The organism is Nocardia sp. NPDC050718, assembly GCF_040654235.1.
Classification (GTDB): Bacteria; Actinomycetota; Actinomycetes; order Mycobacteriales; family Mycobacteriaceae; genus Nocardia.
This window is the reverse complement of record NZ_JBFAHQ010000001.1, coordinates 277,569-335,239: the sequence shown is the minus strand read 5'-3', so window position 1 is coordinate 335,239 and position 57,671 is coordinate 277,569. Positions and strand designations below refer to the sequence as shown.

At 69.1% G+C, this 57,671-nt stretch carries 53 protein-coding genes (1 of these 53 only partly in view); 35 read left to right on the top strand and 18 right to left on the bottom strand.

All coding sequences use genetic code 11. The features are described from left to right. The 5 genes from AB0H54_RS01535 to AB0H54_RS01515 form a co-directional block, all read left to right on the top strand. Positions 1–100 carry the final stretch of a thiolase family protein gene (locus tag AB0H54_RS01535; RefSeq protein ID WP_357342022.1) on the top strand. 1,070 nt of this gene lie to the left of the window's left edge, so 100 of the gene's 1,170 nt are visible here — the last part of the coding sequence; the start codon falls outside the window, past its left edge; the stop codon is at positions 98–100. Positions 101–185: 85 nt separating this feature from the next. Next, the gene (locus tag AB0H54_RS01530) at positions 186–1,148 is read left to right on the top strand and encodes an o-succinylbenzoate synthase (protein ID WP_357344150.1); all 963 of its coding nucleotides are present in this window, start codon (positions 186–188) and stop codon (positions 1,146–1,148) included. Positions 1,149–1,229: 81 nt separating this feature from the next. Next, a complete protein-coding gene (locus tag AB0H54_RS01525; RefSeq protein ID WP_357342020.1) occupies positions 1,230–1,751 on the top strand; it encodes a hypothetical protein in 522 nt (173 codons plus the stop codon). A 39-nt stretch (positions 1,752–1,790) separates the two neighbouring features. After that, positions 1,791–2,222 (top strand): MarR family transcriptional regulator, encoded by a 432-nt coding sequence (locus tag AB0H54_RS01520; protein WP_355275105.1) that lies wholly within the window; start codon positions 1,791–1,793, stop codon positions 2,220–2,222. 8 nt (positions 2,223–2,230) lie between these two features. Further along, complete coding sequence (locus tag AB0H54_RS01515; protein WP_357342019.1) at positions 2,231–2,653, top strand: organic hydroperoxide resistance protein; 423 nt, start codon at positions 2,231–2,233, stop codon at positions 2,651–2,653. A 166-nt stretch (positions 2,654–2,819) separates the two neighbouring features. On the opposite strand, the gene AB0H54_RS01510 is transcribed toward AB0H54_RS01515, so the two are convergent. Beyond that, entirely contained in the window at positions 2,820–3,347 is a 528-nt protein-coding gene (locus AB0H54_RS01510) for a TIGR04338 family metallohydrolase (RefSeq protein WP_357342018.1), read from the bottom strand. 75 nt (positions 3,348–3,422) lie between these two features. Further along, positions 3,423–4,220 (bottom strand): DUF2786 domain-containing protein, encoded by a 798-nt coding sequence (locus AB0H54_RS01505; RefSeq protein WP_357344148.1) that lies wholly within the window; start codon positions 4,218–4,220, stop codon positions 3,423–3,425. A gap of 199 nt (positions 4,221–4,419) precedes the next feature. Here AB0H54_RS01505 and AB0H54_RS01500 point away from each other — a divergent pair, with 199 nt between their 5' ends. The 6 genes from AB0H54_RS01500 to AB0H54_RS01475 all read left to right on the top strand — a co-directional run bounded on the left by AB0H54_RS01500 (position 4,420) and on the right by AB0H54_RS01475 (position 11,209). Further along, entirely contained in the window at positions 4,420–5,697 is a 1,278-nt protein-coding gene (locus tag AB0H54_RS01500; RefSeq protein ID WP_357342017.1) for an ABC transporter substrate-binding protein, read from the top strand. An 84-nt stretch (positions 5,698–5,781) separates the two neighbouring features. Then, positions 5,782–6,720, top strand: a complete 939-nt coding sequence (locus tag AB0H54_RS01495; RefSeq protein ID WP_357344146.1) for a sugar ABC transporter permease — start codon at positions 5,782–5,784, stop codon at positions 6,718–6,720. Between the two features lie 92 nt (positions 6,721–6,812). Then, on the top strand, positions 6,813–7,619 hold the full coding sequence (locus AB0H54_RS01490) for a carbohydrate ABC transporter permease (RefSeq protein WP_255587778.1): 807 nt from the start codon (positions 6,813–6,815) through the stop codon (positions 7,617–7,619). 127 nt (positions 7,620–7,746) lie between these two features. After that, positions 7,747–10,110 carry a transglycosylase domain-containing protein gene (locus AB0H54_RS01485; RefSeq protein WP_357342016.1) on the top strand — a complete coding sequence of 788 codons (2,364 nt, stop codon included), beginning with the start codon at positions 7,747–7,749 and terminating at the stop codon, positions 10,108–10,110. A 203-nt stretch (positions 10,111–10,313) separates the two neighbouring features. Next, positions 10,314–10,775 (top strand): GyrI-like domain-containing protein, encoded by a 462-nt coding sequence (locus AB0H54_RS01480; RefSeq protein WP_355275112.1) that lies wholly within the window; start codon positions 10,314–10,316, stop codon positions 10,773–10,775. A gap of 2 nt (positions 10,776–10,777) precedes the next feature. After that, positions 10,778–11,209, top strand: coding sequence for a GyrI-like domain-containing protein (locus tag AB0H54_RS01475; protein ID WP_355275114.1), 432 nt, complete (start codon positions 10,778–10,780; stop codon positions 11,207–11,209). Between the two features lie 70 nt (positions 11,210–11,279). Here AB0H54_RS01475 and AB0H54_RS01470 read toward each other — a convergent pair whose 3' ends face one another. The 4 genes from AB0H54_RS01470 to AB0H54_RS01455 form a co-directional block, all read right to left on the bottom strand. Further along, the gene (locus tag AB0H54_RS01470) at positions 11,280–12,389 is read right to left on the bottom strand and encodes an inositol-3-phosphate synthase (RefSeq protein WP_355275116.1); all 1,110 of its coding nucleotides are present in this window, start codon (positions 12,387–12,389) and stop codon (positions 11,280–11,282) included. After that, the gene (locus AB0H54_RS01465; protein WP_110037815.1) at positions 12,382–12,939 is read right to left on the bottom strand and encodes a PadR family transcriptional regulator; all 558 of its coding nucleotides are present in this window, start codon (positions 12,937–12,939) and stop codon (positions 12,382–12,384) included. The genes AB0H54_RS01470 and AB0H54_RS01465 overlap by 8 nt, the downstream gene beginning before the upstream one ends. Positions 12,940–13,091: 152 nt before the next feature. Beyond that, positions 13,092–13,883 (bottom strand): DUF1707 domain-containing protein, encoded by a 792-nt coding sequence (locus AB0H54_RS01460; RefSeq protein WP_357342014.1) that lies wholly within the window; start codon positions 13,881–13,883, stop codon positions 13,092–13,094. 7 nt (positions 13,884–13,890) lie between these two features. Then, positions 13,891–14,964 carry a DUF1707 domain-containing protein gene (locus tag AB0H54_RS01455; protein WP_357342013.1) on the bottom strand — a complete coding sequence of 358 codons (1,074 nt, stop codon included), beginning with the start codon at positions 14,962–14,964 and terminating at the stop codon, positions 13,891–13,893. Between the two features lie 123 nt (positions 14,965–15,087). Here AB0H54_RS01455 and AB0H54_RS01450 point away from each other — a divergent pair, with 123 nt between their 5' ends. The 3 genes from AB0H54_RS01450 to AB0H54_RS01440 all read left to right on the top strand — a co-directional run bounded on the left by AB0H54_RS01450 (position 15,088) and on the right by AB0H54_RS01440 (position 20,240). After that, positions 15,088–15,507 carry a DUF5318 domain-containing protein gene (locus tag AB0H54_RS01450; RefSeq protein WP_218718591.1) on the top strand — a complete coding sequence of 140 codons (420 nt, stop codon included), beginning with the start codon at positions 15,088–15,090 and terminating at the stop codon, positions 15,505–15,507. 777 nt (positions 15,508–16,284) lie between these two features. Then, positions 16,285–18,489, top strand: coding sequence for a transglycosylase domain-containing protein (locus AB0H54_RS01445; protein WP_357344143.1), 2,205 nt, complete (start codon positions 16,285–16,287; stop codon positions 18,487–18,489). A gap of 71 nt (positions 18,490–18,560) precedes the next feature. Beyond that, positions 18,561–20,240, top strand: a complete 1,680-nt coding sequence (locus tag AB0H54_RS01440) for a glycosyltransferase 87 family protein (RefSeq protein WP_357344141.1) — start codon at positions 18,561–18,563, stop codon at positions 20,238–20,240. 4 nt (positions 20,241–20,244) lie between these two features. Here the strand turns inward: AB0H54_RS01440 and AB0H54_RS01435 are convergent, their stop codons facing one another. Both AB0H54_RS01435 and AB0H54_RS01430 read right to left on the bottom strand, forming a co-directional pair. After that, positions 20,245–21,771 carry a TerD family protein gene (locus AB0H54_RS01435; RefSeq protein WP_357342012.1) on the bottom strand — a complete coding sequence of 509 codons (1,527 nt, stop codon included), beginning with the start codon at positions 21,769–21,771 and terminating at the stop codon, positions 20,245–20,247. Positions 21,772–21,775: 4 nt separating this feature from the next. Then, positions 21,776–23,152 (bottom strand): TerD family protein, encoded by a 1,377-nt coding sequence (locus tag AB0H54_RS01430; protein ID WP_357342011.1) that lies wholly within the window; start codon positions 23,150–23,152, stop codon positions 21,776–21,778. Between the two features lie 167 nt (positions 23,153–23,319). Between AB0H54_RS01430 and AB0H54_RS01425 the strand changes: the two genes are divergently transcribed. From AB0H54_RS01425 to AB0H54_RS01410, 4 genes are all read left to right on the top strand, one after another. Then, positions 23,320–23,943: an AIM24 family protein gene (locus AB0H54_RS01425; RefSeq protein ID WP_355275125.1), complete on the top strand. Its 624-nt coding sequence runs from the start codon at positions 23,320–23,322 to the stop codon at positions 23,941–23,943. 9 nt (positions 23,944–23,952) lie between these two features. Further along, positions 23,953–24,657: an AIM24 family protein gene (locus tag AB0H54_RS01420; protein WP_357342010.1), complete on the top strand. Its 705-nt coding sequence runs from the start codon at positions 23,953–23,955 to the stop codon at positions 24,655–24,657. A gap of 4 nt (positions 24,658–24,661) precedes the next feature. Then, positions 24,662–25,426, top strand: a complete 765-nt coding sequence (locus AB0H54_RS01415) for an AIM24 family protein (protein WP_355275129.1) — start codon at positions 24,662–24,664, stop codon at positions 25,424–25,426. 123 nt (positions 25,427–25,549) lie between these two features. Beyond that, a complete protein-coding gene (locus tag AB0H54_RS01410; RefSeq protein ID WP_355275131.1) occupies positions 25,550–26,599 on the top strand; it encodes an alpha/beta hydrolase family protein in 1,050 nt (349 codons plus the stop codon). A 46-nt stretch (positions 26,600–26,645) separates the two neighbouring features. Here the strand turns inward: AB0H54_RS01410 and AB0H54_RS01405 are convergent, their stop codons facing one another. The 4 genes from AB0H54_RS01405 to AB0H54_RS01390 are packed head-to-tail and all read right to left on the bottom strand — an operon-like array spanning position 26,646 to position 32,319. Next, positions 26,646–27,449 carry an HAD family hydrolase gene (locus tag AB0H54_RS01405; RefSeq protein WP_357344139.1) on the bottom strand — a complete coding sequence of 268 codons (804 nt, stop codon included), beginning with the start codon at positions 27,447–27,449 and terminating at the stop codon, positions 26,646–26,648. Positions 27,450–27,487: 38 nt separating this feature from the next. Beyond that, on the bottom strand, positions 27,488–29,980 hold the full coding sequence (locus AB0H54_RS01400) for a phosphoribosyltransferase (protein WP_357342009.1): 2,493 nt from the start codon (positions 29,978–29,980) through the stop codon (positions 27,488–27,490). Then, entirely contained in the window at positions 29,977–31,188 is a 1,212-nt protein-coding gene (locus tag AB0H54_RS01395) for an HpcH/HpaI aldolase/citrate lyase family protein (protein ID WP_355275134.1), read from the bottom strand. The genes AB0H54_RS01400 and AB0H54_RS01395 overlap by 4 nt, the downstream gene beginning before the upstream one ends. A gap of 42 nt (positions 31,189–31,230) precedes the next feature. Further along, on the bottom strand, positions 31,231–32,319 hold the full coding sequence (locus AB0H54_RS01390; RefSeq protein ID WP_357342008.1) for a hypothetical protein: 1,089 nt from the start codon (positions 32,317–32,319) through the stop codon (positions 31,231–31,233). 321 nt (positions 32,320–32,640) lie between these two features. Between AB0H54_RS01390 and AB0H54_RS01385 the strand changes: the two genes are divergently transcribed. Next, a complete protein-coding gene (locus AB0H54_RS01385; protein ID WP_355275138.1) occupies positions 32,641–33,216 on the top strand; it encodes a TerD family protein in 576 nt (191 codons plus the stop codon). A gap of 68 nt (positions 33,217–33,284) precedes the next feature. After that, positions 33,285–34,385, top strand: coding sequence for a DUF475 domain-containing protein (locus AB0H54_RS01380; RefSeq protein WP_355275140.1), 1,101 nt, complete (start codon positions 33,285–33,287; stop codon positions 34,383–34,385). Positions 34,386–34,456: 71 nt separating this feature from the next. Here AB0H54_RS01380 and AB0H54_RS01375 read toward each other — a convergent pair whose 3' ends face one another. Then, entirely contained in the window at positions 34,457–35,845 is a 1,389-nt protein-coding gene (locus AB0H54_RS01375; protein WP_357342007.1) for a hypothetical protein, read from the bottom strand. Positions 35,846–36,015: 170 nt separating this feature from the next. Between AB0H54_RS01375 and rpsF the strand changes: the two genes are divergently transcribed. The 5 genes from rpsF to dnaB all read left to right on the top strand — a co-directional run bounded on the left by rpsF (position 36,016) and on the right by dnaB (position 40,928). Continuing rightward, positions 36,016–36,303, top strand: coding sequence for a 30S ribosomal protein S6 (rpsF, locus tag AB0H54_RS01370; RefSeq protein WP_022565973.1), 288 nt, complete (start codon positions 36,016–36,018; stop codon positions 36,301–36,303). 94 nt (positions 36,304–36,397) lie between these two features. After that, on the top strand, positions 36,398–36,958 hold the full coding sequence (locus AB0H54_RS01365; protein ID WP_218718404.1) for a single-stranded DNA-binding protein: 561 nt from the start codon (positions 36,398–36,400) through the stop codon (positions 36,956–36,958). Positions 36,959–36,989: 31 nt separating this feature from the next. Continuing rightward, entirely contained in the window at positions 36,990–37,241 is a 252-nt protein-coding gene (gene rpsR / locus AB0H54_RS01360; RefSeq protein ID WP_019050001.1) for a 30S ribosomal protein S18, read from the top strand. Positions 37,242–37,258: 17 nt separating this feature from the next. Continuing rightward, positions 37,259–37,711: a 50S ribosomal protein L9 gene (gene rplI / locus AB0H54_RS01355; protein WP_355275146.1), complete on the top strand. Its 453-nt coding sequence runs from the start codon at positions 37,259–37,261 to the stop codon at positions 37,709–37,711. Between the two features lie 589 nt (positions 37,712–38,300). Continuing rightward, complete coding sequence (gene dnaB / locus AB0H54_RS01350; RefSeq protein WP_357342006.1) at positions 38,301–40,928, top strand: replicative DNA helicase; 2,628 nt, start codon at positions 38,301–38,303, stop codon at positions 40,926–40,928. Between the two features lie 66 nt (positions 40,929–40,994). Here the strand turns inward: dnaB and AB0H54_RS01345 are convergent, their stop codons facing one another. Continuing rightward, the gene (locus AB0H54_RS01345; RefSeq protein ID WP_357342005.1) at positions 40,995–41,738 is read right to left on the bottom strand and encodes a hypothetical protein; all 744 of its coding nucleotides are present in this window, start codon (positions 41,736–41,738) and stop codon (positions 40,995–40,997) included. A gap of 530 nt (positions 41,739–42,268) precedes the next feature. Between AB0H54_RS01345 and AB0H54_RS01340 the strand changes: the two genes are divergently transcribed. The 3 genes from AB0H54_RS01340 (at position 42,269) to AB0H54_RS01330 (ending at position 45,030) form a co-directional block, all read left to right on the top strand. Next, complete coding sequence (locus AB0H54_RS01340) at positions 42,269–42,709, top strand: hypothetical protein (RefSeq protein WP_357342004.1); 441 nt, start codon at positions 42,269–42,271, stop codon at positions 42,707–42,709. Positions 42,710–42,817: 108 nt separating this feature from the next. After that, complete coding sequence (locus AB0H54_RS01335; protein ID WP_357342003.1) at positions 42,818–44,431, top strand: DUF885 domain-containing protein; 1,614 nt, start codon at positions 42,818–42,820, stop codon at positions 44,429–44,431. An 80-nt stretch (positions 44,432–44,511) separates the two neighbouring features. Then, positions 44,512–45,030: a hypothetical protein gene (locus tag AB0H54_RS01330; RefSeq protein WP_357342002.1), complete on the top strand. Its 519-nt coding sequence runs from the start codon at positions 44,512–44,514 to the stop codon at positions 45,028–45,030. A 19-nt stretch (positions 45,031–45,049) separates the two neighbouring features. On the opposite strand, the gene AB0H54_RS01325 is transcribed toward AB0H54_RS01330, so the two are convergent. Together AB0H54_RS01325 and AB0H54_RS01320 are read right to left on the bottom strand one after the other, a co-directional pair. Then, a complete protein-coding gene (locus tag AB0H54_RS01325; protein ID WP_357342001.1) occupies positions 45,050–45,826 on the bottom strand; it encodes a methyltransferase domain-containing protein in 777 nt (258 codons plus the stop codon). A gap of 3 nt (positions 45,827–45,829) precedes the next feature. After that, positions 45,830–47,098, bottom strand: coding sequence for a serine hydrolase domain-containing protein (locus AB0H54_RS01320; RefSeq protein ID WP_357342000.1), 1,269 nt, complete (start codon positions 47,096–47,098; stop codon positions 45,830–45,832). 216 nt (positions 47,099–47,314) lie between these two features. Here AB0H54_RS01320 and AB0H54_RS01315 point away from each other — a divergent pair, with 216 nt between their 5' ends. From AB0H54_RS01315 to AB0H54_RS01305, 3 genes are all read left to right on the top strand, one after another. After that, positions 47,315–48,118, top strand: a complete 804-nt coding sequence (locus AB0H54_RS01315) for an alpha/beta hydrolase (RefSeq protein ID WP_357341999.1) — start codon at positions 47,315–47,317, stop codon at positions 48,116–48,118. A gap of 32 nt (positions 48,119–48,150) precedes the next feature. Further along, positions 48,151–49,146: a pyridoxal-phosphate dependent enzyme gene (locus tag AB0H54_RS01310; RefSeq protein WP_357341997.1), complete on the top strand. Its 996-nt coding sequence runs from the start codon at positions 48,151–48,153 to the stop codon at positions 49,144–49,146. A 185-nt stretch (positions 49,147–49,331) separates the two neighbouring features. Further along, positions 49,332–51,011 (top strand): cutinase family protein, encoded by a 1,680-nt coding sequence (locus AB0H54_RS01305; protein ID WP_357341995.1) that lies wholly within the window; start codon positions 49,332–49,334, stop codon positions 51,009–51,011. A gap of 57 nt (positions 51,012–51,068) precedes the next feature. Here the strand turns inward: AB0H54_RS01305 and AB0H54_RS01300 are convergent, their stop codons facing one another. Continuing rightward, the gene (locus AB0H54_RS01300) at positions 51,069–51,962 is read right to left on the bottom strand and encodes a DMT family transporter (RefSeq protein ID WP_357341993.1); all 894 of its coding nucleotides are present in this window, start codon (positions 51,960–51,962) and stop codon (positions 51,069–51,071) included. Positions 51,963–52,083: 121 nt separating this feature from the next. Further along, complete coding sequence (locus AB0H54_RS01295) at positions 52,084–53,262, bottom strand: MFS transporter (protein ID WP_357341992.1); 1,179 nt, start codon at positions 53,260–53,262, stop codon at positions 52,084–52,086. 106 nt (positions 53,263–53,368) lie between these two features. On the opposite strand from AB0H54_RS01295, the gene AB0H54_RS01290 reads away from it, so the two are divergent. The 4 genes from AB0H54_RS01290 (at position 53,369) to AB0H54_RS01275 (ending at position 57,480) form a co-directional block, all read left to right on the top strand. After that, positions 53,369–53,818, top strand: coding sequence for a MarR family transcriptional regulator (locus AB0H54_RS01290; RefSeq protein WP_357341991.1), 450 nt, complete (start codon positions 53,369–53,371; stop codon positions 53,816–53,818). A gap of 79 nt (positions 53,819–53,897) precedes the next feature. Beyond that, a complete protein-coding gene (locus AB0H54_RS01285; RefSeq protein WP_357341989.1) occupies positions 53,898–54,737 on the top strand; it encodes a hypothetical protein in 840 nt (279 codons plus the stop codon). Positions 54,738–54,959: 222 nt separating this feature from the next. Beyond that, positions 54,960–56,318, top strand: coding sequence for a wax ester/triacylglycerol synthase family O-acyltransferase (locus AB0H54_RS01280; RefSeq protein WP_357341988.1), 1,359 nt, complete (start codon positions 54,960–54,962; stop codon positions 56,316–56,318). A gap of 43 nt (positions 56,319–56,361) precedes the next feature. After that, on the top strand, positions 56,362–57,480 hold the full coding sequence (locus AB0H54_RS01275) for a nitronate monooxygenase family protein (RefSeq protein ID WP_357341987.1): 1,119 nt from the start codon (positions 56,362–56,364) through the stop codon (positions 57,478–57,480). Positions 57,481–57,671: the final 191 nt, after the last annotated feature.

Sequence of the window (57,671 nt, the reverse complement as noted above, 5' to 3'; positions counted from 1 at the left end):
CCTCGTCCACGCCCTGCACCAGCGCGGCGCCCGCTACGGCCTCCAGACGATGTGCGAAGCAGGCGGCCTCGCCAACGCCACCATCATCGAACGCCTCTGAACCCCCGCCCGTGTCGGCGCGCCCGACGCCGACACGGGCACGGGCGGGACTACCCGGGTTCTACGATCGGGGCGTGGGCGCCGAGATGTTCGTTTATGCGATTCCGCTGCGTACGCGGTTTCGGGGGATCACTGTGCGGGAGGGGATGTTGATTCGGGGGGAGTTGGGGTGGGGGGAGTTCTGTCCGTTTCCGGAGTATGGGGATCGGGAGGCGGTGGGGTGGTTGGCTACCGCGGTCGAGCAGGCGATGGTGGGGTGGCCCGCGCCGGTGCGGGAGCGGGTGCCGGTGAATTGCACGGTGCCCGCCGTCGATGGGGAGCGGGCCGGGCGGATCGTGCGGGAGTCGGGGTGTGCGACAGCGAAAGTGAAGGTCGCCGATCATCCCGGGTCGTTGGCGGAGGATATGGTGCGGGTCGCCGCCGTGCGGGAGGCGATCGGGGCCGACGGGGCGATTCGGGTGGACGCCAACGCGGTGTGGGATGTGGATACCGCGGTGCGGCATATCGGTGAGATCGACCGGGCCGCTGGTGGATTGGAGTATGTCGAGCAGCCGTGCCGGACGGTCGAGGAATTGGCCGAGGTGCGGCGGCGGGTGGCGGTGCCGATCGCGGCGGACGAGTCGATCCGGCGGGCCGAGGATCCGCTGCGCGTCGCGGTGGCCGGGGCCGCCGATGTCGCCGTGCTGAAGTGCACTCCGCTGGGCGGCGTTCGGCGGGCGCTGGCCGTCGCCGACGCGGCGGGACTGCCGACGGTGGTGTCGTCGGCCCTGGAGACGAGCGTCGGACTGGCCGCCCAGATCGCCCTGGCGGGCGCCCTGCCGCAGCTCGAGTTCGCCTGCGGGTTGGGGACCATCGCCCTGTTCGAGGGCGACCTCGTTGCCGAATCGCTCCGGCCGGTGAACGGCTGGCTGACCGTCCCGGCCACCGCACCGGAACCCGACCCGGCCCTGCTCGACAAGTACCGGCACCCCGACCCGGACCGCACGGCCTGGTGGCTGGACCGGTACGCACGCGTCAGCGCGCTACTCGACGCACCCGAAGCCGAGTAGTCGACTACCCGCGACCCGCCCGCCCGTCGGCGGCAGGCTCGGAGCGTGATCACCCTGCACGCGACACCGTGGAGGCGAGCGGTGGACGACGACGATCGAGGGACCGAGCTGCGCGCCCGGCTGTGGAACGACCCGGCGCCCGGCCGGGAGCCCGACGACCGCGCCTATGACAGCGCCGTGCTCGAGCAGTACCGGCTCTACGTGGAGATGGCCGACCGCGTGAGCGCGCGGCGCGGCCTGGCGAACTCGTTCTTCCTGACGCTCAATACCGGCATCTTCACCCTGGTCACCGTGTTCGGGAAGTCACCGCCCCCGGATACCGCGAGGTGGCTGGTGATCCCGTTGATCGCGGTGCTCGGGCAGTGTTTCGCCTGGTTCTACCTGGTGCGCAGCTATCGCTTGCTGAACGCCGCGAAGTATCAGGTGGTGGGGGCGCTGGAGGAACGGTTGCCCGCGTCGCCGTTCTGGAAGGGCGAGTGGTGGGCGCTCGGGGAGGGGCGGGATCGGGCGCGGTATTGGCCGCTGTCGCATATCGAGCAGTGGGTACCGGTGCTGTTCGGGGTGGCGTACGTCTCGGGGTTCCTCGCCGTCGCCTTCCACTGAATGGTTGTGCACAACTTAATTGTGGGCTACATTGTTGACATGACCGACGGACTCACCCTCGACGAGCAGCTCTGCTTCCCGCTGTACGCCGCTTCGCGGGCGATGACGGCGGTCTACCGGCCGAAGCTGGAACGGCTCGGGCTCACCTATCCGCAGTACCTGGTGATGCTCGCGCTCTGGGAGCGCGACGGGCGCAGCGTCGGCGAGCTCGGCAAGACGCTCGAACTGGACTCGGGAACGCTGTCTCCGCTGCTCAAGCGGCTGGAGGCGACCGGGTTCGTCGAGCGTCGCCGAGCGGCCGACGATGAACGTCGCGTCGACATCGTGCTCACCGACCACGGCCGGAACCTGCGCGCCGAGGCGTGCCGGATCCCGGTCGAGATGGCCCAGATCGCGGGACTGTCCACCGACGAGGTCACCGCACTGCGCGGACTACTCCGCAAACTCACCGACACCCTCACAGAGAAATGAGAGCTCCCATGCAGGTCCTCTACACCGCCGAAGCCCTGGCCAGCGGCGAAGGCCGCTCCGGCACCGCGCGCAGCACCGACGGCAAGCTCGACGTCGTGCTCGCGCCGCCGAAGGAGATGGGCGGCGACGGCGCGGGCACCAACCCCGAGCAGCTGTTCGCGGCCGGTTACGCCGCGTGCTTCCACTCGGCACTGCGTCTGGTCGGCAAGAAGGCGGGCGCGAACGTCGCCGATTCCGCGGTCGGCGCGCAGGTGTCGATCGGCCCGAACGACAACGGCGGTTTCGGGCTGGCCGTGACGCTCGAGATCACGCTGCCGCACCTGTCCCGCGAGGAGGCACAGGCGCTGGCCGAGCAGGCCCACCAGGTCTGCCCGTACTCCAACGCGACGCGCGGCAATATCGAGGTCGACCTGCGGGTCGCCGAGGACTGATCAACCCTCCCCGAATCCCGCTGGTGCCGTGGCACCGGCGGGATTCGCCATGTCTGCGCAGCAACACGCCCACCGCGCACCGGGACGCCCACGTATCGGCGGCCGTGCGGCAGGCGGCCTATGGACGGACCGGCGGTCGCGAAACGCAACGGCGGCGAGCCAGATCTCAGCCGAAGCGAACCCCACAGCCCGCGAACGTCGCGCGGACCAGCAGGGCCGCCTCGGGACCGATGACACCCTCGACCAATTCGACGTAGCGAGAGCAGAATTCGGGGCCGTGCGGCGCCTCCCCCTCGCTGGGCGCGAGATGGTGCGCGAGTTCGTGCAGCACCACCAGCTCCCGCAGGGCCCACGCCGTCGCTCCCGTGTGCAACGGCACGGCCAGCACCGCGTCGGCGGGTTCGTAGTGGGCGGCCGACGCACCGGACCGCGCGCGGACCCGCACCGGCACCGCCGCCCTGTCCCACTGCGCGCGGACCCAATTCAGCGTCAGCACCTTGTCCGCGTACGACTGCACCGACTCGACCGAGGCGAATCGCCGCTCGACCGGCAGCGTGAGCTGCGACCCGTAAACCTCGACCGTACGGTGCCCGAACTCCTGCGCGCGATCGAACACACCCCGGACCAGCTGCTCGGCGTCGTAGACCTTGGCCCGCTGGGTATCCCGGCGACGGCCGGGATCAGGCGATGCCACCGCGCCCGTTCCGGACGTTCGGACCGATCGCGGCGACGCTGCCCCGTCCCGGCGAACGACCGAGCAGGTGCGCTCTCATCGGCCGAGTTTCGCCCGGGCGGCGGGCAGTTCGGGTGCGGTGCCCAGTCTCGCCGCGCGCCCGGCGCGGTCGCCTGCCCGGCGAGCGGCGGCCGAGTGCCCGGTCGACGTCTGCGGTCCGCGCCAGGTGCCCCGTGCGTCCGAGGTGGCCGTATAGAAGTCGGTGAGGGCTAGTTCCTTGTCGCGCAGGGCCAGCGCGGTGCCGGTCGACGCGGCCGGGGCCTGCTCGGCGACGACCTCGGCCTTCACCTCGGCCAGGCGGGCGCCGACCCGGGCGGCGAAGGCCATCTGGAAGTTCAGCCGCGCGGTGACGCCGGCCACCGGCGCCTCCACCTTGCGGCGGACGGTGCGCCCGAAGCGCTTCTCGGCGACGATCTTGATCACCGTCGCCTCCCGGTAGGCGCCGGACTTGATGTAGTGATCGGACGCGCGCACCATCTGGATCAGCAGGCTCGCGTACAGCGCCTCACAGGTGTCGATATCGGCCGCGAAACCGTAGGCGTAGACCTGCGCGGAGCTGCGGGCGACATCACAGCGCACATCGTTGGCGGCGGCGATCGCGACGAACAGCTGGACGTAGGTGCGCAGCCCTTTTCGCCCCGGTTCACCGATCGGGATGATCCGCTGCACCGGCGTGGACCTGCGCTCCCGGTCGGCGACGTGCGATCGCGCCACCGCCAGGTCGATCGAGGATTTGGTGGCCAGCCGCTGGGCCGCGGCCAGGAACGCCTCGGCCTCGTGTTCGTTGTCGGTGGCCTCGGCCTTGCGCAGCAAACCCCCGATGCGCGAGAGCATCCGGTCGGGCGTCGACGGCGATGGACTGGTCACCCCGTCGAGGGTAGGGCACCGCAGGCGACTGTGATCCGTTCGCGAACTGACTGGAAAGTATGTGATTGGACAGGACGATCGGACGTGACACCCACCCACCATGTATGTTGACCCGTGCACCGCACGGGTGTGCTGCTGCTCACGTCTCGACCCTGGAGTGTCTGCGATGGCCTTGAAGTTTGTCCCCAGAGCGACGATGGCTGCTGCCTCGATTGCGTTGCTTACCGCATCGTTCGCCAGTGCCTGCTCGAGTGACAACGGCGGCAACGCGCTCGACCAGAACCTGACCGGCCGCGGCCCGATCACCTACGTCGAGGGTAAGGACACCACCGAGACCGGTGTGGTCAAGCAGCTCATCGACCGCTGGAACGCCGCGCACCCGAACGAGCAGGTGACGTTCAAGGAGCAGTCGGCCGACGCCAACCAGCAGCACGACGACCTCGCCGAGCACTTCCGCGCCAAGCAGGACGGCTACGACGTCGTCGCCCTCGATGTGCCGTGGACCGCGGAATTCGCCGCGAAGGGCTGGATCCAGCCGCTCAAGGACACCTTCGCGATCGACACCGCGCCGCTGCTCGCGCCGACCGTCGCCAGCGCCACCTACAACGGCACCCTGTACGCGGCCCCGCGCAACACCAACGGCGGCCTGCTGTACTACCGCAAGGACCTGGTGCCCAACGCGCCGCGGACCTGGACCGAGATGCTCGGCCAGTGCCAGGTGGCCCGCGACAACAACATCGGCTGCTACGCCGGTCAGCTCGCCCCCTACGAGGGCCTGACGGTGAACACCTCCGAGGTCATCAACGCCTTCGGCGGCAGCTTCGTCGGCGCCGACGGCAAGACCCCCACCGTGAACAGCCCGGAGTCGAAGGCGGGCCTGAAGGTCCTCGTCGACGCCTACAAGAGCGGTGACATCCCCAAGGAAGCCATCACCTTCAAGGAGGGCGAGAGCGCCAGCGCGTTCGAGTCCGGCAAGCTGCTGTTCCTGCGCAACTGGCCGTACCTGTACGCCCAGGCCAACGCCGACACCTCCTCGGTGAAGGACAAGTTCGGCGTGGCCCCGCTGCCAGGCAACACCGGCGTCGGCGCGTCCACCCTCGGTGGCTACAACGCCGCGATCAGCGCGTTCTCCAAGAACAAGGCCACCGCTGCCGATTTCGTGCGCTACCTGATCAGCGAAGAGGCGCAGCAGATCATCGCCTCGGGCGCGCTGCCGTCCGTGCGCGCCTCGCTCTACGACGACCCGGCCCTGATCGCGAAGATGCCGTACCTGCCGGCGCTGAAGGAATCCATCGCCAGCGCCGTGCCGCGCCCGGTCACCCCGTTCTATCCGGCGGTGTCGAAGGCCATCCAGGACAACGCCTATGCTGCCCTGAACGGCACGAAGTCCGTCGACGACGCTGTCGCCGGCATGCAAAAGGGCATCGAGACCGCCGGTTCGTAGCGGAGCGCGCAGCGGACCCGACCAGACCGTAGGAGAGTAGAAACGGTGTCGGATCCTTCGGGAGCCAAGCAGCGCGGGCTAGCGCTGGAACTGCGACAATCCGGCAAGGCGTGGCTGTTCGTCACGCCCGTGCTCGTCGCGCTGGCCGTGGTCATCGGGTATCCGGTGGTCCAGGCGATCATCATGTCCTTCCAGAAGGACTCCGGGATCGACCCGGCCACCGGCATGTTCGTCGAGGGCGGCGGCGCCGGGCTGAGCAACTACACGCACTGGCTGCTGCAGCAGTGCAACACGCTCAGCGGCACCGTCGCCTGCCCGACCGGCACGCTCGGCTCCCAGTTCTGGTCGGCGGTCGGGGTCACCCTGTTCTTCACGGTGGTGACCGTGACGCTGGAAATGGTGCTCGGCCTCGGCATGGCCGTGGTGATGGGCAAGACCTTCCGCGGCCGGGCCCTGCTGCGCGCCGCCGTGCTGATCCCGTGGGCCATCCCCACCGCCGTCACCGCGCGGCTGTGGGAGTTCATGTTCCAGTACGACGGCGTGGTGAACCGGGTGCTCGGCACCCACATCCTGTGGACCTCCGACGTCTGGGCGTCGCGGTTCGCGGTCATCATCGCCGACGTGTGGAAGACGACCCCGTTCATGGCGCTGCTGATTCTGGCGGGCCTGCAGGTCATTCCGGCCGACGTGTACGAGGCCGCCAAGGTCGACGGCGCGTCGGCGTGGCAGCGGTTCGTGCACATCACGCTGCCGCTGCTCAAGCCCGCGCTGCTGGTCGCGGTGCTGTTCCGCACCATGGACGCGCTGCGCATGTACGACCTGCCCGCGATCATGACGCTGGGCAACCCCGCGACGAACACCCTGTCGATCCTGGTGGTCGAGCAGGTGCGCCAAGGTCCCAACAGCGCCGCCGCGCTCTCGACGATCACCTTCCTGCTCGTCTTCGCTATCGCGTTCGTGCTGGTGAAGGTGCTGGGCGCCAACGCCGTTCGCACGCAGGAAGAACAGCGGAAGGCGAACTGATGAGCATCTCGATGACGAAAGAGGCGCCCGTCGAGCGCGCGGAAGCGCCCGTGCAGCCGGTGTCGTTGCGCCAGCGGATCGGCACCGTGCGGATGTACCTCGGTGTGCTGATCGTGCTGGTGTGGGGTCTCGGCCCGTTCTACTGGATGACGGTCGTCGCGTTCCGCGATCAGGCCTACACCTTCGACAGCACCCCGTGGCCGACCCACGTGACGCTGGACAACTTCCGCAACGCCTTCGACACCAGTCGCGGCAACAACTTCGGGCAGGCGCTGCTCAACAGCGTGATCATCGGCGCCGCGACCACCGCGGTGGCGCTGCTGCTCGGCGTGCTGGCCGCGTACGCGCTGGCCCGGATGGCGTTCGCGGGCAAGTACCTGGTCTCCGGGCTGATCCTGTCGGCCTCGATGTTCCCGGCCGTCGTGCTGGTGACGCCGCTGTTCCAGCTGTTCACGGATCTGGGCTGGATCGGCCACTACCAGGCGATGATCATCCCGAACATCTCCTTCGTGCTGCCGATGACGGTGTACATCCTGGCGTCGTTCTTCGCCGAGCTGCCCTGGGAGCTCGAGGAAGCCGCGCGGATCGACGGCGCCACCAAGTTCCAGGCGTTCCGGCTGATCATGCTGCCGCTGGCGGCGCCCGCGGTGTTCACCACCGCGATCCTGGCGTTCATCGCCTCGATCAACGAGTACCTGCTGGCCCGGCTGCTGTCGGGCGAGAAGACCCGGCCGGTGACGGTGGCGATCGCCCAGTTCTCCGGCAACGATCCGCTGGTGCAGCCGTACGCGGCGATCATGGCGGCCGGCGTGATCGTCACGGTGCCGCTGGTGATCATGGTCCTGGTGTTCCAGCGCCGGATCATCTCCGGTCTGACCGCCGGTGGTGTGAAGAGCTGATCGTGCGGGGCGGCGCGTTCGCCGCCCCCACGCGCTCCTCCCGGGTTCCACGACACCCGGCGGGTAGAGTCTTCGGAGTCGATGGCACGTCGGTACCGGTGGATTCGTCCCCTCGCTCCGGAAGGAGATGGTCGTGGCCTCCGAGGGCGGGCGCAGGCGTTCCGGATCGGACGCGCCGTATACCTCGATCGCCGGTTTCAAGGACCCGCTCGGCCGGGACCAGCCACCGCGCAAGGGCTCGGCGCGCCGCGCCCAGGCCGCCCGGCTGGCCGCCGACGGTGACGGCGAGGAACCCCGCGCCCCACGCACCAGAGGCCAGAAGATCCGGCGGTTGCTGCTGGCGCTGTTCGTGATCTTCGTCTGTGTGCCCGCGCTGCTGTTCTTCGCGATCTACTGGAGCTCGGAGATCCCCGAGCCCGCCGAGGTCGCGGTCGAACAGCCGGCGACCGTGCTGGCCGCCGACGGCACCACCGTGCTGACGAAATTCATCCCGCCGCGCGGCAATCGGATCCCGATCCCGCTCACCGACGTGCCGATGCCGGTGCGCGATGCCGTGCTCGCCGCCGAGGACCGCAATTTCTACACCAACCCCGGCTACTCGACGAGCGGGTTCCTGCGCGCGGCCCGCGACAATCTGCTCGGCCACGACAACGCGGGCGGTGGGTCGACGATCACCCAGCAGTACGTGAAGAACGCCTTCCTCACCTCCGAGCGCACCGTCACGCGCAAGATGCGCGAGCTGATCATCGCGGCGAAGATGTCGCGGCAGTGGAGCAAGGACGAGATCCTCGCGGCCTATCTGAACACCATCTACTACGGGCGCGGGGCGTACGGCATCGCCGCGGCGTCGAAGGCCTACTTCGACAAGCCGGTGCCCGAACTGACCCTGGCCGAGGGCGCCGTGCTCGCCGCGGTGATCCGCTCGCCCTCGGTGCTCGACCCGGAGACCCACCTCGACCAGCTGAAGGCGCGCTGGCAGTACGTGCTCGACGGCATGGTGGAGATGAAGGTGCTCGGGCCGGGCGAGCGCGACGCGACCGTGTTCCCGGCGATCATCCCGCTGCCCGACCTCCCGGCCGAGCCGGTGCCGCTCGGGCCGGAGGGCCACATCCGCACCCAGGTGCTGCGTGAGCTGCGCGCCGCAGGCCTGACCGACGCCGACATCAACACCGGCGCCTTGCAGATCACCACCACCATCGACCCGGTGGCCCAGGCCGGCGCGGTCGACACCGTGCGCCAGCGGCTGGAGTGGCAGCCACCGGAGCTGCGCGCCGCCGTCGTCTCGATCGACCCGCGCAGTGGGGCCGTGCGCGCCTACTACGGCGGTGAGGCGGGCACCGGCTTCGACTTCGCCCAGGCGCCGTTGCAGACCGGGTCGTCGTTCAAGGTGTTCGCGCTCGTCGCCGCGCAGCGCCAGGGCATTCCGCCGACCAGGGCGATCGACAGCTCCCCCGTCGTCGACCGCGGCACCACCATCACCAACGCCGACGGCGACTCCTGCGGCCGCTGCACGCTCACCGAGGCGCTCAAGCGCTCGCTGAACACCAGCTTCTACCGGCTCACGATGACGATGGCCGACGGCCCGCGCTCGATCGCCGAGGCCGCCCATCTGGCGGGCATTCCCGAGCACATCCCGGGCCTCGACGTCGAAACCCTCACCGAGGCAGGCGAAGCGCCGCTCAACGGGATCGTGCTCGGGCAGTATCTGGTGCGCCCCTTGGACATGGCCTCGGCGTACGCGACGCTGGCCGCGTCGGGCGTCTATCACCAGCCGTACTTCGTGCAGCGCGTCGTCACCGGTGACGGCCGGGTGCTGATCGATCGTGGCCCGCCGGAAACCAGGGTGGGCGCACAACTTCCGGAACCGGAGCAGCGGATCACCGCGGGCATCGCCGACACCACCACCCAGGCGATGACCCCGATCGCCAACTACTCCAACGGGCACGGGCTGGCCGAGGGCCGACCGTCGGCGGCCAAGACCGGCACCACCCAGCTGGGCGAGACCAAGGACAACAAGGACGCCTGGATGATCGGCTACACGCCGTCGCTGTCGACGGCGGTGTGGGTGGGCACCGAACAGCCGCAGCCGCTGCGCGGCGGGCGCGGTGGCGCGATCTGGGGATCGGGCCTGCCGTCCGACATCTGGAAGCAGGTGATGGACACCGCGCTGGCGGGCACGCCGGTCGAGCAGTTCCCCACGCCGGCGATGACCGGTGGCGGCGGGCTGATCCCGGGACCGGCACCCGCGCCCGCGCCCGGCGGCAGCAATCCCTACGACATTCTCAACCCGCCCACCAACGCACCGCGCAGCCCGGCACCGGATCTCATCACCCCGCCGTCGACGACGCCACGCAACCCCGCGCCGGAGCTCGGCCCCTCGCCGTCGACCACGCCGCGCAATCCGGCGCCGGTGATCATCATCCCGCCCGCGCCACGCCCGGCCACGCCCGGCGAATTGTTCCCCGGACTCGGTGGTGACGGCGGTCGATAGATCACGGATTGGCCACCCGGACCACACACCCCGGCGGACATGGCAACATCGTTGGCCAGAGCGCGAACCAGCCCGACCAGTCGGCACCGCCGGTTTGCCGCGACGCGACAGCGCGTCGAACGATCCCGGCGCCAAACCTGTCATATCGATGCGGGAAGATATGCGCTCGAGCGACGACGAGACTAGACATAGGGGCTACGCAGGTGGATTTCAATGTCGTTGACCGTCCCGAGACGCTGATCGCGGGCACGGTGCTCCGCAGTCCGGCGCTCGCCGTGGAGGGGCCACGCCGCGCCAAGGTGGTGGAGGCGTGGCAGCACCTGCTGGCGAGACCGCAGTTACCGGGACCGATCGCGACGGGGTACGTCGATTTCGCGGCGGAGATCAATTCCTACCTGACCCACATCGTCGGCTACGAGTGCAAGACCCTCGCCGATCTCCAGGTCGGTGACGTGCTCGCCCGCATCCCGGCGGGTCGCTACGCCCGCTTCGTCGCCACCGGCGACAACCGCGGCGACACCATCGTCGCGCTGTGGCGCCAGATCTGGGACGCCGAGGCCGCCGGTGAATTCGAGCGCGCCTACGCGGGCGACTACGAGCAGTATCCGGACGAGCGCACGGTCGAGATCTACGTCTCGCTGACCGCGGAGCAGGGGGGCGAATAGCCATGGCTGTCGATTTCGAGATCGTCACCCTCGAGGACGGGCTGATCGCGGGACTCACCGTGCCGCTGGCCGGTCGCGAGGTGACCGCGCGCGACCTGGACCTGGTGAACTTCACCTGGGACCGGTACCTATCCAGGGAGAAGACGGTGCCGCGCGCCGCGGCCTACATCGGCCAGAACGACCACGCGGTCGCCGTGCTCGGCTACGAGGTCGCCGAGCTCGACGACATCGACGACGGCGACGTGCTGACCCGCATCCCCGCGGGCCGCTACGCGAAGTTCGTCGTCTCCGACAAGCCCTACGACCTGCTGCGCACCGCGTGGGCCCAGGTGATCAAGGCGGAGAACGCGGGCACCATCACCCGCTCGCACACCGCCGAACTGGAGCGCTACACCGGCCCGACGAGCGTCGAGGTCTACGTCTCGCTCGACTGAGCGGGCACACGAACAAGAAGGCCGGGCCACACGGAATTCCGTGTGGCCCGGCCTTGTCGGTTCGCCCGAACTACTCGGCGCCGATGATGAACGCCTCGAGCTGGGTGCGCGCGACGTCGTCGGCGATCTGCTCCGGCGGGGACTTCATCAGGTAGGCCGAGGCCGGAATGACCGGTCCGCCGATGCCGCGGTCCTTGGCGATCTTGGCGGCGCGCACGGCGTCGATGATGATGCCGGCCGAGTTCGGCGAGTCCCACACCTCGAGCTTGTACTCCAGGTTCAGCGGCACGTCACCGAAGGCGCGACCCTCGAGGCGGACGTAGGCCCACTTGCGGTCGTCGAGCCACTCCACGTAGTCCGAGGGACCGATGTGGACGTTGCGGTCGTGCACCTTGCCCGAGAGCGGGCCGTTGAGGTTGGAGGTGACGGCCTGGGTCTTGGAGACCTTCTTCGACTCCAGCCGCTCGCGCTCGAGCATGTTCTTGAAGTCCATGTTGCCGCCGACGTTGAGCTGGTAGGTGCGGTCGAGCACCACGCCGCGGTCCTCGAACAGCTTGGCCATCACGCGGTGGGTGATGGTCGCGCCGACCTGGGACTTGATGTCGTCGCCGACGATCGGGACACCGGCGTCGATGAACTTCTGCGCCCACTCCGGGTCGGAGGCGATGAAGACCGGCAGCGCGTTGACGAAGGCGACACCCGCGTCGATGGCGCACTGGGCGTAGAACTTGTCGGCTTCTTCCGAGCCGACGGGCAGGTAGGAGACCAGGACGTCGACCTCGGCGTCCTTCAGAGCCTTGACCACGTCGACCGCGGGAGCCTCGGACTCCTCGATGGTCAGCGCGTAGTACTTGCCGATGCCGTCGAGGGTCGGGCCACGCTGGACGTTCACGCCGGTGGGCGGCACGTCGGAGATCTTGATCGTGTTGTTCTCGCTGGCGAAGATCGCCTCGGCCAGGTCGAACCCGACCTTCTTGGCGTCGACGTCGAACGCGGCGACGAACTTCACGTCCTTGACGTGATAGGGACCGAACTTGACGTGCATGAGGCCGGGAACGGTGGCGTTCTCGTCGGCATCCTTGTAGTACTGCACGCCCTGCACCAGCGACGATGCGCAGTTGCCCACACCGACGATCGCGACGCGAACCTCGCCGGACCCAACCTTGTTGACATCACTCATGGCCGCTCTTTCCCTCTTTCTGTGGTGCCGCCTTCGTCGATTGCTCCGCCGCAATCAACTCGTTGAGCCAGCGCACTTCGCGCTCGCTTGATTCCAATCCGAGCTGGTGGAGCTGGCGGGTGTAGCGATCCAGCGAGCCGCTGGCCTTCTTGATCGCTTCCCGCAGTCCCTCTCGGCGCTCCTCGACCTGGCGTCGCCTGCCCTCCAGGATCCGCATCCTCGCCTCGGCGGGGGTGCGGCTGAAGAAGGCCAGGTGAACGCCGAAGCCGTCATCGGTGTAGTTCTGCGGACCGGTGTCGGCGAGGAGTTCGTTGAAACGTTCCCGCCCGACCGGCGTCAGCCGGTAGACGCGGCGCGCACGGCGCGCGGTCGCGCCCTCCGGAATCTCCTCGGCGATCAACCCGTCGGTCTGCATCCTGCGCAGCGTCGGGTAGAGCGAACCGTAGGAGAAGGCCCGGAACGCTCCGAGCAGGCCCGTCAGCCGCTTGCGCAGCTCGTAACCGTGCATGGGCGCGTCCAGGAGAAGGCCGAGAATCGCCAATTCGAGCACTGCCGACCTCACTCCCTGACTATGTCGGCCTGACAGACCGAGCGGACCTAACCGATGGATGCGACTACCAACTATATCGGAGCGATATAACAAGACATAGGGCAATGACGCACATCACTGCGTCATCGCTGGTGAGAGGGCCTGGTCAGGGGCTAGGGGGTAGACACGAAGACGGTCTCACCATCGAAGCGGACCTTCATATATCCGCTCTGGTTGAGCTCGTTCTTCACATAGATGGTGATCTCGGGCTCGGCATACTTACCACCGCCGGAGGGATACTCGACCGAGACGTGCACGACGGAGCCACCGGGCACCCGGGTGGACTGCGGTGCGCCGGACATCAGCCGGGCGTAGCGGGCCAGATCGATCGCGGCGAGGTCGAACGACTTCGTGTCGGGCCGTCGGTCACTTTGTGATCCGAACGGTTCGAAGTCACCGCGGTAGATCAAATCGTCCTCTTTGCCCGGTTTTCGGGCGGCCCGTTCGACAATCGCGTAGTCCGGGTACAGCGTGAGATCGTCGGCCACGGTGCTGCCGTATTCGGAGCGGTAGGCGGCGATGAAGTGCGCGAATCCGTTGCCGGTGGTGAGGTCGGGCAGCGGGTCGCCGAAGACGGCGTCGCCCGCGGCACGGACGACCAGGCCTGCGCCCGCGCCGAGCAGCGCGGCCAGGACGACCGCGCCGGCCGGGATCCACCAGCGCCGAGGTGCGCGCGGGACGCCGCGGGCGACGGGGCGCTGCGCCAGGTTGCCCGGGATCTGCAGGTCGTCGACGAGGCGATCGAGGGCGCCGAAGGTCTCGGCCCGCATGGCGGTCGCGGTGCGCTTGTCGTGTTCGGTGGCGGTCAGCTGACCGTCGGCCAGGGCGGCGTCGAGCAGGGCGCACACGTCGGCGCGGTCGGCGTCGCGGGCGCGCAGGTTCTTCGCCGGGGACGGGGTCTTCATCGCTCGGTCATCCTTTGTACGGGTAGGTCTTCAGCACTTCGCCCGACAGCGCGAGGACGAAATGCCCCGACTGGCCGACCTCGTTGCGCACGAAGATCGTGATCCCCGGCCGCCCCACCGAGCTGTCGTCGGCGATCCGGAAGTGGGTGACCGCGCCGTTGGGCACCTGGACGGTGGCGGCCGCGTTCGTCAGCGCGGCCCCGAGGGCCTCCGCGTTCACCTGCGCGAGATCGATGTCGATCTTCTCGCGCTGACGGGTGCTGATCTGCGCGTTCGACCGGCCGAAGCCGCCACGGTAGGACCAGTCGGCGGTCCAGTCGGCATTGCCGGCCTCGCGCCGGACGGCCGAGGCGTGCTCGTCGTGCAGGACGGCCTCGTCGACGAGGGTGTCGCCGAACTTCACCCGGTAGTCGTCGCGGAACTGGACGAAACCGATGAGCGTGGTCAGCCGTGGTGTGGGGATCACCAGGGGTGGCGCGGCGTTGTAGTTGATCGCGGCGGCCGCGACCACGGCGGGCGGCGGGTCCTCACCGCGCACCGTCCAGACGAAACAGCCGATCCCGACCACCGCGACCGCGCCGATGGTGGCGATCCGGAAGGTGTTGCGCGCCTTCGGCTTCACCGGCGCCACCGGCCGCTGCTGCAATTCGGCAACCAGGGTGGACAGATCGCCGAGAGTGCGCGCTTCCGAGGCCAGTTCGGTGAACGCGGTGTGCTCGTCGGCGTCGAGCTGGCCGTCGGCGCGCGCCGCGTCCAGCGCCGCGGTCGTGCGGGCCCGGTCGGCGTCGCGGGCCCTGGTCCGCGCCGGGTACTCGCCGGAGTGTCTGCGGCCGAAACGCTTCCGTTCGATCGCGGCCTGACCACCGAAAACCGCAGGTGACTGCAGGTCCGCGGTCAGTCTTTCCAGCTCGCCCAGGGTCCGCGCCGTACCGGCGCGAGCCGTGCGGTCGTGGTACTCGTCGGCACCCAGCTGGCCCTCGGCATAGGCCGCGTCAAGCACGGTCGACACCTGCGCGCGATCGATATCACGCGCCCTCGTCACGGAATCGGCGGCGCTGCGCGCCCGCCCGGAATCAGCCATCGTTCTGGCTCGCCTCACCTGCGTAAATACCCGGGCCGACCCCGGTATCGGGAGTTTACGACGAGAGCGCGGATGCAGCGGTGCCACCGGCACCGCAAATCAATCCCGGCTACTCTGGTGATCGTGCGAATTCAGCGGCAGGTAGTCGACTATGCGCTCCGGCGCAGGTCGCTGCTCGCTGACGTCTACGCGGGCCGGGTCGGTGTCGCCGAGGTGTGCGACGCGAATCCGTACCTGCTCCGGGCCGCCAAGTTCCACGGCCGGGGTAGCGAGGTGACCTGCCCGATCTGCCGGAAAGAGCAGCTGACCTTGGTGTCGTGGGTGTACGGGGACGGACTCGGCCAGGCGGCCGGCTCCGCGCGGACGCCCGAGGAGCTGATCCGGATGGCAGAGTCGAGCGAGGAGTTCTCGGTGCATGTCGTCGAGGTGTGCCGCTCGTGCAGCTGGAACCACCTGGTGCAGTCGTATGTGCTCGGTTCGGCGCCCGCGCCGGCCCGGCGCCGGACGAGTTCGCGAGCGGGGCGGCGTTCTGCGGCCGAGTGACGGGGCTGCCGGGCACCGCTCGAGGCGCCACAGTTCGGGGTGCAAGGTATCCGCGCCGGTTCTCCGGCGCGGATGTCGTGTGCCGGTTGAACCTTACGAGTTATGGAGATCTGGTCAGTGAGTTCGCCCTACGAGTCCTCCCCCTTCGGCGATGATCCGCACGGCGGCCGTCCGGCTCGGGGTTCACAGCCGGGTCTCCCTCCCCAGCCGGGTAACCGGCAGGGCCCGCCGCCGCGTCGGCCGATGCCGCCCGCCGGGCCGGGCCCCCAGAACGGACGCGGTCCCGCGCCCGGTGGACGTGGTCCGCAGGGCGGACCGCCGCCGAACCGGCAGGCACCGCCGCCGGGCGGCATGCCGCCGCGTCGTCCCGGGCCGCCGCAGCAGCGCCCCGGGGGCCCGCAGGGCGGACCGAACCAGGGTGGACCCAACCAGGGCAGGCCGCCGCAGGGCAGGCCCGGGCAGCCGGGTCGCCCCGCCGGGCCGCCCGCGGCCGGCGCCACCCAGAAGCTTCCGCGTCCCGGGCACGACGAGTCGACCAGCCGGGCGAGTCATCCCGACGGCGGCAGGCCTGTCCGTGACGACCTGAACCGGGGCCCCCGAACGGGTGCCTCGGCCACGACCGCGCGCCCCGGCGCCGGTCGCCGCCCCGGTGGGCCGACCACCGGCGAACGCCGCGCCACCGGTGCCGGCGGCACCCCACCGCCGAGTGGGCCACGCAACCGCCGCGATGGTGGCGGGGGCGACGACGGCTCCGGTAAGGGTGGTTCGGTGAGGAAAATGCCGTGGCGGGCCATTCGCCGGACCATGTACGTCCTGATGGCGCTCGCGATCGTCGTACCGAGCGCGGTGTTCCTCGTCGCCTACACCACGGTTTCGGTACCCAAGCCGGGCGATCTGGAAACCAACCAGGTCGCGATGATCTACGCCAACGACGGCTCCACCGAGATCAGCAAGGTGGTCCCGCCGCAGGGCAACCGCACCGAGGTCTCGATCGATCAGATCCCGCCGCACGTGCGCAATGCCGTGATCGCGGCCGAGGACCGCGACTTCTACACCAACCCGGGCTTCTCGGTGTCGGGCTTCGCCCGCGCCGCCCGCGACAACATCCTCGGCAAGGAAAGCGCCGGCGGTGGCTCCACGATCACCCAGCAGTACGTGAAGAACGCGCTGGTCGGTGACGAGCGCTCGATGACCCGAAAGATGCACGAGCTGGTGATCTCGGCCAAGATGGCCCGCCAGTGGAGCAAGGAAGACATCCTCGCCGCCTACCTGAACACCATCTACTTCGGTCGTGGCGCGTACGGCATCGACGCGGCGGCGAAGTCCTACTTCGGCAAGCCGGTGCAGGAGCTGACCGTGGCCGAGGGCGCCGTGCTGGCCGCGACCATCCAGCTGCCCTCGCTGCTCGACCCGGAGAAGAACCCCGAGGGCGCCAAGACCCGCTGGAACTACGTGCTCGACGGCATGGTCAGCGGCAACAACCTGAACGCGACCGAGCGGGCCTCGATGCAGTACCCGCAGGTGGTCACGCTGGCCTCGCTCAACGAAGGCGACCAGGACGAGGGTCCGGGCGGCCTGGTGAAGAACCAGGTGCTCAAGGAGCTGTCCGCGGCGGGCATCAGCGAGCAGCAGCTCAACACCGAGGGCCTGCAGATCACCACCACGATCGACCCCAAGGCGCAGGCGGCCGCGGTCAACGCCGCGCAGTCCAAGCTGCAGGGCGAGCCGGAGAATCTGCGTACCGCGGTGGTCTCGGTCGACCCGCGCACCGGCGCGGTGCGCGCCTACTACGGCGGTGAGGACGGCCAGGGCTTCGACTTCGCCAACGCCGGCCTGCCGACGGGCTCCTCGTTCAAGGTGATCGGCCTGGCCGCGAACCTCGAGCTGGGCATCCCGCTCTCGCAGCTGTACGACAGCTCGCCGATCACCGTCAACGGCATCCAGATCGGCAATGTCGAGGGCGAGTCCTGCGGCATGTGCACCATCGCCGAGGCGCTCAAGCGGTCGCTGAACACCAGCTTCTACCGGATGCAGCTGGACATGCAGAACGGCCCGCAGAAGGTCGCCGACATGGGTCACAAGCTCGGTATCCCCGAGGAGCTGCCCGGTATCGGAAAGACCCTGACCGAGCCCAACGGCGCAGGCCCGAACAACGGCATCATCCTCGGCCAGTACCAGTCGCGGCCGCTGGACATGGCGTCGGCCTACGCCACGCTGGCGGCCTCGGGCATGTACCACGCCCCGCACTTCGTGCAGCGGGTCGTGACCGCCGACGGTCAGGTGCTGCTCGATCGCGGCGAGCCCGCCGGTGAGCAGCGGGTGAGCGCGGCGGTGGCCGACAACGTCACCGCGGCGATGAAGCCGATCGCGGCGTACTCGCGCAACCACAACCTGGCGGGCGGCCGCGAGTCGGCCTCCAAGACCGGTACCCACCAGCTCGGTGACACCGGCAACAACCGCGACGCCTGGATGGTCGGTTACACCCCGTCGCTGTCGACCGCGGTCTGGGTCGGCACCGAGCAGGGCGATCCGCTGCGCAACTACGGCGGCGGCAGCATCTACGGTTCCGGCCTGCCCTCCGACATCTGGAAGGCGACGATGGACGGCGCGCTGTCCGGCACGTCGAACGAGTCGTTCCCCAAGCCCGCCCCGATCAAGGGCCAGGCGGGCGTGCCGGAATGGTCGGCGCCCTACACCGCGCCGTCGACCACCGCGCCGACGCTCGCCCCGCCGGTGATCGTGCCCTCGCAGGTCGAGATCCTGCCCGGCATCCGGATCCCGGTGCCCGGCGTGCAGCAGCCCGCCGGTCAGCAGCCCTCGCAGCAGACCCCGGAGACGACCACCGGCCCGCTGCCGGGTCAGCCGACCGCGCCCGCGGACGGCTCCCCGCCGACCAACGGCAACAGCAACAGCACCCGGCCGGGCGCCGGCGCCAACAGCACCGAGGGCGGCGGGGGAACCACGCCGACCAGATCCCGGTAGCCTCGGATGTCGTGACCGATCAGCAACTCGCGGACCAGCCGGCGTCGAGTGGTACCCGGCCGGGCCGCGAGGTGCAGTACGTCGCGCCCGCCCAGCTGGCCCCCGATCTGCGCTCGATCGACGCGCGAGACCGGCCCAGCCGCAACGATTCGCTGACCGCGCAGCTGTCGACCGTGATCGGCGGCCCGGTCGGCGATCACGCGCTGATCGGCCGGGTGCGGTTCTGGACGCCGCTGCGGGTGATGTTCGCCTTCACCGTGGTGTTCCTCGCCCTCGGCTGGACGGCGAAGGCGGGCTGCATCCAGCAGACCTCCGACGGCGCGGGCGGGCTGATGCTCGACTGGAACAACGGCCGTCAGTACGTGGCCATGTGCTACTCGGACACAGTGCCGCTCTACGGCGCCGAACGGCTCAACGAGGGCGCGTTCCCCTACAAGAAGTCCTGGACCGAGTCCACGCCCGACGGCGGCACCGAGACCAGATACATGGAGTATCCGGTGCTTTCGGGCCTGTACCAGTACGTGGCGATGCAGCTCGGCAACGTCTGGGACCACCTGCCGCTGCCGGGCGCGCTGTCGGTGGTGGTGTATTTCAACGTCGTCGCGCTCGGGCTGTCGGTGGGCTGGCTGATCACCGTGTGGGCGTCGTCGCGACTAGCCGGGCGGCGGGTCTGGGACGCGGCGCTGATCGCGGTGTCGCCGTTGGTGATCGTGCACGCGTTCACCAACTTCGACGCGCTGGCAACGGCTTTCGCGGCCACCGGCCTGCTGGCCTGGGCGCGGCGCAAGCCGGTCCTGGCCGGCGTGCTGCTCGGTCTCGGCGGCGCCGCGAAACTGTATCCGCTGCTGCTGCTCGGCCCGATCCTGGTGCTGTGCCTGCGCGCCGACCCGATGCAGCGCCAGCCCGCCGCCCGCGCGGGGCTGCGCCTGCGCGACGTCGACAGCATCGACAGCGCCCGCACCTGGATCCGGGAGACCCCGGCCAGGACCCATCTGTTCGCGCTGCGCCCGGTCGGCGCGGCCGTGCTGGCCATCCTCGCCGCGGCCGGGACCTGGATCGCGGTGAACCTGCCGATCGCCGTGCTGTACCCGGACGGCTGGCGGGAGTTCTTCCGGCTCAACACCACCCGGCACGCCGACCCGGACTCGATCTACAACGTGATCACCTCGTTCACCGGCTGGGGCGGGTTCGACGGTGAGCTCGCGCACGGCGAACCGCCGACGGTGCTCAACACCGTCTCGCTGCTGCTGTTCCTGCTCGCCTGCGCTGGCATCGCCTATCTGGCGCTCACGGCGGCCCGCCGTCCGCGCGTGGCCCAGCTGTGCTTCCTGGTCGTCGCGGCCTTCCTGCTGACGAACAAGGTGTGGAGCCCGCAGTACTCGCTGTGGCTGGTCCCGCTGGCCGTGCTCGCGCTGCCGCATCGGCGAATCCTGCTGGCCTGGATGACGATCGACGCGCTCGTCTGGGTGCCCCGGATGTACTACTACCTCGGCGAGGACGCCAAGGGCCTGCCCGAGCAGTGGTTCACCGGCACCGTGGTGCTGCGCGATCTCGCCGTCCTCGGCCTGTGCGCGCTGGTCGTGCACGAGATCCTGCGCCCGCAGGACGACCTGGTGCGCCGCGACTTCGTCGACGATCCGGCGGGCGGCGTGCTGGACCGCGCCCCCGATCCGCTGCTGCCGTGGCTGCCGGAGTTCCTGCGCCCCCGGCAGGCGTGCACCAGTTCGCGGCCCGCCGCGATGGTCGAGTGACCGGCTACATCCGCAGGTAGCGCGCCTGGAGTTCGGGTTCGGCCGGGAGCATGTCCAGGTCGAGTTCCCAGGCGTTGCCGGTCCACGGATCGAACAGCGGGGTACCCGGCACCGTGGGCAGGTGCCTGCACGATTGCGAGAGCAGCGTGAGCGGCCCGTCACCGAAGTCGCCGGAACCGCTGCCGACGATCACCAGCGACAGCCCGATCAGGTCGCCGCGCACCATCAGCTGGCCGAGGCGCACCACGTCGGCGGCCTGGTAGCCGTGCGGGAAGTCGGCCGCGACGAGAATCCGGTGCTCGGCGGGCGGCACGGCTTGGCCACTGTTGTAAGCGATCTCGGCGAGTTCGGCCGCGTGCGCGAGTTCACCGAGGCGCGCGGGGATGTCGGCGTGATCGCCGATCACCGGTCCGGCGAGCAGCGGCGCGAGCGGCGCGGCGAGGCCGCGCAGACCGCCGGTGAGGTCGATCAGGTCGACCCGGGTCAGCTTGTCCGGCTGCGCCGCGACCAGCCGGGCCACCAGGGCGCCGACCACGCGGGACGCGGCGGCGCTGGATTCGGTGTCGACCCACAGCGGCCGATTCAGCGGCACCGGAACGCAATACGGCACGCGCAGCGCGCCGCGATCGAGGGCGTAGAGCTCACCGAGCCGGATGCCGTCGCTGCGTACGGCTTTCGTCGTCCAGGCCGGGGCCAGCCAGGACGCCAGCGCGGCGGGCATCACCGCGTCGGCCTCGGCGATCTCGCGACCGAGCTGGTCGCTGTCGCGCCGATGGTTACCGTCGGCGACCCCGACCAGCTCGTCGTGACGGCGCTGCGCGGCGGTGCGCGCGGCGTCGGCGGCCGGGGTGTTGCGGGTGGCCGGGTTCGACACCGCGTCGGACAGTTCCTGATCCAGCCGGTTCGCGGCGTAGTCGCGAGCGGAGAGCAGGGCGGCCGCCGAGCGGGCCGCGTCCTCGAAGATCATCCACATCCGCTGCAGGCCGTGGTCGACCTCCAGCGGCACCCCGGGCGAGGCGGGGGCGGCGGGCCGCTCGACCGTCTCGGTCGGCGCGGTCGCGCGCGGGGTCACCGGGGCGGGCACGCCGTGCGCGGGCAGCAGCTGCGCCGCCCCGCCGTCGTACCCCTGACCCAGTGCGCGCAGCTTCCAGCCGCCACCGCGCCGGTACACCTCGAGGCAGATCAGCGCGCTCTCCCCCGCGGTCGGCGCGATCACGAATTCGGCGGTGGGCGTACCGTTCTCGGCCAGCGTCGCGGTGACGCCGCCGAGCACGTGCCCGGCGCTGACGTAGAGCAGCACGGCGTTCGCGTCCGACCTGACCTGCGTCAGCGCCAGGTCCACCGCGCCACCGGTGAAGGTGACGCCGGGAGCCGAGGTGCGCGACGCGCACACGTGATCGTGCTCGTCGCGCACCCGCAGGTTCTCGTCCACCACCAGCGCGCCGAGTTCGACGGTGCCGGTGGTCTGCGCGGTGAAGCGCACGGTGCCGGCGGACAGCGCGATGTTCTGCCCCGCCTTCAGGTGAATCAATATTTCACTCTCTGCCGAGGAACCGGCCGAGCTGCGGCACGGCTTCGCCGGGATGCTTGGCCTGGAAGCCCTCACCCAGCGCTTGCATCTTCCAGTCGGCGCCGACCCGGTACACCTTGGCCATCGCCATCGCCGTGAACGGCATGCCGCCCGCGAGGGTGTAGCGGGCGAGCTCGCCGTTGTTGGCGCCGTCGATCAAGCGGCAGAACGCGTTCTGCACCTGCTCGAAGGTGTGCCCCTTGTACGAGGTGACGATGAACAGCAGCGTGGAGATGTGCGCGGGAATCCTGGTGAGGTCGACCAGGATCATCTCGTCGTCGCCCTCGCCCTCACCGGTCAGGTTGTCGCCCTGGTGGCGCACCGAGCCGTCCTTGGACGACAGCTGGCCGTAGTAGGCGACGTCGACGAGGTTGTTGTCGGCGAACAGGCAGACCGAGGCGTCGAGGTCGATGTCGACGGTGCGGTTGCCGAACATGCCGCGGGTGCGCACCGGGTCCCAGCCGAGGCCCATCTTGACGAAGGTGAGCGCGGCGCCGCCCTCCTTGCGGAGCGTGACGCGCTGCCCCTTCTGCAGGCTGACCGGGCGATCCTTGCTCAGGCTGACCTCACCGGCCGGCTGCTGCAGCGGCGCGGCCTGCGCGGGCGGCGGGTAGCCGGGGCCGGGACCGGGCGGCGGCGGGTACCCCGCGCCGGGCGGCTGCTGCGCCGGGCCGGGCGGCGGCGGGTAGCCACCACCGGGCGGCGCGTAGGCGGGGGCCTGCTGCGGCGGGTAGCTCGGCGCGGCCTGCGCCGGGTAGGCGGGCGGCGGCGGAGCCTGCTGCGGGGCGGCCTGCTGCGGCGGCGGGGCCTGCTGCGGCGCGGCGGCGGGCGCGGGCGAATCGTCCACCTGCACACCGTGATCGGTGACCAGCGCGGCGAAGCCACCGGCGTAGCCCTGGCCGACCGCGCGGACCTTCCAGCTGCCTTGACGGCGGTACAGCTCCAGCGCGATCACGATCGACTCGGCGGCGAGCCCGTCGATCCGGTACTCGAACAGCTGGTTACCGGCGGCGTCGGAGACGATCGCGGTGGGCGGGGCGAACCGGCCGAAGTTGCTGTTCGCGTCGTCGAGGGTGATGACCGCGCGGATCTGGTCGATGTCGGCGGGCACCGCGGGCAGCGAAACCGCAAGGGAGGCCGCCTGACCCGCCGGTCCGGGGCGCAGGTCGACACCGGGCCCGCTCGGCTGGTTGTAGAAGACGAAGTCGGCATCCGTGCGGACCTTGCCCTGCTCGGTCACGAGCAGCGCGGACAGATCGGCCGGTGCCGTGAGCTGGAGCGAGATCACCACGTCACTGACGGCCAGTGGACCGTTCTGGCCCTTGGCGAGTGTTGCAGACAAGTTCGACCCTTCGCTTGTCGGTGCGGTCGTCTGCCACTCTACGAGAAAGCGGCGACGAGCGTCCGCGCTCCGCAGCCACGGCGCGTGCCCGATCGATCGGTTAGGGTGTCCACGCAGTACGTATCGGGCATTCCACCCGCCTGTTCAGAGGGGACCCCAGGGCCGTCATGGCGCAGCTGTTCGAACAATCGAAGAAGGTGATCGAGGCCCACCTCGCGGGGACCAGTATCCGCGCGATCTCCGGCTCGATGGTCGCCTACGAAGGCAATGTGCAGTTCAAGTCGGCCGGGTTCGGCGGGGGCGAGGGCGTGCTGTCCGGCCTCAAGCGCCGCGCCACCGGCGAGAAGCTGTCGCTGATGGAATGCACCGGCAACGGCCGCGTCTTCTTCGCGGTGAACGGCCAGAACGTCACCGTGGTCGACCTGAACAACGACACGCTGCAGGTCGAGTCGCAGCAGTTGCTCGCCTTCGCGGGCAATCTGCGCACCGACGTGCGCTTCGCCGGCGTCGGCGGGATGTCGGCGGGCAGCGGCCTGTTCACCACCACCGTCAGCGGGCAGGGCCAGGTGGCGCTGCTGTCGGCGGGCGGCCCGCTCATCCATCTCGAGGTCTCGCCGCAGTATCCGCTGATCGTGGACCCGGACGCGTTCGTCGCGGCCCGCGGCAACCTCAACCAGTCCTTCGTCACCGATGTCTCCTGGCGCACCATGGTCGGCCAGGACGCGGGCGAGGCCTTCTCGCTGCGGTGGGACGGCCAGGGTGTCGTGCTGATCCAGCCGGCGGAACGGTAGGCAACGGCGATGTTCGAGAAGATCAACGGCAAGGTCGTCAAGGTCGACGTCGGCCAGGCGGGCGGCGTCGTCGCCCGGACCGGCGCGATGCTGTTCTACCAGGGCCAGGTCGCGTTCGCGCCGCACCAGATCCCCGGCGCCGGTCCCGGCATGGGCGGCGGCGGCCTGATGCGGATGGCGGGCGCGATGATGGCGGGCGAGCACGAGCGCACCATGCTCGCGCGTGGAAACGGCACCGTCCATTACGGATTCGCCGGGCTCGAGGTGCACGTGGTGCAGATGCAGCAGGGCGCGGTGCTGCGGGTCGAGGCGTCGCGCCTGCTGGCCAACACCGCGGGGCTGCAGTCCTCGGTGGTCTCGGTGGCCAGTTCCGGTGGTGGCGGCGGTGGCGGTGGCGGCGGCCTGATGGGCGCGCTGCGTGGCGCGGCGGCGGGTGTCGTGACCGGCCAGGGCATGTTCACCACCCAGCTCAGCGGCCAGGGCGCCGCGGTGCTGCTCGCGCACGGTGGGTTCCTGGAACTGCAAGTGGGCGGGCCGAATCCGGTGATCGTCGACCCGCAGGCGTTCGTGGCGGCGTACGGCAATGTGCAGACCGAGCTGAAGTCGGCGATGAGCTGGCGCGACGCGGTCGGCCGTGGCGCGGGCGAGGCGATGCAGTTGCATTGCCACGGACAGGGTGTCGTATTCGTGCAGGCCTCCGAAGAGAAGTTGTGAGCCGATGAGCCAGATCCATTCCCCGATGACTCTCGGTGCCAGCGACAACATTCCGGGCAACAGCTACGCCTACTGCATCGATCTGACCGGCCCGTGGTTCATGCGCAAGGGCGCGATGATCGCCTACTACGGCCAGATCCAGTTCCAGATGCTCACCCACGGCCTGCAGGGCAACATGATGCACATGGTGAGCAGCCAGTTCTCCGCGCCGCTGTTCGCCGGTGACTACGTGGTGGCCGAGGGCCACGGCAAGCTGATCATCGGCGACCGCGGCTACGACATCAATTCCTACGACCTCGAGGACGGCAACCTCACCATCCGGGGCGCCAACCTGCTCGCCTTCGAGCCGGGTCTGGCGCTCAAGCAGTCGATCGTGCCCGGGTTCCTCACCCTGATCGGCACCGGCAAGTTCCTGGCCTCCTCCAACGGCCCGGTGATGTTCGCCGAGCCGCCGCTGCGGGTCGACCCCGAGGCGCTGGTCGGCTGGGCCGACTGCCCCTCCCCCAGCCACCATTTCGACCAGGGCTGGATCGGCAGCTTCCTGGCGGCGGGCGCGGCCAGGATGGGCGCGAACTCGGGCGAGGAGCGCCAGTTCGACTTCACCGGAGCCGGCACCGTGCTGATCCAGTCGTCGGAGAAGGTGATGAGCGACCAGGCCCTGGTCCGGACGATCGAGGGCCAGCTCCAGAGCGGCATCACCGTCGGTGGATTGCAGCGCATCCAGGGCGTGATCGCCCAGCAGCTGCAGGGCCAGCAGCAGCACTACTGAGTCCACTCCCGCAATTCTGAAACGAGAACGCGCCAAAACCTGACGGCGGGTCCTGCCCGGCCGCTACGGTGGGCACCGCCGAGAGAACGGGTCGGCACGAGCTCGATCAGAGGAGTGGGCGCAGTGCAGCGTCGCAGCATCCGACGGATCGTGGCGGCGGCACTGTGCGCCGTCACCGCGTCGATCATCACCGGCATCCCGGCGACGGCGGCGCCCGCCACCGCACCCGGCGTCGACATCGACGCGGTGACCGCGCCCAACGGTTCCTTCATCGAGAAGATGGAGGTCACCGACGCCCGGCACCTGCGCCTGTACGTGCACTCCGCGGCGATGGACAAGACCTTCCCGGTCGACATCCAGCGCCCGGCCGACACCTCCGTCCCCAAGCCCGCGCTGTACCTGCTCAACGGCGCGGGCGGCGGCGTCGACCGCGCCTCCTGGCAGCTGCGCACCGACGCGCTGAGCTTCCTGGCCGACAAGGACGTCAACGTCGTCCAGATCATCGGCGGCGCGTGGACGTTCTACACCGACTGGATCAACCCCGATCCGGTGCTCGGCGTGAACAAGTGGCAGACCTACATCGCCGAGGAACTGCCGCCGCTGATCGACGCGGCGCTGGGCACCAACGGCGTCAATGCCATCGCGGGCCTGTCGATGTCGGGCATTCCCGTCCTGAACCTGGCGATCGCCAAGCCCGGCCTGTTCCGCAGCGCCGCGGTGTACAGCGGGCTCACCCAGGTCAGCGATCCGGCGGGCCAGCAGGCGGTGAAACTGACCGTCGAGCTGTACGGCGGCGGCGACGCCGAGAACATGTGGGGCCCGGTCGGCGGACCGCTGTGGGTGGCCAACGACCCGCTGGTGAACGCCGAGAAGCTGCGCGGCACCCATCTTTTCGTCTCCACCGGCACCGGCATCCCCGGCATCCACGATCAGCCGGGCGGCCCGTTCCGGATGGAGAAGCCCGCCGACACCCCCAAGACGGTCGCGCTCGGCGCGCTGATCGAGGGCGCGATCTTCGTGTCCTCGCACAACCTGCAGTCGCGGCTGGATCAGCTGGGCATCCCCGGCACCTTCGTCTACCGCGATACCGGCACCCACTCGTGGGGCTACTGGCAGGACGATCTCAAGACCTCCTGGCCGGTGCTGGCGAAGGGCCTGTTCCCCGAGTCCTAGCGTCGACGAGACCCGGGTGCCGCTGCGGCACCCGGGTTTTCGCGTCTCAGACCGGATCGGCGGCCAGCGCCGAGCGTTCGAACGCGGCGTGGAACCACTCCAGGATCTCCACCCCGGCGAGAATTCCCGCGGTCGTGGTCACCGTGAGGTTCGACGCCGTGAAGTCCAGCTCCTCCAGCTCGCCGTGCCGTGGCCGAATCGCGGCGTCGGCCGCGGCCAGCATCGGCGCGTCCAGCGCACCGTCGCCCGCGGTGAACAGCGTCGCGCCCGTGCTCAACGCACCGGCGTCGGTCAGCCTGCGACGAACCTCGGCGACGGCCAGGCTCTTGCAGACCGCGTCCGGCATCGTGTAGATCTTGCGGCCCTGCTGCGAGGCCGACCAGCCGCGCGCGCGGCACCAGGCGTCCCATTCGGCGAGGAAGCCGGTGGGCACCGCCTCGGGGCGAACCACCAGGTAGCAGAACAGCCCGTCGGCCTCCCGGTACTTGGTGACCCAGGAATCGTCGATGCGGGAACGCCATTCGGCGCCGATCTCGGCGAGGGTGGCACCGGACGCGCGCACCTTGTCATCGATCCCGGCACGCCAGGTCGGGTCGGGCAGGCCGTCGACCAGGATGTTGCCGCCGTTGCTGGTGATGGCGTAGCGCCACGGCGCGCCCGGCAGGTCGATCCGCTGGAACTGCTCGATCGTGCGGGTCGTCGTCGGGATCACCGGGGCGCGGGCGGCCAATTCGGCCAGCAGGGTCACAGCGGTGGTGGTCATGTACGACAGCGGTTCGCCCTCGTAATACTCCACACACAGCTTCGCCACCGCGTCGGCGCCGCCGAACCCGTTGCGCGAGTAGATCATCGTGCGATCGAGGTCGGTGGCGAACAACGCGTCGGCGGTCACTGATCCAGCTCCTTGATCAGGCCCATGCAGCTGTAGGCCAGGTCGGGGACCACCTCCACCGGGACATTGCGCGCGGCCGCGAGCAGGCGGATGTGGGCGTGCTCGGGAGCATCGGCTTCGCGAACCAGCACCCGCCACGGTACCCGGCGCAGCAGCACGCGGGTCGTCTCACCGACCCCCGGCTTCACGAAATTCACTGTCGCCACACCGTATTCGGCCCGCACCCGCTCCACCGAAGCCCAGCCCGACCAGTCGGGCGTGCGGTCGGAGGCCTGGATCGCGGCGACCGCGGCGGGCACCTGATCGCGCACGGCGCCGAAGGCGGCCGTCACCGCGTCGAGCAGCTGGTTCGAGACATCGACGTCGGCGAGTTCGCGATAGAACTTCGCGCCGTGGAACTCGCCGGGGCCGATCAGGGTGTCGTTGAGGACGGTGCGCGAGACCAGGCCGGACACCGTGGAATTCAGGCACGCGGAGGCGATCAGGAAATCGTCGCGGGTGCCGTAGGTGCGCACCGAGTTGCCCGGATCGGCGAGCACGACCAGCTCGTCGTCGAACCGGGCGCCACCGGCGGCGTGATAGGCGTCGAGCGCCTCGGTGAGCTCCTTGGTGATGGCGCCCTTGCCGGTCCAGCCGTCGACGAACACGATCGAGGCCGGATCATGGTGCCGGGCCAGGTAATCCAGCGCCACCGCGTCGATGCCGCGATCGCGCACGATCGACACCGCGTAGTGCGGCACGGTCAGACTCGGCCTGCCGACACCACTGGCCAGCCACCGCCGCATGAGCACACCGACCGGCGTACCCGCCCTGGCCAGCGACACCAGCACGATGTCCTCGCCACGCTCGGCGACGACCAGCTCGGCCACCGTCGCCACCGCGAGCGCCAGCCGCTCCGCGCTCTCGGCGAGCACCCGGTCGAACAGCTCCCGGTACTCGGCGTCGGGCTGGTATTCGACGGGCAGCGATTCCGCGTAGTGGGCGACACCCGCCTGGATCCGCCGTTCGCGCTCGGCGACATCGGCTTCCAGGTCGGCGCCGGAGAGATCCTTGATCAGCCACGACACCTCGTCGGCGGCGTAGGAGCCGAAGTCGGGTCCGCGCAACGGTCGCGGGAGGGTATCCGCGTCGGGGGTCTGCTCGGACCCGGCCGCCTCCACCCCCACCGGGCGCACCGACGTGCGCGTCGTATGCAGTGCGCGCGGGTCGGCACCGGGGAGGACGGCGACCAGGACATCGGCGCCCGCGGCGGTCAGCACGTCGACCAGACCGCCCGCCGCCACGAGTTCGGGCGTATCGGCGGGCGGATCGAGGACGACCAGCAGGACCGGCGGCACCGCGCCATCGGGCCAGTGCGCGTTGTACAGGTAGCGCGCTGCGGTCGCGTCGGGTTCCGGCGCGTGGAACCGGAAGCCGCGTCGCAGCGGGTAGCCGGGCTCGTCGAGCACGTAGGCCGGTGAGCGCGTGGTGGTCTGGAAGCGGGTCGGCGTCCCCGCGTCCGCCAGCTCGGCCGCCAGCCGCAGCGGCAGGTACATCAGTTCCTCGTGCCCGAGCACGATCACCGGACGACCGGCGAACTCGGCGTCGAGGCGCGCCCGCACCTGCCCGGTGGCCGCCGTCAGCGCGAGGTCGAACGCGGCGACATCGGAATTCAGGATGCCGTGCCGTCCGCCTTCGGGAACATCGGCGGGCCAGGACAATTCGATCCGGCCCGACGAACCGCGCTGGGCCGCTGTCGGATTGAGCTGCGGTTCCGGCAGCGCGGTGACGGTCTCGATCAGGCCGTCGGGCAGCTCGGTGCGGCCCGCCGCCAGGCACACGGTGTCGATGCGGGCGCCGAGTTCGGCGGCGAACGCCTCGAACTTGGCGCGGTCGTCGGCGGTGCGCATGTCGACCAGCGAGGCGAGCACGTAGTGCGAGCGCGGCGCGAACGCGTGCAGGGCGCGCACGGCGTCGATGGCGGTGTCGCCGGTGGAGATCTCGTCGTCGACCAGCACCAGCGGCAGGTCGTTGACGAAGATGTCGGCGGGCGCGGGCTGGAGCAGGTGCGAGGTGGCGTGCGAATGCCCCTCCTCGAACCCGGTCAGCGTGGTGGCCCGCTCGACCTCGCGACGGGTGGAATGCAGGTAGCAGCCGGCGCCGATCCGCGCCGCCACACAGTGGCCGAGACCCGTCGCGGTCTCGGCGAAGCCGAGCACGACGGGTTCGCGGTCGCCGAGCACCGCGCGCACGAGGTCACCGAGCCGGTTGCCCGCGCCGATCACCACGCGCGGGTCGGTGGGCAGATGCTTGCCGAGCACGGTCGACACCAGCAGGTGCGCCCGGCGCGGATTGCGGCGCAGGCCCGGCTGCACCAGCGCGGCGATCGAGAGTTCGCCCGGCAGCGCGTCCTCGGCCGCCGACGCGGCGAACGACTCGCCGTGCCGCAGCTCGATGCCCAGATTCGCGGTCGCCCACGGTGTTTCGAGATCGAGGCCGAACGTGCTCATTCGGCGATCATCGCTGTCAGCAAATCCACGAAGGACACTCCCTTGTTCGCGACCCCGAACGCGCGAGCCCGGACCAGCGTCTGGCGGGCCCAACTGCGGTGCGGGCGCATCTCGTTCATCTTGTTGCGGTACTCCGAGGCCGCGACGCCGCCGACGTCGGCCTCCATGATGTGCAGCGCGTCGGCGTACTCCTCGTGCGTCACCACCGACAGCGCGTGCACCGCCGCCACGTGCGACGGGTGGATCACCGTCTTGCCCTGGATGCCGTTGGCGCGGTCCAGGGTGATCTCGCGCAGCAGGCCGTCGAGATCGCGGCTGACCAGGTACTGCCGGAACGGCACCGCGTCGGACTCCTCGAACGGCGCGGTCCGCAGCAGCGGCCGGAACATCCGCTCGTGATCGGCGAAGTACTCCCACACCGGTCCGGTGATGATGAATCCGGTGCCGTCGGCGCGGCCCAGGTAGTTCACGATGTCGGCGATCACGTCGGCGACCACGCGCACGTCGTAGATCGTGAGATCGCGGTCGCGGCGGATGCCGAAGGTCGAGCACATGTCGGTGGCGCCGATGCGCACCGCGAGCAGCTGGTCGCGGTGTTCGGCGAGCAGCTCGGCGATCCGCGAGAGCTGCTCGTCGCGGGTCTGGCGGTGCACCAGGTTCGCCGATTCGAGCACCGGCATGCCGTAGATCGGGCGGTCCAGCGTGCGCCGGGCGTCGTCGAGGGCGGCCAGGTAGGCGGGCCCGGTGACGGCGTCGAACTTGGGGAAGACGAACCCGGTGAGCACCTCGGCGCCCGGCCCGAGCGCACCGACCAGCTCGGTGACGGTCTGCGGATCACGCACCCGGACGAACAGCATCGGGTTCGGTTCCTCGCTGCGCGCGAGCAGATCCAGCGTCGCCACCGCGTGCTGCTTGGCGGCCTCCACCTGGTGGTCGGCGACGGCGTCCTCGAGGTCGATCACCATCGAGCAGACGCCGCGCGCCGCCCGTCTGCTGATCGTGGCGGCCAGATCGGGGCGGGTGGCGGGCACATACAGCGTCGCGCCGAGCGCGGTCGCCAGTAATTCCCGGTCGTCGGTGCCGACGATCGGCTCCGGTTCGACCAGGAAGAGTTCGCGGGACCTGGGCCCGCACAACTGCCGGAAGTGGCGCAGCGGAACCTGCTTACGCAGGCAAATCTCCGGCGCGACGGCGTACCCCGCGGTCATTCCCCCCACCTCATTTTCCGGGCCATCTCATGTTCTGGGTTCCTACGTGCTGTCGGTTCGTGCGGTTTTTCTCATGCGGTCGACCACGCCGGCGATGAACGCCGCGACGGTATCCAGTTCGGACACATACGCCCAATAGTCTGGATGACGACCCGTCAGTCCGGAAATGATGCGGTCGAGACGTTCGGCCTGCGCGTCGAGGACCGAGCCCCACTCGCCGACCAGTCCACGGTCGACCGCGAGCATCTGCGCGTCCCGCAGCCGGAATCGTACGGTGCGGGCGTGCGCATCGGGGTCGGCACGCACCTCGCGCAACAGTTCGAGGCGCCGGGTGACGGCGTCGACCAACTGCTCGGCCTCGGCGAGATGCTGGCGCGCGGTGGCGGTCAATTCAAGGGCGGTCTCCGGGTCGTGATCGGCAGCCGCGACACGCGCGCCCACCAGCGCCGTGTCCGCGGCGTCGATGCCGCGCCGGCTTTCCCGCTCATTGTTGGTCAAGTCCGCCGAACTCGCAGCGTTGAACTCACGCAGCAGGGCCGAGTAGGCCGGGCCGAGCGCGTCGGCCCGGTTGCGGACGGCCGCCAGCCTGGTCGTCACCGAGGCGATCGCGTTCGCCGCGGCCGACGCGCGAGAAGGGGCTTGCGCCAACGCATCCGACAGCTCCGCCGTCGCCTGCTGCACCTCCGCCGCGACCGTGCGCGCGGCCGCCACCGCCGCCAGCGGATCGGTCGTGGACGCTGTGATCAGAGCCTCATTCAGTCGCCTTACACCGGCCTCGATCGAGGGGTACGACGCGTAGCCGGACGACGCCGCCGCCGCGAGCACGCGCTCGGCCTCACCGCGCACCTGCGCCAGCAGCTGGGGCACCGCCGAGCGCACCCGGGCCGCCTCGGCCAGCTCCGCGCTGCGGGCGTGGTAGAACTCGTCGACCCCGCGCGCGGCCTCGTTGAGCTGGCGGACCAGCGCGTCGGCCCTGGCCGGGCCGTCGGCGACCGGCGTCCCGGCGGCCTCGGCGGCGTCGAGTTCGTCGGTGAAGCTCAGGTACGCGCCCGCCGCGGCGTAGCACCGCGCGCGCACCGGGTCCCAGAGCGCGCCGACCCGGCGGTCCGGGAAGACCTGATCGCTGGCCACCACACCCGCCTCCGCCGCCGTCTGCCGTCGATCCATGTCGAGGAAGGCGGCCGACGCCGCGGCGCGCGCCCCACTGATCCACTCATGGTCCGCCCCCGATCTGAACCAGCCGCGTCTGCGAGGTGTCACCGGCACATCCCCTTTCCGAACCGCGCGGCGACCCGACCACGCACTGCCCCGATGGTAGGAGATTCCCCGCGTTCACCAGGGCTCCAGCTCGTTCCTACGCAAGATCCGCGAAACCTATTACTGTCGTAGCCGTACCCGGCGATTCGGACATGCTGGGAAACGACACACCGGACTAACCGAAGGGATTCCCGCATGGGTGTCAGTCTGTCCAAGGGCGGCAATGTCTCGCTGACCAAAGAGGCCCCGAACCTGACCGCGGTCGCGGTCGGCCTCGGCTGGGACGTGCGCACCACCACCGGCACCGACTTCGACCTCGACGCCAGCGCGATCGCGACCGGCGCCGACAAGAAGGTCGTCTCCGACAAGCACTTCGTGTTCTTCAACAACCTGAAGTCCCCCGAGGGTGCCATCGAGCACGCCGGCGACAACACCACCGGTGAGGGCGAGGGCGACGACGAGGTCATCAACGTCGACCTGGCCAACACCCCGCCGACCATCGAGAGCATCTTCTTCCCCGTCTCGATCTACGACGCGGAGACCCGCTCGCAGTCGTTCGGCCAGGTGCGCAACGCCTACATCCGCGTCGTCGACCGGGCCAACGGCAACGAGCTCGCCCGCTACGACCTGTCCGAGGACGCCTCCACCGAGACCGCTATGGTCTTCGGCGAGCTGTACCGCAACGGCGCCGAATGGAAGTTCCGCGCCATCGGACAGGGCTACGCCTCCGGCCTGGCCGGTATCGCCCGCGACTACGGCGTCAACGTCTAGTCATCGTCGCGAACAGGGGGCTCGCCTGATGGGCCCCCTGTCCGTGTGACACAGAAAGGTCCCTCCGCGTGATTACGCGCATCTTCGGTATGTCGGTCGTCATCACGGTCCTCTCGCTGGTCGTCGCCTTCCTCTACGGTGGCCCGACCGCGCTGGCACTGTGTGCGATCCTCGGTATTCTCGAGGTCTCGCTGTCGTTCGACAACGCCGTCATCAACGCCACCGTCCTGGAACGGATGAGCGAGTTCTGGCAGCGGATCTTCCTGACCGTCGGCGTCATCATCGCCGTGTTCGGCATGCGACTGGTGTTCCCGCTGGCCATCGTGTGGATCACCGCCGGGCTCGGTCCGATCGAGGCGTTCGATCTGGCCCTCAACCCGCCGCCGGACGACGCCGCCTACTTCCCCGACGGCAGCCCCAGTTACGAAACCCTGCTGACCGACGCGCACCCGCAGATCGCGGCGTTCGGCGGCATGTTCCTCGCGCTGCTGTTCCTGAACTTCATCTTCGAAGAGCGTGAGATCACGTGGCTGAGCTGGCTGGAGCGCCCGCTGGCCAAGGCGGGCAAGCTCGACATGCTCTCGGTGGTCGTCGCGGGCACCGGCCTGATCCTGACCGCCGAGTTCCTGGCCAAGGACGAGGATCGCTCCACCGTGCTGGTCGCGGGCCTGCTCGGCATGATCGTCTACATCGCGGTCGACGGTCTCGGCTCGATGTTCCACACCGAGGACCTGGAGAGCTCCGGCCCGTCGACCCTGGTCAAGGCCACGGGTAAGGCCGCGTTCTTCATGTTCCTCTACCTCGAGGTCCTCGACGCGTCGTTCTCCTTCGACGGCGTGATCGGCGCATTCGCCATCACCTCCGACCCGATCATCATCGCGCTGGGCCTCGGCTTCATCGGCGCCATGTTCGTCCGGTCGATCACGGTGTACCTGGTCCGCCAGGGCACCCTGTCGGAGTACGTGTACCTCGAGCACGGCGCCCACTGGGCGATCGGCGCGCTGGCCGCGATCCTGCTCGTCTCCATCGGCATCCACGTCGACGAGCTCATCACCGGCCTGATCGGTGTCGCCTTCATCGGCGCCGCGTTCATCTCGTCCATCATGCGCAACCGCAAGAACGAGCCCGACGCGATCGACGAGTCGAAGGAAACCGCCCCGGTCAGCTGATCGAGCAGCGGCAGTACCGAAGCGACAGCGGCGGCGGATCCCGGATCGGGACCGCCGCCGCTGTCGTCGGCTCAGGCGACCGGTTGCAGTTCGCGTGCGGCGGTGGCGGTTTCGACGGGCGCCGCGGTGCGGCGGCCGCGCAACGCCGCGCGCAGGAACAGGAAGAACAGGGCGATGAGCAGGGCGGTGCGGAGCCAGACACCGAACTGGACGATGCCTTCCATCAGGTCGACCCCCTCGCCCTCGCCGAGCGCGGCGAAGTAGCGGAAGACGCCGATGCCGACCGCCGCGTCGGCGACGAGGTAGGCCGCGACCAGCGACCACGGGACCTCGAGCAGGACCAGGAACGGAATTATCCACAGGGTGTACTGGGGTGAGTGGACCTTGTGGAAAAGCATGAATCCGCACAGCATCGCGCCGCTCACGCCGACCCACGGGAACGGCGAGGTGGGTGTCCAGCGGCGCACGCCGAGCCACATCGCCAGCCCGAAGGACGCCAGGATCAGCGCCGGTGAGGCGACGGCGACCATGTCGTGCCAGGTGGCGGTCGTCTCGGCGTCGCGGCCGAAGATCAGCGGGTGGCCCCAGTACCAGATCGAATTGGTGGTGATGTCGGCCTGGCGCAGCTGCTGGAAGGTGATCGAGGCGCGCCACCCGTCGACCCCGGCCACCATGAACGGCAGATTCACCGCCGCCACCGTGCCCATCGCCGCCAGCAGCGTCTGCGCGGCGCCCGCCACATCGAGCTCACGCAGCCTGCGCGGGCCGCGCGGCGCGCCCTCGGTGAGCACGTACATGGCCAGCGGGAGCACGAAGATGCCCGGATAGAGCTTGAGGCAGAAGCCCAGCGCGAGCAGCACCGCGGCGATGATCCCGCGGGTGCGCACCGACAAGCCGGTCAGCATGGTCATCACGTAGACCGCGGCGACCGCCGTGCACACCACCGGCAGTTCCCAGTTGTGGAAGGCGTAGAGCACCAGCGGCGGCCCGATCGCCCACAGCAGCGCGGCCGGGCCCGCCAGCCTGGCCAGCATCCAGGCCGTGAGCAGGGCGAACGGGGTGAGCAGCAGCGCCGAGTGCCAGAGGAAGTCGGCGTCGTTGGCGACCCCGATCGCACCGGCCCACATGAGCACGCCGCTGAGCACCGGGTACTCCACCGCGCCGCCGGTGAGCGCGCCGTCCTCGGTGATCCCGCCGTCCACGTACGGGAAGACGTGGTTGTCGATCTCGCGGCCGAGCCAGAGGAACTGGATATCCGAATAGCAGACATCCGAATCCTTGCGGACATCGAATATCAGGCTGCGACCGGATTCATCGATCGCGCCGCCCGCGCACCGCGCCTTGTTGGCATAGGCCAGCGCGAGGGTGAGCCCGCACAGCAGCACGACGAGAAATGTCAGCGCCGTGGCCCGCGCCGCGCCGCGTGCTGCGCGCTGCTGCGAGTCGGCGGCTGTGGTCATGGCGACCACAGTATGCGGCGACACGCCGATCACCCGTGCGTACCCGCGGCGAAGATCGATTTCGCTGCTCAGGGCCCGCTCATGTAGCCTTACCGGGTTGCTGACGCAACGAACCCTCCTGCCATGGAAAGTCCATGGCCGTTTCCTAGTCCACAGGAGGTGATTGGTCCGTGCGTCATTATGAAGTGATGGTCATCCTCGACCCCAGCCTGGACGAGCGCATCGTCGGGCAGTCCCTGGATAACCTGCTCAACGTCGTCAAGACCGAGGGCGGCAAGGTCGACAAGGTCGACATCTGGGGCCGTCGTCGGCTCGCCTACGAGATCGCCAAGCAGGCCGAGGGCATCTACGCGGTCGTCGAACTGACCGCGACCCCGGCCACCGTGAGCGAACTCGATCGCCAGCTGGGCCTGAACGAGACGGTGCTGCGCACCAAGGTTCTGCGCAACGACAAGTAGTCCGCAGAGCAAACTCTCGTTTTCGTCGGTGCCTGTCTTTAGGCTCTAGCGCGACAGCGAGACGCGGACTGCACCCCGAGCAGGAGGAACCCCCATGGCAGGCGACACGGTCATCACCGTCATCGGAAACTTGACGGCAGACCCTGAGCTTCGTTTCACGCCCGCGGGCGCAGCGGTGGCGAATTTCACCGTCGCTTCGACTCCCCGCGTGTTCGATCGCAATTCGAACGAATGGAAAGACGGCGAGGCCCTGTTCCTGCGCTGCAACATCTGGCGTGAAGCAGCGGAGAACGTCGCCGAGAGCCTGACCCGAGGCGCTCGCGTGATCGTGAGCGGACGGCTCAAGCAGCGCTCCTACGAAACCCGCGAGGGTGAGAAGCGCACGGTCGTCGAACTCGAGGTCGACGAGGTCGGCCCCTCGCTGCGCTACGCGACTGCCAAGGTCTCCAAGGCCGGTCGCGGCGGCGGAGGCGGTGGCTTCGGTGGCGGTTCCGGCAATGCCGGTGGTGGTGCAAGCGCAGGCGGCTACAACGCCAACAACGGCGGCGGACAGTCGGGCGGCGGAAACGCCGGCAACGACGATCCGTGGGGTAGCGCGCCCGCGGCCGGCTCCTTCGGGGGCGGCGGCCGCATGGATGACGAACCGCCGTTCTGAGGAACGGCACTCATAGTACGGAGAGAAGACCATGCCTAAAGCGCCCGCGCGCGAAAAGGTGCTGAAGAAGAAGGCTTGCACTTTCTGCAAGGAGAGCAAGTCCGGAATCGTCAATATCGATTACAAGGACACCACGCTGCTGCGTAAGTACGTCAGCGATCGCGGCAAGATCCGCGCCCGCCGCGTCACCGGCAACTGCGTCCAGCACCAGCGTGATATCGCTGTCGCCGTCAAGAACTCGCGTGAGGTGGCCCTGCTGCCTTACGTGTCGACCGCTCGCTGAGAAAGGGAGTCAGACAGATGAAGCTCATCCTCACCGCTGATGTCGACAACCTCGGTGCCCCGGGCGATCTCGTCGAGGTCAAGGACGGCTACGGCCGCAACTACCTGCTGCCCCGCGGCCTGGCCATCGTGGCCACCCGTGGCGCCCAGAAGCAGGTCGAGGGCATCCGCCGGGCGCAGGACGCCCGCAAGGTGCGCGACCTCGATCACGCCAACGAGCTGAAGCAGGCCATCGAGGGCCTCGAAGCGGTCTCGCTGGCCGTGAAGACCGCCGACAGCGGCAAGCTGTTCGGTTCGGTCACCACCGCCGATGTCGCCGCCGCCATCAAGGCCGCCGGTGGCCCCGTGGTGGACAAGCGCAGCATCGAGCTGCCGAAGTCGCACATCAAGGCGACCGGCAAGCACGGCATCGTGGTGCACCTGCACCCCGATGTGGCTGCCAAGTTCAACCTCGAGGTTGCCGCGAACTGAGTTCGCTGAGAACCACCCCCGTGTTCGACACGGGGGTGGTTTCTCGTTGCCTTTTCACGGCCGATTCGGCGATAACTGACCGATAGCCGAAGATCGCTCCCGTGCAGGTCACCAAAGGCGGCCGACGGTCGGCAATCCGCTGACCTCCCGTTATTCGGCCTGTGGATGGTTGCGGAAACCGACCGGCAGATTTGTGACTCCAGTCATAGCCTGCACCATCGCTGTTTACCCAACACGCCCGGCCGTTCACCTTGACCGACACGCCGGAACTTCTTTCATCCACAGGTGGAGAGTTGGGTAAAACGGGGCCTAGCAGGGCGTTCCACCGCACTGACCTGGGTTTTCCCCACGTTTTCCACAGGAGCTGCACAACACTGGGTGAACTACCCCCAAGTTATCCACAGTTGTGTGCACATATCGGGTTGGCGGCGCCCGGAAACGTCGCTTAGGTTCGTCGCATCGCCCTGCGCGCGGCCCCGGGAATCACGCAGGCAACCGATTGCTGACATCCGTGTCGGTGCCCGGGAGTACAACGAGTTCATCGATGTGAAACCCCCGGTTCTGCGGGCAGAGAGGACGGTCGATTCTGGTGACTACCACCGGTGACCGCGCGCATACGGACTTCCCGCCCGAGCCCCCCGGCGAGGACTTCGGACGCCAGCCCCCGCACGACATGGCCGCGGAGCAGTCCGTCCTCGGCGGCATGCTGCTGAGCAAGGACGCCATCGCCGACGTGGTCGAGGTGCTGCGCCCCGGCGACTTCTACCGCCCCGCCCACCAGGCCGTCTACGACACCATCCTCGACCTGTACGGCCGCGGCGAACCCGCCGACCCCGTCACCGTCGCGGCCGGTCTCGACCGCCGCGGCGAGCTCAAGCGCATCGGCGGCCCGCCGTACCTGGTCACCCTGACCCAGACCGTGCCCACCGCGGCCAATGCCGGCTACTACGCCGAGATCGTCGCCGAGAAGGCCATCCTGCGCCGCCTCGTCGAAGCGGGCACCCGCATCGTCCAGTTCGGCTACGCGGGCGCCGACGGCCAGGACGTCGCCGAGGTCGTCGACCGCGCCCAGGCCGAGATCTACGAGGTCACCGAGCGCCGCACCACCGAGGACTTCACCCCGCTGGAAGAACTCCTCCAGCCCACCATGGACGAGATCGACTCCATCGCCTCCCGCGGCGGCATCTCCCTCGGCGTCCCCACCGGCTTCACCGAACTCGACGAACTCACCAACGGCCTCCACGCCGGCCAGATGATCATCGTCGCGGCCCGCCCCGGCGTCGGTAAGGCGCTGGCGCTGGACACCCCGCTGCCGACACCGACCGGGTGGACGACAATGGGCGAGGTCCGCGTCGGTGACGAACTGCTCGACGCCGACGGTCACCCCACGCGAGTGGTCGCGGCGACCGAGGTCATGACCGACCGGCCCTGCTACGAAGTCGAATTCTCCGACGGGACAGTGCTCGTCGCCGACGAGCAGCACCAGTGGCTCACCGACACCCGGGAATCCCGGCGTTCCGCGCAGGAAGCGGCAGCGGGCCGACCGCGGCGCCATCCGGTCACCCCCGGGGTTCGCACCACCGCCGACATCGCGAACACGCTGCGCTGCACGACCGCGGACCGGCGACTCAACCACTCCGTCACCAACACCCGGCCGCTACAGCTGCCGACGAGGGACCTGCTGGTCCCGCCGTACACCCTCGGCGCCTGGCTCGGCGACGGCACCTCCGCGGCCGCGCAGCTCACCTGCTTCGACCCGGAGATCGTCGCGCGGATCGAGGGCGAAGGCATCGTCGCGACGCCCTCGCCGTCCGCGCCCGGCCGCTACCAGCTGACGCTGCCCGCCCCCGAACCGGTGCGGGCGCGTACCTGCGTCGTGTGCGGTGGCGAGTTCGTGCCGTTCACCAGCGAGGTCCGCACCTGCGGCCGTTCCTGCGGTGGGAAAGCGCGATTCGTTTCCGAGCCCGTCCCGGCGCCGACCTGCGCCGAGTGCGGGGGTCCGTCGATCGGCCTTCGGCTGTGCCAGGCGTGCCGGAACTCGGTGGGCAGTGTGCAGGCGCGGCTGCGCACCCTCTCGGTGCTGGGCGACAAGCACATCCCGAGCGAATACCTGCGCGCGTCCGAAGCGCAGCGCCGGGCGCTGCTGGCCGGGCTGCTCGACACCGACGGGACCGTCACGCACGGCGGGTCCGTGCAGTTCGCCGTCACCGACGAACGTCTGTTCCGCGACGTCGAGGAACTCGTCGTCGGTCTCGGTTACCGCTGCGGAGTCACCACCAGGCGGGTGCGCGGGCGGACCGAACAGTCCTCGACCTGCTACACCCTCACCTTCGCCACCGACGACGAGGTCTTCGGCTTGTACCGGAAGGCGCTGCTGCACAAGGAGCGTCGCGCCTCGCACAGCACCGCCCGGTCCGATGCGCGGTACATCGTGGACGTACGCCGCATCGAATCCGTACCGGTGCGCTGCGTCGAGGTCGACAACGCCGATCACCTGTATCTGGCGGGCCGCTCGATGGTGCCGACCCACAACTCCACGCTCGGTATGGATTTCATGCGGAGTTGCTCGATCAAGCATGGGATGGCGAGTGTCATCTTCTCGCTCGAGATGAGCCGGACCGAGATCGTCATGCGTCTGTTGTCGGCGGAGGCGAAGATCAAGCTCGGTGATATGCGGTCGGGGCGGATGAGTGACGACGACTGGACCAAGCTGGCTCGGCGGATGAGCGAGATCAGCGAGGCGCCGTTGTTCGTCGACGATTCACCGAACCTGACCATGATGGAGATCCGGGCCAAGGCGCGACGGCTCAAGCAGCGGCACGATCTGAAACTCGTGGTGGTGGACTACCTCCAGCTGATGAGCTCGGGCAAGAAGGTCGAATCGCGACAGCAGGAAGTCTCGGAGTTCTCGCGACACCTCAAGCTGCTGGCCAAGGAACTCGAAGTTCCGGTGATCGCGATCTCGCAGCTGAACCGTGGTCCGGAGCAGCGAACAGACAAGCGCCCCATGGTGTCCGACCTCCGCGAGTCCGGCTCGCTCGAGCAGGACGCCGACATGGTCATCCTGCTGCACCGCCCCGACGCCTTCGAACGCGACGACCCCCGCGGCGGCGAGGCCGACCTCATCGTCGGCAAGCACCGTAACGGCCCCACCGCCACCATCACCGTCGCCCACCAGCTGCACCTGAGCCGCTTCGTCGACATGGCCAGGGGCTGACCCGGACGGGATCTGGTTGGTATCCGCAGTCAGGGTTTATCGGTGGCCGAATGACTTTCGGACCTGCTATGGCTGCGGGATCCTCCATACGATCGTCACCTGTGCATCAATCGGCTGCCCAGGCGGGCCGATCAGGATCTTTTCGACCAGATAGATCAGTATCAGCCTCTGCGCCTCGATCGTCATACCCGTCCAAGTCTGATCCGATGCGCTGAGAACCTCCCGCATGACATCCGGTCTCTGTTCCAAGAGGTCGACCTCCTCCTGCAACATCGGATCGTCCGAATGGTCCGGCGTGTTCCGAAGCACGTTGATCGACCGTGCAAGAATTCCCGGTTCCGCCCGGAGTCGATCCAGTATCTGTTGACACACATACTCGTCAGCGGCATCTGCATCGATTTCTCCTTGCTCACAGTAACCCTCGGGGGCACCTCCGGCGATGTAGTTGCCACGCAGGATGTCCAAGAGAGTACGCAGGTAGGCTTCGGGACCGATTTCGGCAAGAGTTCTCAGGTTGACGGCGATCCACTCCTCCTCCGAGAACATCGGCTCGTGCGGGAACGCCAGGTCCTCAGCGATCTCGATGGCATAGATCGGATTGATCATGAGTCGTGCGATGTCGTCGGGTACCCATTTGCTGCCGTCGCCCCTGGTGCTGTCCGGAGCACCGGGGTGGACAGCCATCTCGGACATCCCGTATTCGCCGGTGTCGGCCGCTCGCCACAATGCCCGAAAACGATCGACTTCGAGAGCTGGGTGCCTAGGGAACCCACCGCACAATGACAGAAGGGCGAGCACCAGCGTCTCCATAACCTGCCATCTCGGAACAGCCTTGCCTTGGAGTATTTTTCGAACCTGCTCGTGACTCAGCGTCCCCGGTCCGTCCACGTCGATGCCACTGAGACGCCGTAGCGAGGGTGAGCCCGCTCGGGTGTACAGCTCATGGAGGGCGACGAGAAGGTCACGGTGCGGTCCAGGTGGCACCGAGGACTCCGCAGGCATCGATATCGGGGGCATTCCGAGAACCTTTCGATGTCAACTATTGCCAACGGGCAGGTTGGCGACATGGATCGACATGGACGCCGACAAGGCACAGTGTCAACAATCGTCTCCCCGGATACGCCGGATCTGATCATGGTTCCATGCGAACACATGCTCAGCTGGCCATCAGTCCCTCCGCTCGCCGCAGAATGACCCGATTCGTCCGTCGATATGGGGTCCTAACCGTCTCTCTACTCCGTTTGGCGTGGGAGGTCCTTCGATGAGATGACGTCATCGCATCAGGAGCTACTGGGTCTTTCAGATCCGTCTCGCGGTACGGGCTCGGTCGAGGCCGCGATGTGAGTCGCGGCCTCGTCGGTCAAGTCCAAATGCGTGGTGTAAATGAGTTTGACTGGCCAACAATCAAACCCGATATCGAAGCCGGATCATTGTCTGACACTGACCCGATCCCCGTTCCAGAGTTTGATCTCGGCCAGGCGGCTGCAGGTCGGCTCACCGGAGCAGCCAGCACGGCCCTCCACTGGGATCAGATCGACGACGACACATTCGAGCGCCTGCTCTACGATCTCCTCCGCGAGTTTCCCGAACACGAAAATGTCACGTGGCTCACCAAGACACGCGCGCCGGATCGTGGCAGAGACCTTGCACTGGACCGGATATTGCAGGACGGCACCGGCTGCGTCAGACGTGAACGTGTAATTAATCGAATCAGTCCCAACTACCTGACGCATAGCAGTCCCGACACAATGGTTTCTGCAGGTTCACGTCCCAACACTTGAGGTGAGCGGCACCCGGGCCCCGGTGGTTAGCGTGGCGGTATGGAATCCGCTTCGGGTGTGCACGAGGTCTGTGATCGGTACGTCGCGGAGTACGCGGCTGCCGATCCGGTGCAGGCGACGCTGTTCGGGATCGCCGGGTACGCGGATCGGCTGACCGACTATTCGCCAGCGGGGCATCGGCTGCGGGCGGAGGTCGCCCGGAAGGCGTTGGGCGACATGGCCGCGATCGAACCCGGCTCCGACAGCGAACGGGTGGCCAAGGCGGTGTTCTGTGAACGCCTGGGGATAGAACTCGAGGTGCAGGATGCGGGGCTGCGGGCGGCCTCGCTCAATGTGATCGCCAGCCCGGCGCAGGACATCCGGATGGTGTTCGATCTGATGGCCACCGAGACGGCCGCGGATTGGGCGGTGATCGCCGCGCGGATGGGACAGGTGCCCGACGCTCTTCGCGGAGTGCGGGCTTCGCTGGTGGCGGCGGCCGAGGACGGCCGGATCTCCGCGCGGCGGCAGCTCGACAAGACCGCCGAGCAGGCCGAGACCTGGGCGGGCCGCCGCGGTGACCTCGGCTTCTTCACCGGCTTGATCGCCCCCGCTCGCGAGGTGGCGGGTGCACCGTGCGACGAGCTGGAACGGTCTGCGCGCGCGGCCGATTCGGCCTATGGCGAGTTCGCCGACTTCCTGCGGGATGAGCTGGCACCGCGGGCGCCCGTCGCGGACGCGGTGGGCGAGCGGACGTATCGGCTGTGGTCACGGTATTTCACCGGCGCTGATATCGATCCTCGGGAAGCCTATGACTGGGGATGGCGCGAGTTCTCCAGGATCGAAGCCGACCTGCTCGCTGTCGCCGCTCGGATCGCGCCGGGGAAGACGCCGGCCGAAACGGCGGCGGTGCTCGATGCCGATCCGAAGTACTGGATACACGGTGCGGCCGCGTTCGAAGCGTGGTTACAGCGCACCGCCGACGCGGCGCTGACGGCATTGCGCGGCACGCATTTCGACATTCCCACGGCGGCGGGCCCGCTGGAGTGCAGGATCGCGCCGCCGGGCGGGGGCGTCGGCGCGTATTACCTCGGGCCGAGTGAGGATCTGCGGCGGCCGGGACGCATGTGGTGGTCGCTCGAGGCGGGCAAGGAGCGGTTCAGTACCTGGCGGGAGGTCAGCGTCGTCTATCACGAGGGGGTGCCGGGGCATCATCTGCACGCGATCACCGTGCTCACGGCGGACGGGCTGAACAGGTATCAGCGCATGTTGTCGTTCGTCGACGGACACAGCGAGGGGTGGGCGCTCTACGCCGAGCGGCTCATGCGCGAACTCGGCTATCTGAGCGATGACGGTGACCTGTTCGGGATGCTGACCGAACAATTGCTCCGTGCCGCGCGGGTGATCGTGGATATCGGCATGCATCTGGAGTTGACGATTCCCGCGGGCACCGGCTTCCACGAGGGCGAACGGTGGACTCCCGAGCTCGGTCTGGAGTTCCTGTTGACCCGCGCCCTGACCGAACCGGCCAGGGCACGTTTCGAGATCGACCGCTATCTGGGCTGGCCGGGGCAGGCGCCCGCGTACAAATTGGGTGAGCGCGGATGGCTCGCCGCCCGTGAGGAGGCGCGGAGCCGTGCCGGGGAATCGTTCTCGCTGAAGGAATTCCACACCCGCGCGTTACGCATGGGCGGCATGGGGATGGATACCCTGCGCGCGCAGCTGGCCGCGAGCGAAGACTGACGATCACCGGCCAGGCAGTCCGATCGCTACGATCAAGTGGGAGGATCGGCCGGTTGCCGGTGACGGAAATCAGGGTGGGGATGAAACCGCTGTTCAGCCCGGTCGTGCCGGTGTATTGGATCGTGTCGGCGCTGGCCGCCGCGCTGTACTTCTCCGGCGTGCTCCGGGTCGCGATGATGCTCGCGCGGTGGGCGGACGAGTCCGTCGCGCTGGTGTTCGGGTTCCTGGGTGGGATGCTGTTCGCGCTGCTCACCTGGCCGCTGGTCATCGCGATCGTCTGGCAGGCGCGGCGGGCGTATTTGCGCAGGACGGCCGCTTCGGTCATCGCGACGGTGACCGATTCCGGTCACCGGGTGACGCGCGCCAACAACAATCCGTTCGCCACTCATCGCGTGCATATCGAGGCGACGTTTACCCACCCGGAAACAGGGACCGAACACCGGCTGCGAAAGCGGTACGCGTTGAACGAGTTCCGGCGCTCGACGGCGAAAGAGATGGTGCGGCATTACGCCGTCGGTGCTGAGATACCGGTGCTGGTGCGCGGGCGCGTGGCCGGATTCGATGTACCGCAGCGACCACAGTGGGTCGACCTCTGGTGATACCGCTCGGGGTCGCTTGTCAGTTCGCGCGGCGCGTGAGTTCGGCCCGCATCTGCAGGAATCGGAAGAGGCCGGGCCTGCCGATGACGGCCTCGTAGCGGTCGACGACCTCCTGCACGAAAGCGGGAACGTCGGCGGCCGGGAGGCGAGCGGTCCAGTCCGCGAAACCGACGGTGCACCAGCGGGTGAAGGCGTCGCGGGAGCCGAAGTCCCATTCCCGGTCGGTGACGGATCGCGCGGTGACGTCGAGGTCGGCGCTCGCCGCGATCGCGGGGAGCGCGTCGGGGTCGATGTGCACGTAGGGGCGCGGGAAATCGGTGAAGGCCGCCGACCACCGCGCGTCGGCGGTGACCGCCATCGCGACGGACTCGACGCTCGGGCGTCGGCCTGCGCAGACGTACTGCACCAGGACGCGTCCGCCGGGGGCGAGCGCGGTGGCGATGTGACGGTAGGCGGTCTCCTGGTCGACCACCCAGTGCAGGGCGTTGAACGAGACGACGAGATCGAATTCGTGATCGAAGGACATGGTCGTGACGTCGCCGACCTGGAAATCGACGTTCGTGAGCTGGTCGTCGGCGGTGCGGGCGACCTCGATCATCCGTGGCGACGGGTCGACGCCGAGGACGGAACCTTCGGGGACCCGGGTCGCGATCAGGCGCGACACATAGCCGTCGCCGCACCCGACGTCGAGCACGCGCTCGGCGCCCGCGACCGTGACGGACTCGACCGCTGCCGTCGCCATCGTCCGCTGGAGCGCGCTGATGTGGGCGTAGCCGGCGCCGTCCCAGTCGGCCATCGGCTACGACCCGCCCTGCGCTGGCGCGTCCTGCTTGACCGGCGGGGCGTCGTCGGGCGCGAGGTACGCGCCGATCTTGCGGAACAGCGCGTCACCGCCGTTGGAATAACCGCCCGTGGCGCTGAACGCCTCGGGCAGGAAGGTGACGGCGACCGCGATCGCGATCTTCTCCGACGGCAGATAGGCGTTGACCGCGGCGCCGCCGTAGAACAACGGGTTCTGGAAGGACCAGTCGCCGGTGAGCCAGAGGCCGAGGCCGTAGGTCTGGAAATCGTCGAGCGGGCGGCAGTTGACACAGCCGGGAACCGCCGTGGTCTTGCCGCGCAGGTCGGTGGTCGTCATCGCCCGGTAGGACTCGTCGGAGAGCAGTTCGCCGCTGCCGATGGCGACGGCGCTGCGTTCGAGGTCGTGGATATCGCTGGTCTGGATGGCGCCGTGGCTGATCGTCCACGACGGATTCCAGTAGGTCGACTCCTCGTAGAAGGGGACATCGGCGGGCAACGAGAAGTACTCGCGGCGCTCCGAGGTGAACGTGTGCAGGACCGGCTCGGGGATATAGGGGGTCAGGTTCGGCGCGGTGTTCTTCAGGTCGAGCGGGCCGAGTACCTTCTCCTGCAACGCATCCGCGAGCGACTTGCCGGTGACCTTCTCCAGCGCCAATCCGAGCAGGACGTAGTTGGTGTGCGCGTAGGCCCAGTTGGTTCCTGGTTCGAACCACAGGGGGTCGTCGATCGCGAGCGCGAGCTGGTCCTGGGTGGTCCACGCCTTGTACGGATCCGCGTAGGCGATCTCGGCGAATTTCTCGTTTCCGAGCACGAAATCGTGATAGCCCGAAGTCATCTGGGCCAGCTGTCGCAGATTCACGCGATCGGCGTTGGGAATGTCGGGCAGGTATTTCGAGAGTTTGTCGTCGAGGCTCAGTTTTCCCTCGTCGGCCAGGATCAGCAGGAGCGTCGACACGTAGGAGATCGCGACGGCGCCGTTGCGGAAATGCATGTCGGTGGTGGCCGGCACGCCGGTCATCGACTCGCCCCTGGCCGCGGTGACGATCTCCTTGCCGTCGATCGTCACCCGGACGATCACCGACTTGAGGTGCGCTTGCGCCATGTAGTCGTCGACGATCTTCATGATGGCATCGGCTTTGGCCGGGTCATCGCTGGAGAATGTCGGGCGGGCGGTCGCGGTCGAATCCGGCGCGGTGTCGTTCGACGAACACGCGGCCAGCAGACCCAGCGTGCAGACGAACACCAGAACATTCCGAGAAACCGACATTGGTCACCTTCCTGGGTACCTGGAAAATCCGCTTGTTCTGGTGTCCTCCGAAATGTGGTGCGAGCGAACAGCCAATTCTATGGCGGCCGCGGCGCCGCGGCGAGACCCCGCGCGGTGCGGTGTCAGCGGGCGCGTCAGCCGGGTGTCAGGGCGGTGTCAGGTCGGCTCGCGACAGTTGTCGCAATCAACGAGCACGAACCGAGAGGGTGATCCCGAATGACCGCACGACACACGAACTCCACCGCCTGGACCGGCATGGTGGCCGTCGACGATACGGAGCTGGCCGTCACCGATACCGGCGGCGACGGGATCGCGGTGCTGTACCTGAACGGGCAGTTCGCCACCCAGGGCTACTGGCGCAAGACCATCGCCGAGCTGGGACCGGGGTTCCGGCACATCACCTTCGACGAGCGGGCGCGTGGCAAGAAGTCGAAGCTGTCCGCCGACTACTCCTTCGAGGCCGCCGTGCGTGATGTCGACGCGGTGCTGGCGGCCAGGGGCGTGGAGCGGGCGCTGGTGGTCGGCTGGTCCTACGGCGCCGTCGTCGGCGCGCACTGGGCCGAGCGGAACCCGGAGCGGGCCATCGGCGCGGTGCTGGTCGACGGCGCCTTCCCGTACGACTGGCTGGACGACGCGATGGAGGAGCGGATCCGCACGCTGTTCAAGCGGTTGAGCTGGTTCATGCCGCTGATGCGCCCGACCGGTCTGGCCCCGCGGATGACGGCGGCGCAGCAGGCCGAGAGCAATATCGAGCTGGGCAAGCTGTCGCGGACCAGCGAGCTGGGTCCGGTGCTGGACGCGATCACCGTGCCGGTGCGCTACGTGGTGGCCTCGGGCACCTCGTTCGGCAGCAAGCGCGACGAGCAGGAGAAGATCCGCAGCGGACTCGACGCGGCGACCACCCGCAATCCGAACATCCGGATCGGCGCGAAGGTGCCGAGCAACCACGGTGCCATCCTGCGCAAGGACTTCCGGGCCATCGCGGACTCGGTGCGCGAGGTCGCGGAACTGGACGGGTGACAAGGACGGGATGCGGTGATCTAGTCACAGGTATGACCGCACTACTGCACCAACGGTTCGGCGAGCTCCGCGACACCCTGCCGCACCTGCGGCTCGGCACCGGACCGACCCCGTTGCGCCCATTGCCCGAACTCGCCGTCGGCCGAGCCCAGCTGTGGCTCGCGGACGACGGCGAGTTCGGCGACGGCGGGTGGGGCGGGAACAAGATCCGCAAGCTCGAATGGCTGCTGCCCGATGCCCGCAGGCGGGGGCGGCGCACGATCCTCACCGTCGGCGGGCTGGGAACGAACTGGGGCTTGGCGACCGCGCTGTACGCCAGGGAGCACGGACTGCGCACCGCGCTCGCGCTGGTCGATCAGCCCATCGACGACCATGTGCGCGCCCAGCTGGCGCGGCTCGAACGCAGCGGGGCCACCCTGCATTTCACCCACACCAAGGCGCGCACGATCGCCGCGGTGCCGTACCTGCTGGCACGGCATTCGTCGGGCGGCAGGCCGCCGTACCTGCTGCCCGCGGGTGGGTCGTCGACGGTCGGGGTGCTCGGCTATGTCGAGGCGGCGCTGGAACTCGCCGATCAGGTGGCCGCGGGGGTGGTGCCGGAGCCGACGCACATCGTCACCGCGATCGGTTCGGGCGGGACCGCCGCCGGGCTGCTGCTCGGACTCGAGCTGGCGGGGCTGTCGACGCGGGTGGTCGGCGTTGTCGTCAACGATCAGCTCCGGCTCGACGCGACGACCCTGCTGCGCTCGGCCCGGCGGACCGCGGCGCTGCTGCGGGCGCGCGGTGCGCGGCTGCCGGAGCTGACGCTGTCCGCCGACCGCTTGATCCTCGTCGAGGACCAGCTCGGCGCCGGCTACGGCCACCCCACCGCGCAGGGCGCGCGGGCCGAGGCGCTGGCCGCCGAGGCCGGGTTGCACCTCGAACCCGTCTACACCGCGAAGGCGATGGCCGCGACGCTCGCGCTCGATGCCGAGGGCGCGCTCGGGGACGGCGTCGTGGTGTTCCTCAATACCAACGGTCCTCGCTGAGACGCCCAAGTGAACGGCTCCTACCAGCACGAAGTCCGGGAGCCGAGCCGGCTGCCCCCGGAATCGGGGGCACCTGATTCCTGTTCGCGGCAGTAACGATCTTCCGAGGTGGGACGACAAAGGTCGTGACAAACGGCCCGTCGGGGGGCCTGCCCACCTGTAGGTCATTCGAACGGGATCACACCATGAATCTGCGCGAGTTCCTTGCGAAACATCGCATCGCTTCGGCTGTCGCCGCACCGGCGGCGCTGGGTGTCGCGGCCATCGTCGCCGCGTCGTTCGCGGTGACGTCGCAGCCCGAGTCCCCCTCCTACCAGCTGACCACCTCGGTGACCGAGTGCCGCGAGATGGTGACCATCTCGGTGGCGGGCCGCAACGACACCCCCGTCGAGGGGACGACGGCGATGCTGCTCGACGCGAACGGCAACCCGCTGCCCGCGGCGCTGTCGGGCGATCACAGCAGCGTGTGGGTCGACCCGGTGGTGAACGCCCCGCGCGACGACCTGGCCGAGGGCCAGTACGCGGCCATCTACATCGCCTACCCGGCGGACATGCGGACCTACGAGGACGCGGTCAACCAGGGCGTGGCCAACACCCAGCAGGTGATGCGCGAGATCTCCGCCGCCTGCCCGGACACCAAGTTCTCCATCGTCGGCTACAGCGAGGGCGCCGACGTGGTGCGCCGCGTCGCCGAGGGCATCGGCAACGACAACCCCGCCGACGGCTACTCGGTGGTCGACCCCGACGACGTGCTCGGCGTGGTGATGTTCGCCGATGCCGGTCGCAAGGCCGGGGAGGGCCCGTTCATCGGCGCCGAGGACCCCTTCGCCAACCCGGACGGCTTCGACCAGAAGTACCAGAACGGCACCAAGCCGGTCTCGGGTCAGGGTGTGACCACCGGCGGCGGCTTCGGCGCGCTGAACGGCAAGATCGCCTCCTTCTGCTCCGAGGGCGACCTCACCTGCGCGGCACCGGAGAACATCTCCCTGCTCCAGCTGGCCGCCAATGTCGGACGGCAGATCAACGTCGACGACCTGCAGCGCGACGGCCTGACCCCGGCCACCGGCCAGGACATGGCCTTCACCCTCGGCCGGATCGCGATGGCCGCCTTCTCCGACATCGCCGCCAACCCGAACTGGATGGCCAGCGACGAGACCTTCCTCGACGTGCTGCTGAAGGTGTCGGACCCGGACTACAAGCCGGGTGAGACGAAGGCACCGGCCAAGGCCGACACCATCGCGGCCGAGCAGGTCTCGCCGCTGGCGTACCTGCCGCAGAAGGTGTTCAACGAGATCGTCGGGCTGATCGTGACGAACCAGAACACCATCCCGGTGGCGATGAGCGACCCGTACCAGCTGACGCTCGGCCCGAACGGCACCGGTCATCACTTCGACTACTGGCGTGACTCCGACGCCGCCAACGGCAAGCCGATGACCTCGGCCGAGTACGCCGCGGCGTGGCTGACCCACCTGGCCAAGCAGGCGCAGGCGGGCGAGACGGTGAACACCAAGTCGGCGCCGACCGATGCCGACGTGACCGCCGCGCTGGCCGCGCCGACCAAGCCGGCCACGACCACCACCGCGGCGGCGAGTACAACCACGTCGAAGTCGGCGACCAGCACCGCCAAGACGACGACGCCGACCACCACCTCGTCGACCGGAACGACGACCGCGCCGAGCACCACGACGCCGTCGACCACCGCGCCGTCCACCACGACGCAGGCTCCGGAACCGGTGACCAACCAGGCCGAGGCCCCCGCGCCGAAGGCCACCACCACCACGGCGCCCGCGCCGACCACGACGGTGGCACCGACCACGACCGTCGCGCCGACGAGCACCACGACCACCACGGCGCCGACCAACTGATCGGACCGACGATCCCCGGTGGGCAGCGTTGTTCGTTGCCCACCGGGGATTTTCGTGTCAGGGGGCGGGTTCGGCGACCGGTTCGGGGAGTGCGTCGCGCACCCGCGCGGTGCGCCGGGTGCCGATGATCGATCCGATGACGACCAGCGGGAATCCGATCGCCATACCGATCGTCAGCGGTTCGCCCAGCGCCGCGACGCCGAGCACGATGGCGACGGCCGGATTGATGTAGGTGATGACGGTCGCGCGCGCAGGGCCGACCTCGGCGATGAGCGCGAAGAAGACGAGAAAGGCGGTGGCCGTGCAGATCACGGCCAGGCCGAGAATCGACCAGGCGGCGTCGGCGGGGATGTGGGCGGGCCAGGACGCGGCCGTGAACGGGGTGTAGACGAGGGCGGCGAGCAGCAGCGACGCGGTGACGACGCCGAGCGCGGGCAGGTCGGCGAGGGTGCGGTCGTAGATGATCGGGCCGATCGCGTAGCCGACCGTGGTCACCGCGACGGCGGTCAGCGCCATCGGGTCGGTCAGGTCGAGGTCGAGGCCGACCAGCGCGGCGACGCCGGCGAAGCCGATGAGCAGGCCGACGGTGCGGCGGCCGTCGAAGCGGTCGTGGCCGAGCAGGGTCACGATGACGATCGCGATCAGCGGTACCGCCGCGACGAGCAGGCCGACGGTGGAGCTGTGCAGGGTCTTCTCGGCGTAACCCAGCAGTACCCACGGGCCGACGATCTCGATCGCGGTGTAGGCCAGCAGCATTCGCCAGCGGGCGAGCACGCCGCGGAAGGCGTTGGTGTACAGGGCGATCGGCAGCAGGAGCAGGCCGCCGATCGCGGTGCGCCCGAAGGCGACGACCACCGGGTCGATGCTCTCGACCGCGATCCGGATCATCGCGTAGGGCACGCCCCAGATCACGCCGAGCGCCAGGAACAGCACCCATCCGCGCTTACTCACCGATCACCACCGCTTCCGTTCCGCGGCGAGGTCCACACTCGCCCGGGTCATCCTATGATTTGGCACGGTGGTCGGCCGAGTGGCCGGAGTGACATATTTCGTCAACATCCGGCCACCGCGACTAGACCGCGACGGGCTCCCGGACCGCGGGCGCCGCGGCGCGCGTGCCGCGGGTGGCCGCGATCAGCACGACCAGCCCGGTGGCGGCGAACCCGGCGCCGACCCACAGCGGCGAGACCCAGCCGAAGCCCGCGCTGATCGCCAGTCCCGACAGCCAGACGCCGAGGAAGTTGCCGACATTGAACGCGGCGATGTTCGCCGAGGACGCGAGCGTCGGCGCGGCGGCCGCGTGGTCGAGCACGCGCATCTGCAGGCCGGGCGTCGCGCCGAAGCCGAAGAAGCCCATGGCGGGCAGCAGCAGGAGCGCGGCGAGCTTGTGGTCGGCCAGCAGCGCGAAGGCGACCAGCGCGAGGCCGAGGGCCAGGGTGAGCGCGAGCAGGGTGCGGGTCAGCGCGCGGTCGGCCCAGCGGCCGCCGAACAGGTTGCCGAAGAACAAGCCGACACCGAAGAGCACCAGCAGCCACGGGACGACGCCGTCGGAGAACCCGGTGACCCGGGTGAGCAGCGGCTCGATGTACATGAACGCGCCGAACATGCCGCCGAAGACGAGCACGGTCATCGCCAGTGAGTACCAGACCTGACCATTGCGGAACACCGCCAGCTCGGCCCGCAGATCCGGCCGCGCGCTCGCCGCGGGCGCGTCCGGGACCAGCGCGGTGATGCCGGCCAGCGCGACCAGCCCGACGACGGTGATCACCGCGAAGGTGGCCCGCCAGCCCCACTGCTGACCGATGAACGTGCCGAGCGGAACGCCGAGCACATTGGCGATGGTGAGCCCGCCGAACATGATCGAGATGGCGCCCGCCTTCTTCGCGGGCGCCACCAGCGAGGCCGCCAGCACCGCGCCGATGCCGAAGAACGCGCCGTGCGCGAGCGCGGCGAGCACCCGTCCGCCGAGCAGCGCCGCGTAGCCGGGCGCCAGCGCCGAGGCGGCGTTGCCGACCGTGAACAGCACCATGAGCAGCTGCAATGCCCGCTTGGGCTGCCACCGGTTGACCACCGGGGTGAGCGCGAGCGCGCCGACGACGACGGCCAGCGCGTAGCCGGAGATGAGGTAGCCGGCGGTCGGCACGGAGACGCCCATGTCGTCGGCCACCGCCGAGAGCAGACCGGCGATGACGAACTCGGTGAGTCCGATGCCGAAGCCCCCGAGCGCGAGGGCGATGAGACCGAGTGGCATGTGAGCGCTTCCTTCCGTTCCGCGCCGATATCACGCGTGTGCAACTAACACTAGGCGACGATAGTTGCACACGCGCTCTATTGCAACCGCCAGCTATACTCGGCCCATGGGTATTGCGGATGACGCCGTCGAGGTGCGGGCGACCGGCTGGCGCACCCTGGCCGCACTGCACGGGCACATCGAGAGCGCGCTGGAGCGCGAGCTGGTGCGCGAGCACGAACTGTCGGTCGTCGAATACACGGTCCTCGACGCGCTGGCCCGCCAGGACGGCTGGCACATGCGCATCTCGCAGCTCGCTCGCGCGGCGGCGTTGTCGGCCAGCGCGACGACCCGGCTGGTGAACCGGCTGGAGGATCGCGGCTTCCTGGTCCGGGTGCTGTGCGCGGACGACCGGCGCGGCATCTACACCGAGCTCACCGAAACCGGAAGGGCCGCCTACGAAAAGGCCCGCCCGACGCACGATCGAGTACTGGAACAAGCACTTTCGGACGCCGAGCAGATCCCCGAACTGGCGCCGCTCGTCGGCTTCCTGCACCGGGTTCCGGCACCCCGCTGACCGCGACACTCCGTACGACATCGCCAGGCAACGCGCCGATCATGGTGACTGTGCGGTGCCTCGGTGCAATGATCGGCGGGTGACTCAGTGGCTCCCACTCCTCGGTTCGCTCGTCGTCGCCGCCGCAGTTCTGGTCGGTGTCATCGCCAACAACCGCACCCACCGCGAGGGCATCGCGGCGGCCGACGAGCGCGGCAGGCAGGCACTCGACGCCGCGCAGCGCAATGTCGAGCTGTCGAACATGGTGGGTGACCAGCGCGATCACGAGGCGTGGCGCCGGGAGGCGGTGCTCGCCGCGGTCGCCGCCATCCTCGAGACCTCGGCCTCGGTGCGCGCCGATCTGACCAGCTGCGGGGAGTGGGACCTCGTCACCGCGGAGGAGATCGACGGCGTCGGCGCCCAGATCCACAAGGTGATCTGGGACCGCCCGACCGCCATGCTGACCCGGCTGCGGGTCGTGGCGCACCGCCGGATCCCGAACAAGTGCGAAGACCTGCTGCGCACCCTGACCGCCGCCCAGCACATCACCATGCAGCGGCTGAAGCTGCACATCGATGTGGAGGCCACGGTCGAGGAGCTGGAGGAAATGGCCTCGCTGTGGCAGAAGGCCATGCGGCACGCGGCCGAGCAGGAGCGGGCGCTGGTGGAGACGACCAGGGTCGAGCTCGGCATCGACATCGCCACCACGAAAGGCCCTGCGGTCGCGCCCGTTCCGGCCCCCGAGCCGCAGGTGGCCGAGCCGGTCGCCGAGCCCGTCGCGGAGCCCGTCGCCGAGGCGGCCGCGGAGCCGGTCGCCGAAACCCCCGTCGAGGAAGCGCCTTTCGAGCAGCCGGTCGAGGAGCACACCGCCGTGCTGCGCCTGGCCGACGCCGTCGAGCCCCCGGCCGAAGCCCGTCAGGCCGAGCCGGCGAAGGTCTGACCCGAACCCGGAAACACCGCCTGATCTGCGCGACCGTCCAGTTCGCTGGGTGGAGCGCGCAACCGTGTCGGACGTGCGGCGGTGTCGCCGTTCACCTGACGCCGCCGGGACGGGGCAGGTAACTTGGGAGGCGGCACGTGATGCGTCACAGTGCCGACCCGACAGCGTGGTCGATCGTCTACAGACTTGCACCGAACCACTCTCGTCAGGGGGCGATCTGTTATGGAGTTCATCGCGCCGTTGGATGCGCTGTTCCTGCTCGCGGAATCCCGTGAGCACCCGATGCATGTGGGCTCACTGCAATTGTTCGAGCCGCCCGAGGACGCGGGGCCGGACTATCTGCGCGAGTTCCGCGAGATCTTGCTCGCCGACAAGACCTTTCGGCCGACCTTCCGCAAGCGCCCCGCCACCTGGCTCGGCGCACCGCAGCTGGCCTGGACCCAGGACGACGACGTCGACCTGGACTTCCACCTCCAGCGCAGCGCGCTCCCCGCGCCGGGCCGGATCGAGCAGCTGCTCGACCACGCCTCGACCCTGCACAGCGCCCTGCTCGACCGGCACCGCCCGATGTGGGAGATGCATTTCGTCGAGGGCCTGGCCGACGGCCGGTTCGCGCTCTACTCGAAGATGCACCACTCGCTGATCGACGGCGTTTCCGCGCAGCGATTACTGCGGCGCACGCTCACCACCGACCCCGTCGCGACCGAGATCAAGACGCCGTGGAACCTGCCGCGCAAGCAGCGGCCCGACGCGCCGCGCGAGCAGCGCTCCCGGCTGGGCGGACTGCTCGGCGGCCTCGGCTCGGCGGGTTCCTCGACCGCGGCGCTGATGAAGGCGACCCGCACCGGCCTGCTCCAGCAGCAGCTGACGCTGCCGTTCGAGGCGCCGCGCACGCTGTTCAACGTGCCGATCGGCGGCGCTCGCAAATGCGTGGTGCGCACCTGGTCGATGGACCGGGTGAAGCAGGTGAAGAAGGCGACCGGCACCACCGTCAACGATGTGGTGCTGGCGATGTCGGCCGGCGCGCTGCGCGCCTACCTGCTCGAGCGCGACGCCCTGCCGGACAAGCCGATGATCGCGATGGTGCCGATGTCGCTGCGCGACGAGGACGACACCGATACCCAGGGCGTGAAGATCGCGGCGCTGCTGTGCAACCTGGGTACCGATGTCGCCGATCCGCTGGAGCGGCTGCGGGTGGTGAGCGAGTCGACCCGGCGCAACAAGGAGGTCTACCGCTCGCTGACACCCGCCCAGACGCTCGCGGTCGCCGGGGTGATGCTGAGCCCGATGGCGGCGATGCTGCTGCCCGGTTTCGCCTCGATGGCGACGCCGCCGTTCAATATCGTCATCTCGAATGTGCCGGGCGCGCGGGAGCCGCTGTATTGGAACGGCGCGCGGCTGGACGCGAGTTATCCGCTGTCCATCCCGCTGGACGGCCAGGCCGTGAACATCACCCTCACCTCGAATGGCGACAATCTCGATTTCGGTTTGGTCGGTTGCCGCCGCACCCTGCCCGACCTGCATCGACTGCTCGATCACCTGGAGGATTCGCTGACCGAGCTGGAGGCCGCTGCGGCCTGAAATTGGCCCTTATCGAGCAAAATAGAACGTGTTACAGTTCGGTATGCGTACCGAATTCTGCGAACAGCTCGGCATCGAGTTCCCCATCTTCGCCTTCACGCACTGCCGCGATGTCGTGGCAGCGGTGAGCAACGCGGGCGGACTCGGCGTGCTCGGCGCCGTCGGCTTCACCGCCGAACAGCTCGAAGTGGAGCTGGCCTGGCTCGACGAGCACGTCAACGGCATCTACGGCGTCGACCTGGTGATCCCGTCGAAGTACGAGGGCAAGGGCGTGGAAGGCCTGACCCCCGAACAGCTGGAAAAGCAGCTGGCGCAGATGGTTCCGCAGGGCCATCGCGACTTCGCGCAGAAGATCCTGGCCGACCACGGCGTGCCCGCGCTGCCCGACGGTGAGCACCACAACGAGCTGCTCGGCTGGACCGCGACCACCGCGGGCCCGCAGGTGGACGTGATCCTGAACCACCCGAAGGCGAAGCTGGTCGCGAACGCGCTCGGCACCCCGCCCGAGGACGTCGTCAAGCGCATCCAGGACTCCGGCCGGGTGATCGGCGCGCTCTGCGGTTCGGTCAAGCACGCGATGAACCACAAGGCGGCCGGGCTGGACTTCGTGGTCTGCCAGGGCACCGAGGGCGGCGGCCACTGCGGCGAGGTGTCCTCGCTGGTGCTGTGGCCGCAGGTGATCGAGGCGATCGGCGACACCCCGGTGCTGGCCGCCGGCGGCATCGGCAACGGCGCGCAGGTCGCGGCGGCGCTGGCGATGGGCGCGGCGGGCGCGTGGATCGGCTCGCTGTGGCTGACCGTCGAGGAGGCCAATGTGCCGCCCGCGCAGATGGACACCTACCTCGAGGCCACCAGCCACGACACCATCCGCTCGCGCTCCTGGACCGGCAAGCCCTGCCGCATGCTGCGCAACGACTGGACCGACGCGTGGGAGGACACCGAGAACCCCGACCCGCTGCCGATGCCGCTGCAGATGATGGTCGCCCTCGACGGCGTGAAGCGCGGCCACCGCTACCCCGAAGCGGCCAAGGACGTGAACTTCAACCCGGTCGGCCAGGTCGTCGGCATGATGAACAAGGTCGAGCGCAGCGCCGACGTGGTCAACCGGCTGGTCGAGGAGTACGTCACCGCCTACGACCGGCTGACCAAGCTCAACGGCTGAGCACCGCGGCTCGGGTAACCTTTCAGCTACCGGCTACCCGGCCCCGAAGAACACGACCCCGCACGCCCCGACCTCGCGGAGGGGCAGGCCGACGCAGTCGGCCGTCGCGGCCGTGCCCGCCCGCCGCCGGCCCCGGCCGCCCCGGGGGTGCCCCCGGGGCGCCGGCAGGCGCGCCCCCCCCCCCGCAAAAA

Coding starts and splice junctions, on each gene's coding strand:
- AB0H54_RS01530 (WP_357344150.1), top strand. CDS start 186: ATGTTCGTTTATGCGATTCCGCTGCGTACGCGGTTTCGGGGGATCACT.
- AB0H54_RS01520 (WP_355275105.1), top strand. CDS start 1,791: ATGACCGACGGACTCACCCTCGACGAGCAGCTCTGCTTCCCGCTGTAC.
- AB0H54_RS01515 (WP_357342019.1), top strand. CDS start 2,231: ATGCAGGTCCTCTACACCGCCGAAGCCCTGGCCAGCGGCGAAGGCCGC.
- AB0H54_RS01505 (WP_357344148.1), bottom strand. CDS start 4,220: ATGCTCTCGCGCATCGGGGGTTTGCTGCGCAAGGCCGAGGCCACCGAC.
- AB0H54_RS01500 (WP_357342017.1), top strand. CDS start 4,420: ATGGCCTTGAAGTTTGTCCCCAGAGCGACGATGGCTGCTGCCTCGATT.
- AB0H54_RS01490 (WP_255587778.1), top strand. CDS start 6,813: ATGTACCTCGGTGTGCTGATCGTGCTGGTGTGGGGTCTCGGCCCGTTC.
- AB0H54_RS01485 (WP_357342016.1), top strand. CDS start 7,747: ATGGTCGTGGCCTCCGAGGGCGGGCGCAGGCGTTCCGGATCGGACGCG.
- AB0H54_RS01475 (WP_355275114.1), top strand. CDS start 10,778: ATGGCTGTCGATTTCGAGATCGTCACCCTCGAGGACGGGCTGATCGCG.
- AB0H54_RS01470 (WP_355275116.1), bottom strand. CDS start 12,389: ATGAGTGATGTCAACAAGGTTGGGTCCGGCGAGGTTCGCGTCGCGATC.
- AB0H54_RS01460 (WP_357342014.1), bottom strand. CDS start 13,883: ATGAAGACCCCGTCCCCGGCGAAGAACCTGCGCGCCCGCGACGCCGAC.
- AB0H54_RS01455 (WP_357342013.1), bottom strand. CDS start 14,964: ATGGCTGATTCCGGGCGGGCGCGCAGCGCCGCCGATTCCGTGACGAGG.
- AB0H54_RS01445 (WP_357344143.1), top strand. CDS start 16,285: ATGCCGTGGCGGGCCATTCGCCGGACCATGTACGTCCTGATGGCGCTC.
- AB0H54_RS01425 (WP_355275125.1), top strand. CDS start 23,320: ATGGCGCAGCTGTTCGAACAATCGAAGAAGGTGATCGAGGCCCACCTC.
- AB0H54_RS01420 (WP_357342010.1), top strand. CDS start 23,953: ATGTTCGAGAAGATCAACGGCAAGGTCGTCAAGGTCGACGTCGGCCAG.
- AB0H54_RS01415 (WP_355275129.1), top strand. CDS start 24,662: ATGAGCCAGATCCATTCCCCGATGACTCTCGGTGCCAGCGACAACATT.
- AB0H54_RS01405 (WP_357344139.1), bottom strand. CDS start 27,449: ATGATCTACTCGCGCAACGGGTTCGGCGGCGCCGACGCGGTGGCGAAG.
- AB0H54_RS01400 (WP_357342009.1), bottom strand. CDS start 29,980: ATGAGCACGTTCGGCCTCGATCTCGAAACACCGTGGGCGACCGCGAAT.
- AB0H54_RS01395 (WP_355275134.1), bottom strand. CDS start 31,188: ATGACCGCGGGGTACGCCGTCGCGCCGGAGATTTGCCTGCGTAAGCAG.
- AB0H54_RS01385 (WP_355275138.1), top strand. CDS start 32,641: ATGGGTGTCAGTCTGTCCAAGGGCGGCAATGTCTCGCTGACCAAAGAG.
- AB0H54_RS01375 (WP_357342007.1), bottom strand. CDS start 35,845: ATGACCACAGCCGCCGACTCGCAGCAGCGCGCAGCACGCGGCGCGGCG.
- AB0H54_RS01365 (WP_218718404.1), top strand. CDS start 36,398: ATGGCAGGCGACACGGTCATCACCGTCATCGGAAACTTGACGGCAGAC.
- rpsR (WP_019050001.1), top strand. CDS start 36,990: ATGCCTAAAGCGCCCGCGCGCGAAAAGGTGCTGAAGAAGAAGGCTTGC.
- rplI (WP_355275146.1), top strand. CDS start 37,259: ATGAAGCTCATCCTCACCGCTGATGTCGACAACCTCGGTGCCCCGGGC.
- AB0H54_RS01345 (WP_357342005.1), bottom strand. CDS start 41,738: ATGGAGACGCTGGTGCTCGCCCTTCTGTCATTGTGCGGTGGGTTCCCT.
- AB0H54_RS01330 (WP_357342002.1), top strand. CDS start 44,512: ATGAAACCGCTGTTCAGCCCGGTCGTGCCGGTGTATTGGATCGTGTCG.
- AB0H54_RS01325 (WP_357342001.1), bottom strand. CDS start 45,826: ATGGCCGACTGGGACGGCGCCGGCTACGCCCACATCAGCGCGCTCCAG.
- AB0H54_RS01320 (WP_357342000.1), bottom strand. CDS start 47,098: ATGTCGGTTTCTCGGAATGTTCTGGTGTTCGTCTGCACGCTGGGTCTG.
- AB0H54_RS01315 (WP_357341999.1), top strand. CDS start 47,315: ATGACCGCACGACACACGAACTCCACCGCCTGGACCGGCATGGTGGCC.
- AB0H54_RS01310 (WP_357341997.1), top strand. CDS start 48,151: ATGACCGCACTACTGCACCAACGGTTCGGCGAGCTCCGCGACACCCTG.
- AB0H54_RS01305 (WP_357341995.1), top strand. CDS start 49,332: ATGAATCTGCGCGAGTTCCTTGCGAAACATCGCATCGCTTCGGCTGTC.
- AB0H54_RS01295 (WP_357341992.1), bottom strand. CDS start 53,262: ATGCCACTCGGTCTCATCGCCCTCGCGCTCGGGGGCTTCGGCATCGGA.
- AB0H54_RS01290 (WP_357341991.1), top strand. CDS start 53,369: ATGGGTATTGCGGATGACGCCGTCGAGGTGCGGGCGACCGGCTGGCGC.
- AB0H54_RS01280 (WP_357341988.1), top strand. CDS start 54,960: ATGGAGTTCATCGCGCCGTTGGATGCGCTGTTCCTGCTCGCGGAATCC.
- AB0H54_RS01275 (WP_357341987.1), top strand. CDS start 56,362: ATGCGTACCGAATTCTGCGAACAGCTCGGCATCGAGTTCCCCATCTTC.